The organism is Ensifer sp. KUDG1 (assembly GCF_050434285.1).
GTDB lineage: Bacteria > Pseudomonadota > Alphaproteobacteria > Rhizobiales > Rhizobiaceae > Ensifer.
In genome coordinates this window covers 57,215-114,647 of record NZ_JBNDIG010000014.1, presented here as the reverse complement: position 1 = coordinate 114,647, position 57,433 = coordinate 57,215, and the positions used below count along the sequence as shown (strand labels likewise).

General features: G+C 63.4%; 53 protein-coding genes (2 of these 53 cut by a window edge). 26 read left to right on the top strand and 27 right to left on the bottom strand.

Translation table 11 applies throughout. The features are described 5' to 3' along the window. The 3 genes from hrpB to M2267_RS27965 all read left to right on the top strand — a co-directional run. Positions 1–394 carry the 3' portion of an ATP-dependent helicase HrpB gene (hrpB, locus tag M2267_RS27975; protein ID WP_429119125.1) on the top strand. Its footprint begins 2,066 nt before the window's first position, so 394 of the gene's 2,460 nt are visible here — the last part of the coding sequence; its start codon lies off the left edge, out of view; the stop codon is at positions 392–394. 34 nt (positions 395–428) lie between these two features. Next, a complete protein-coding gene (locus tag M2267_RS27970; RefSeq protein WP_429119123.1) occupies positions 429–1,736 on the top strand; it encodes an ActS/PrrB/RegB family redox-sensitive histidine kinase in 1,308 nt (435 codons plus the stop codon). An 82-nt stretch (positions 1,737–1,818) separates the two neighbouring features. Next, positions 1,819–2,403, top strand: a complete 585-nt coding sequence (locus M2267_RS27965) for an ActR/PrrA/RegA family redox response regulator transcription factor (RefSeq protein WP_034802128.1) — start codon at positions 1,819–1,821, stop codon at positions 2,401–2,403. Between the two features lie 57 nt (positions 2,404–2,460). Here M2267_RS27965 and M2267_RS27960 read toward each other — a convergent pair whose 3' ends face one another. Further along, positions 2,461–2,985 (bottom strand): MmcB family DNA repair protein, encoded by a 525-nt coding sequence (locus tag M2267_RS27960; RefSeq protein ID WP_104667895.1) that lies wholly within the window; start codon positions 2,983–2,985, stop codon positions 2,461–2,463. A gap of 183 nt (positions 2,986–3,168) precedes the next feature. Between M2267_RS27960 and M2267_RS27955 the strand changes: the two genes are divergently transcribed. After that, positions 3,169–3,858, top strand: coding sequence for a L,D-transpeptidase (locus M2267_RS27955; protein ID WP_429119120.1), 690 nt, complete (start codon positions 3,169–3,171; stop codon positions 3,856–3,858). A 129-nt stretch (positions 3,859–3,987) separates the two neighbouring features. Here M2267_RS27955 and M2267_RS27950 read toward each other — a convergent pair whose 3' ends face one another. After that, positions 3,988–6,159, bottom strand: a complete 2,172-nt coding sequence (locus tag M2267_RS27950; RefSeq protein ID WP_429119118.1) for a malate synthase G — start codon at positions 6,157–6,159, stop codon at positions 3,988–3,990. Positions 6,160–6,364: 205 nt separating this feature from the next. Continuing rightward, positions 6,365–8,368 (bottom strand): hydantoinase/oxoprolinase N-terminal domain-containing protein, encoded by a 2,004-nt coding sequence (locus M2267_RS27945; RefSeq protein ID WP_429119116.1) that lies wholly within the window; start codon positions 8,366–8,368, stop codon positions 6,365–6,367. 150 nt (positions 8,369–8,518) lie between these two features. Between M2267_RS27945 and M2267_RS27940 the strand changes: the two genes are divergently transcribed. Next, the gene (locus M2267_RS27940; protein ID WP_429119114.1) at positions 8,519–9,148 is read left to right on the top strand and encodes a hypothetical protein; all 630 of its coding nucleotides are present in this window, start codon (positions 8,519–8,521) and stop codon (positions 9,146–9,148) included. Here the strand turns inward: M2267_RS27940 and M2267_RS27935 are convergent. The 5 genes from M2267_RS27935 to hslV form a co-directional block, all read right to left on the bottom strand. Then, a complete protein-coding gene (locus M2267_RS27935) occupies positions 9,102–10,496 on the bottom strand; it encodes a cytochrome P450 (protein ID WP_429119112.1) in 1,395 nt (464 codons plus the stop codon). The genes M2267_RS27940 and M2267_RS27935 overlap by 47 nt on opposite strands. Positions 10,497–10,569: 73 nt before the next feature. After that, complete coding sequence (locus tag M2267_RS27930) at positions 10,570–11,514, bottom strand: DUF1402 family protein (protein WP_429119110.1); 945 nt, start codon at positions 11,512–11,514, stop codon at positions 10,570–10,572. Positions 11,515–11,708: 194 nt separating this feature from the next. Next, positions 11,709–13,016, bottom strand: coding sequence for an ATP-dependent protease ATPase subunit HslU (gene hslU, locus M2267_RS27925; protein ID WP_429119108.1), 1,308 nt, complete (start codon positions 13,014–13,016; stop codon positions 11,709–11,711). Further along, the gene (locus M2267_RS27920; protein WP_043616117.1) at positions 13,013–13,537 is read right to left on the bottom strand and encodes a GNAT family N-acetyltransferase; all 525 of its coding nucleotides are present in this window, start codon (positions 13,535–13,537) and stop codon (positions 13,013–13,015) included. Before M2267_RS27920 ends, hslU begins: the two co-directional genes overlap by 4 nt. Then, positions 13,527–14,084, bottom strand: coding sequence for an ATP-dependent protease subunit HslV (gene hslV, locus M2267_RS27915; RefSeq protein ID WP_051659613.1), 558 nt, complete (start codon positions 14,082–14,084; stop codon positions 13,527–13,529). The genes M2267_RS27920 and hslV overlap by 11 nt, the downstream gene beginning before the upstream one ends. 227 nt (positions 14,085–14,311) lie before the next feature. Here hslV and hisB point away from each other — a divergent pair, with 227 nt between their 5' ends. From hisB to coaA, 7 genes are read left to right on the top strand one after another with little or no spacing between them, the layout of a single operon-like run. Next, positions 14,312–14,920: an imidazoleglycerol-phosphate dehydratase HisB gene (gene hisB / locus M2267_RS27910; protein WP_104667904.1), complete on the top strand. Its 609-nt coding sequence runs from the start codon at positions 14,312–14,314 to the stop codon at positions 14,918–14,920. Between the two features lie 24 nt (positions 14,921–14,944). Then, positions 14,945–15,415, top strand: a complete 471-nt coding sequence (locus M2267_RS27905) for a DUF2628 domain-containing protein (RefSeq protein WP_429119102.1) — start codon at positions 14,945–14,947, stop codon at positions 15,413–15,415. Next, positions 15,415–16,065: an imidazole glycerol phosphate synthase subunit HisH gene (hisH, locus tag M2267_RS27900; RefSeq protein WP_060608913.1), complete on the top strand. Its 651-nt coding sequence runs from the start codon at positions 15,415–15,417 to the stop codon at positions 16,063–16,065. Before M2267_RS27905 ends, hisH begins: the two co-directional genes overlap by 1 nt. A gap of 28 nt (positions 16,066–16,093) precedes the next feature. Beyond that, the gene (hisA, locus tag M2267_RS27895) at positions 16,094–16,831 is read left to right on the top strand and encodes a 1-(5-phosphoribosyl)-5-[(5-phosphoribosylamino)methylideneamino]imidazole-4-carboxamide isomerase (protein WP_429119100.1); all 738 of its coding nucleotides are present in this window, start codon (positions 16,094–16,096) and stop codon (positions 16,829–16,831) included. 3 nt (positions 16,832–16,834) lie between these two features. Beyond that, complete coding sequence (gene hisF, locus M2267_RS27890; RefSeq protein WP_429119098.1) at positions 16,835–17,611, top strand: imidazole glycerol phosphate synthase subunit HisF; 777 nt, start codon at positions 16,835–16,837, stop codon at positions 17,609–17,611. Positions 17,612–17,626: 15 nt separating this feature from the next. Beyond that, entirely contained in the window at positions 17,627–17,950 is a 324-nt protein-coding gene (locus M2267_RS27885) for a phosphoribosyl-ATP diphosphatase (protein ID WP_192451519.1), read from the top strand. Continuing rightward, a complete protein-coding gene (gene coaA, locus M2267_RS27880) occupies positions 17,947–18,939 on the top strand; it encodes a type I pantothenate kinase (RefSeq protein ID WP_077968629.1) in 993 nt (330 codons plus the stop codon). Before M2267_RS27885 ends, coaA begins: the two co-directional genes overlap by 4 nt. 15 nt (positions 18,940–18,954) lie before the next feature. On the opposite strand, the gene M2267_RS27875 is transcribed toward coaA, so the two are convergent. From M2267_RS27875 to M2267_RS27855, 5 genes are all read right to left on the bottom strand, one after another. After that, positions 18,955–19,566, bottom strand: a complete 612-nt coding sequence (locus M2267_RS27875) for an alpha-ketoglutarate-dependent dioxygenase AlkB family protein (protein WP_429119095.1) — start codon at positions 19,564–19,566, stop codon at positions 18,955–18,957. Between the two features lie 10 nt (positions 19,567–19,576). Then, positions 19,577–20,014 (bottom strand): hypothetical protein, encoded by a 438-nt coding sequence (locus M2267_RS27870; protein WP_429119093.1) that lies wholly within the window; start codon positions 20,012–20,014, stop codon positions 19,577–19,579. A gap of 2 nt (positions 20,015–20,016) precedes the next feature. Continuing rightward, entirely contained in the window at positions 20,017–20,490 is a 474-nt protein-coding gene (lysM, locus tag M2267_RS27865; protein ID WP_043616146.1) for a peptidoglycan-binding protein LysM, read from the bottom strand. Positions 20,491–20,568: 78 nt separating this feature from the next. After that, positions 20,569–21,003, bottom strand: coding sequence for an alternative ribosome rescue aminoacyl-tRNA hydrolase ArfB (arfB, locus tag M2267_RS27860; RefSeq protein ID WP_429119090.1), 435 nt, complete (start codon positions 21,001–21,003; stop codon positions 20,569–20,571). A 203-nt stretch (positions 21,004–21,206) separates the two neighbouring features. Further along, positions 21,207–22,817 (bottom strand): phosphoenolpyruvate carboxykinase, encoded by a 1,611-nt coding sequence (locus M2267_RS27855; RefSeq protein WP_429119088.1) that lies wholly within the window; start codon positions 22,815–22,817, stop codon positions 21,207–21,209. A 323-nt stretch (positions 22,818–23,140) separates the two neighbouring features. Between M2267_RS27855 and chvI the strand changes: the two genes are divergently transcribed. The 12 genes from chvI to trxA all read left to right on the top strand — a co-directional run bounded on the left by chvI (position 23,141) and on the right by trxA (position 40,901). Beyond that, positions 23,141–23,866 carry a two-component system response regulator ChvI gene (gene chvI / locus M2267_RS27850; RefSeq protein ID WP_043626797.1) on the top strand — a complete coding sequence of 242 codons (726 nt, stop codon included), beginning with the start codon at positions 23,141–23,143 and terminating at the stop codon, positions 23,864–23,866. Between the two features lie 240 nt (positions 23,867–24,106). Then, entirely contained in the window at positions 24,107–25,840 is a 1,734-nt protein-coding gene (locus tag M2267_RS27845) for a stimulus-sensing domain-containing protein (RefSeq protein WP_429119133.1), read from the top strand. Then, positions 25,837–26,295, top strand: coding sequence for an HPr kinase/phosphorylase (locus M2267_RS27840; RefSeq protein ID WP_429119086.1), 459 nt, complete (start codon positions 25,837–25,839; stop codon positions 26,293–26,295). The genes M2267_RS27845 and M2267_RS27840 overlap by 4 nt, the downstream gene beginning before the upstream one ends. Before the next feature lie 156 nt (positions 26,296–26,451). Beyond that, complete coding sequence (locus tag M2267_RS27835; protein WP_034801684.1) at positions 26,452–26,853, top strand: PTS sugar transporter subunit IIA; 402 nt, start codon at positions 26,452–26,454, stop codon at positions 26,851–26,853. Beyond that, positions 26,853–27,143, top strand: a complete 291-nt coding sequence (locus tag M2267_RS27830) for an HPr family phosphocarrier protein (RefSeq protein ID WP_043624332.1) — start codon at positions 26,853–26,855, stop codon at positions 27,141–27,143. Before M2267_RS27835 ends, M2267_RS27830 begins: the two co-directional genes overlap by 1 nt. 166 nt (positions 27,144–27,309) lie before the next feature. Further along, positions 27,310–28,710, top strand: coding sequence for an adenosylhomocysteinase (ahcY, locus tag M2267_RS27825; protein WP_034801698.1), 1,401 nt, complete (start codon positions 27,310–27,312; stop codon positions 28,708–28,710). 306 nt (positions 28,711–29,016) lie between these two features. Continuing rightward, positions 29,017–31,497 carry an ATP-binding protein gene (locus tag M2267_RS27820; protein ID WP_429119085.1) on the top strand — a complete coding sequence of 827 codons (2,481 nt, stop codon included), beginning with the start codon at positions 29,017–29,019 and terminating at the stop codon, positions 31,495–31,497. Further along, the gene (tsaE, locus tag M2267_RS27815; protein ID WP_429119083.1) at positions 31,497–33,008 is read left to right on the top strand and encodes a tRNA (adenosine(37)-N6)-threonylcarbamoyltransferase complex ATPase subunit type 1 TsaE; all 1,512 of its coding nucleotides are present in this window, start codon (positions 31,497–31,499) and stop codon (positions 33,006–33,008) included. The genes M2267_RS27820 and tsaE overlap by 1 nt, the downstream gene beginning before the upstream one ends. A gap of 10 nt (positions 33,009–33,018) precedes the next feature. Continuing rightward, positions 33,019–33,750, top strand: coding sequence for a nucleotidyltransferase family protein (locus tag M2267_RS27810; protein ID WP_429119082.1), 732 nt, complete (start codon positions 33,019–33,021; stop codon positions 33,748–33,750). Further along, on the top strand, positions 33,747–36,935 hold the full coding sequence (gene addB / locus M2267_RS27805; protein ID WP_429119081.1) for a double-strand break repair protein AddB: 3,189 nt from the start codon (positions 33,747–33,749) through the stop codon (positions 36,933–36,935). The genes M2267_RS27810 and addB overlap by 4 nt, the downstream gene beginning before the upstream one ends. Next, positions 36,925–40,491 (top strand): double-strand break repair helicase AddA, encoded by a 3,567-nt coding sequence (addA, locus tag M2267_RS27800; RefSeq protein ID WP_043624312.1) that lies wholly within the window; start codon positions 36,925–36,927, stop codon positions 40,489–40,491. The genes addB and addA overlap by 11 nt, the downstream gene beginning before the upstream one ends. 86 nt (positions 40,492–40,577) lie before the next feature. Beyond that, positions 40,578–40,901, top strand: a complete 324-nt coding sequence (gene trxA / locus M2267_RS27795; protein ID WP_034801674.1) for a thioredoxin — start codon at positions 40,578–40,580, stop codon at positions 40,899–40,901. Positions 40,902–40,994: 93 nt separating this feature from the next. On the opposite strand, the gene M2267_RS27790 is transcribed toward trxA, so the two are convergent. The 5 genes from M2267_RS27790 to M2267_RS27770 form a co-directional block, all read right to left on the bottom strand. Next, positions 40,995–42,338 carry a bifunctional folylpolyglutamate synthase/dihydrofolate synthase gene (locus M2267_RS27790; protein ID WP_043624311.1) on the bottom strand — a complete coding sequence of 448 codons (1,344 nt, stop codon included), beginning with the start codon at positions 42,336–42,338 and terminating at the stop codon, positions 40,995–40,997. Positions 42,339–42,492: 154 nt separating this feature from the next. Then, positions 42,493–43,407 carry an acetyl-CoA carboxylase, carboxyltransferase subunit beta gene (gene accD / locus M2267_RS27785; RefSeq protein WP_429119079.1) on the bottom strand — a complete coding sequence of 305 codons (915 nt, stop codon included), beginning with the start codon at positions 43,405–43,407 and terminating at the stop codon, positions 42,493–42,495. A gap of 50 nt (positions 43,408–43,457) precedes the next feature. Beyond that, complete coding sequence (gene trpA / locus M2267_RS27780) at positions 43,458–44,297, bottom strand: tryptophan synthase subunit alpha (RefSeq protein WP_429119078.1); 840 nt, start codon at positions 44,295–44,297, stop codon at positions 43,458–43,460. A 4-nt stretch (positions 44,298–44,301) separates the two neighbouring features. Then, positions 44,302–45,522, bottom strand: a complete 1,221-nt coding sequence (gene trpB / locus M2267_RS27775) for a tryptophan synthase subunit beta (protein WP_034801666.1) — start codon at positions 45,520–45,522, stop codon at positions 44,302–44,304. Beyond that, positions 45,519–46,193: a phosphoribosylanthranilate isomerase gene (locus tag M2267_RS27770; protein ID WP_429119076.1), complete on the bottom strand. Its 675-nt coding sequence runs from the start codon at positions 46,191–46,193 to the stop codon at positions 45,519–45,521. Before M2267_RS27770 ends, trpB begins: the two co-directional genes overlap by 4 nt. A 156-nt stretch (positions 46,194–46,349) precedes the next feature. Here M2267_RS27770 and M2267_RS27765 point away from each other — a divergent pair, with 156 nt between their 5' ends. Next, positions 46,350–46,544 (top strand): YqaE/Pmp3 family membrane protein, encoded by a 195-nt coding sequence (locus tag M2267_RS27765; RefSeq protein WP_034801662.1) that lies wholly within the window; start codon positions 46,350–46,352, stop codon positions 46,542–46,544. A gap of 25 nt (positions 46,545–46,569) precedes the next feature. Here the strand turns inward: M2267_RS27765 and M2267_RS27760 are convergent, their stop codons facing one another. From M2267_RS27760 to M2267_RS27720, 9 genes are all read right to left on the bottom strand, one after another. Beyond that, on the bottom strand, positions 46,570–47,322 hold the full coding sequence (locus M2267_RS27760) for a M48 family metallopeptidase (RefSeq protein WP_429119074.1): 753 nt from the start codon (positions 47,320–47,322) through the stop codon (positions 46,570–46,572). Positions 47,323–47,432: 110 nt separating this feature from the next. Beyond that, positions 47,433–47,852: a DUF2852 domain-containing protein gene (locus tag M2267_RS27755; RefSeq protein ID WP_043624293.1), complete on the bottom strand. Its 420-nt coding sequence runs from the start codon at positions 47,850–47,852 to the stop codon at positions 47,433–47,435. 146 nt (positions 47,853–47,998) lie between these two features. Continuing rightward, positions 47,999–49,273, bottom strand: a complete 1,275-nt coding sequence (gene phaZ, locus M2267_RS27750; protein WP_043624289.1) for a polyhydroxyalkanoate depolymerase — start codon at positions 49,271–49,273, stop codon at positions 47,999–48,001. 333 nt (positions 49,274–49,606) lie between these two features. After that, positions 49,607–50,629 carry a zinc-binding alcohol dehydrogenase family protein gene (locus M2267_RS27745; protein WP_429119072.1) on the bottom strand — a complete coding sequence of 341 codons (1,023 nt, stop codon included), beginning with the start codon at positions 50,627–50,629 and terminating at the stop codon, positions 49,607–49,609. A gap of 26 nt (positions 50,630–50,655) precedes the next feature. Next, on the bottom strand, positions 50,656–51,633 hold the full coding sequence (locus M2267_RS27740) for an ABC transporter permease (protein WP_192451499.1): 978 nt from the start codon (positions 51,631–51,633) through the stop codon (positions 50,656–50,658). A 40-nt stretch (positions 51,634–51,673) separates the two neighbouring features. Next, a complete protein-coding gene (locus M2267_RS27735) occupies positions 51,674–53,227 on the bottom strand; it encodes a sugar ABC transporter ATP-binding protein (RefSeq protein WP_429119069.1) in 1,554 nt (517 codons plus the stop codon). A gap of 94 nt (positions 53,228–53,321) precedes the next feature. Further along, positions 53,322–54,311 (bottom strand): ABC transporter substrate-binding protein, encoded by a 990-nt coding sequence (locus M2267_RS27730; protein WP_034801640.1) that lies wholly within the window; start codon positions 54,309–54,311, stop codon positions 53,322–53,324. A gap of 168 nt (positions 54,312–54,479) precedes the next feature. Beyond that, the gene (locus M2267_RS27725; protein WP_429119067.1) at positions 54,480–55,499 is read right to left on the bottom strand and encodes an aldo/keto reductase; all 1,020 of its coding nucleotides are present in this window, start codon (positions 55,497–55,499) and stop codon (positions 54,480–54,482) included. Positions 55,500–55,533: 34 nt separating this feature from the next. Beyond that, positions 55,534–57,039 carry a UxaA family hydrolase gene (locus tag M2267_RS27720; RefSeq protein WP_429119065.1) on the bottom strand — a complete coding sequence of 502 codons (1,506 nt, stop codon included), beginning with the start codon at positions 57,037–57,039 and terminating at the stop codon, positions 55,534–55,536. Between the two features lie 218 nt (positions 57,040–57,257). On the opposite strand from M2267_RS27720, the gene M2267_RS27715 reads away from it, so the two are divergent. Beyond that, on the top strand, positions 57,258–57,433 hold the beginning of the coding sequence (locus M2267_RS27715) for an FCD domain-containing protein (RefSeq protein ID WP_429119063.1). 703 nt of this gene lie beyond the right edge of the window; 176 of the gene's 879 nt are visible here — the first part of the coding sequence; the start codon lies at positions 57,258–57,260; its stop codon lies off the right edge, out of view.

Here is a 57,433-nt window from a genome sequence, read left to right as displayed (position 1 = left end):
GGCATCCAATCTCTCCGACGGTCTGCTTTCCCTCATCCCGCATGAGCGGCAGCGCGAACTCGGCAGGCTGGCGCCGACGCATTTCGAAGCGCCGACCGGGCAGCGGCACCCGATCCACTACGACGGCGACGAGCCGATGCTGTCGATCCGGGTACAGGAACTCTTCGGCCTGAAGACCCATCCGGCGATCGGCGACGGGCGGCTGCCGCTGCTGCTCGAACTGATCTCGCCCGGCCATCGGCCGATCCAGACGACGCGGGACCTGCCCGGATTCTGGGCGGGCTCCTGGCGCGACGTGCGCGCCGACATGCGCGGGCGCTATCCGAAGCACCCCTGGCCCGAGGATCCGGCCAACGCGGCGCCGACGACACGGGCAAAGCCCCGTGGTACATGAGACGAAAGCATCGATAATTGGAATGCAGGCACGAATGACCACTGTTGCGCTCGAACACAACAACGACCAGACCAGCAACCGCAGCCTGCGACTGCAGACGCTCGTCCGGCTGCGCTGGCTCGCCGTCGGTGGCCAGTCGATCGCCGTTCTCATCACCGCCTTCTGGCTGCAGTTTCCGCTGCCCTTGATTTCCTGCCTGGTGCTGATCGCCAGCCTGGCGCTTGTCAACACCTATGTGACGCTGCGCTATCCGCCAACGCACCGGCTGCAGCCGCCCGCAGCCTTCGCGCTTCTCGGCCTCGATCTCGCGCAGATCACCGGGCTGCTGTTCATTACCGGCGGGCTCACCAATCCCTTCGCACCGCTGCTCTGCGTACCGGTCATCATTTCCTCGGCGTCGCAGCCGAAATCGCACAGCATCATCCTCGCCGGTTTTGCGGTGATCGCCATCACCGCGCTCGCCTTCTCGCCCTTCCCCCTGCCCTGGTATCCGGGCACGGTTCTCCTGATGCCACGGGTGCTGACCGCCGGCATCTGGTTTGCGATCGTCTCGATGACCGCCTTTGCCGCCTTCTATACCTACCGCGTGTCGCTGGAAGCGAGTGAGCTATCGGAGGCGCTGACGGCGACCGAACTGGTGCTTCAGCGGGAAAAACACCTGTCGCAGCTCGACGGGCTGGCGGCTGCCGCCGCCCATGAGCTCGGTACGCCGCTTGCGACCATCAGCGTGGTTGCCAAGGAGATGGAACGCGAACTCGGCAACGATCCGCGCTTCGGCGAGGATGTGCATCTGCTGCGCAGCCAGAGCGAACGCTGCCGCGATATCCTGAAGCGGCTGACGACGCTGTCCTCCGAGAGCGAGGAGCACATGCGGCTGTTGCCGCTGTCGTCGCTGATCGAAGAGGTGATGGCGCCGCATCGCGAGTTCGGCATCCACATCGAGCTCATCGAAAAGGGCGATCGTGCAACCGAGCCGGTCGGCAACCGCAACGCCGGCATACTCTATGGTCTCGGCAACCTACTCGAAAATGCGGTCGACTACGCCAAGAAGCAGGTGACCGTTACGGTCGAGCACACGACGGATCGGGTGCGCGTCACGATCGCCGACGACGGCGACGGCTTTGCACCTGATATCCTGCAGCGGATCGGCGAGCCCTATGTGACGCGCCGACAGAAGGATGACAGCGCCGGCGGCCTTGGGCTCGGGCTCTTCATCGCCAAGACGCTGCTCGAACGCTCGGGCGCGCGCCTGCGCTTCGAGAACGGCGGGCCGGACAGGCCTGGCGCCCGGGTCAGCGTCGAATGGCCGCGCGCCCTGATGGATACGAAACTGGCGAAATGACATTTCGCAGTTTATTGAACGACAGCAGAAGAAACCTATAATCTCGGCGAAAGCGTTCTGTTTTCGCTCAAGGATTGCGAGAATGACCGACAAATCGACAGCTTCGCCCAGCACCACCGCACAGGACGCCGAACTGATCGGGCCGGACCGCACCCTGTTGCTCGTCGATGACGATGCGCCCTTTCTCAGGCGGTTGGCCCGCGCCATGGAAGCCCGTGGCTTTTCCGTCGACATCGCCGAATCGGTCGCGGAAGGCATTGCCAAGGCCAAGGGCAACCCGCCGAAATACGCGGTGATCGACCTCAGGCTCGGCGATGGCAGCGGCCTCGACGTGATCGAAGCGATCCGCGGACGGCGCGACGACACGCGCATGATCATGCTGACCGGCTACGGCAACATCGCCACCGCGGTGAACGCGGTGAAGCTCGGCGCGGTCGACTATCTCGCCAAGCCTGCCGATGCCGACGACATCTTTGCCGCACTCGTGCAGCGCCAGGGCGAGCGCGTCGAGCCGCCGGAAAACCCCATGTCGGCCGATCGCGTGCGGTGGGAACATATTCAGCGCGTCTATGAAATGTGCGAGCGCAACGTCTCGGAAACGGCACGCCGGCTCAACATGCACCGCCGCACGCTTCAGCGCATCCTCGCCAAGCGCGCGCCGAAGTAAGCAATCAGTCTCCACGATCGGCGCAAAACGGCTGCTCCGGTCGTATCCTCTCCAGGATCAGTCGCGACCGCCGGAGAGGATGTCGCCGATCGAATCGCCGAGTTCACCGTTGCGCTCGGCCGCCCATTCGGCGAGCATCAAGCGCTGCGCCGCCGTGCGGGCAAAGAGTTGCAGCACTGACTTGCGTGTCGCCGGCGGCAGTTTGTGTTCGGGTGCTTCGCGCACGATGTGCCCCTCATAACCGTCAGACAACAGCAGGCCGCACTCCTGCGGGAAGATATCGAGCGGCACGCCGGCATGGGTGGCGAAGAACAGCCGGTCGCAATGCTGGCGATAGTCCGGCCATTTGCGGTCGACGCGAAAGTCCTCGATCGATGTCTTGATCTCGACGATCCAGATCTCGCCCTTGACCGACAAGGAGATCAGATCCGCACGCCGCCCGCTCGCCAAGGTCAGTTCCGGAAGGACGGAATGGCGCAGCTCGGCGAACAGCCGCTGCACGCCGCGACGCACCATCATCGCGCGATTCGACTGGCGACCGTCGATCAAGGGGTTGTCGCCATGGATAGAGAGGATCGTCATGCGTCCGGTGTCCCTTTGGGCCGGTCATTTTGTTGCAAAAAAACAAGGGTCATGGAATTTGCACTTTTCAGCCAAAATGTGGCCGCGCAATCTCTTGCATAGCACAAACTAATCGAAAATAACCGTAGTCACTGTTGGTCGCGGCGACCCAGTTTTTACTTCGCTTCTTTTTAAGAGACTCCCATGCGCTTCCGCAATGCCTTCCTCTTGTGCAGCCTCGCGGCGACACTCGCCGTTGCCGGCTGCTCGACGACCTCGTCCAAGCCCGAAACGGCTGCGACCGAACCCGCGCCCGCAACGGTACAGGTTGCTACGAATCAGATCTTTAACGGCGATTATGGCGCAGTTGAGGATCACGGTTACGCGCTGCCGGCCATCCCGATCAGCAAGGTCGATACCCGTTTCCATCGCCAGATCGTCGACTACGCCACCAGCGAGCGCCCCGGAACGATCGTCGTCAACACGCCGAATCGTTTCCTCTATTACGTGTTGCCCGGCGGCAAGGCCGTTCGTTACGGCATCGGCGTCGGCAAGGCCGGTTTTGCGTGGGAAGGCGAAGCCTATATCGCCTGGAAGCAGGAATGGCCGATGTGGCACCCGCCGAAGGAAATGGCGGAGCGCAAGCCTGAAGTCGCCAAGTATGTCGAAGAAGGCATGGGCCCCGGCCTGAAGAATCCGCTCGGCGCCCGCGCGCTCTACCTCTTCAACGACCAGGGCAAGGACACGCTGTTCCGCCTGCACGGCACGCCGGAATGGTCGTCGATCGGTACTGCCGCTTCGTCCGGCTGCATCCGCCTGATCAACCAGGACATCATCGACCTCTATTCGCGCGTTCGCCCGGGCAAGAGCGCCCGCGTCGTCGTTCAGCAGTAAACAAGACTGATCGACTGAAATCGAAAGGCCGCCGATCATCTCGGCGGCCCTTTTTCTTTTTCGGTGTCTGCGTCTATCGACGCAAGGGCGGCCGGCCAGCCAGGTTCGGCCGGCCTTCCCAGAAGTTGCTTAGGCGGCGCTCAGCGCCTTCAGCTCCAGCCGGCGACGGTGCAGGACCGGCTCGGTGTAGCCGTTCGGCTGTTCGCGGCCCTTGAGGACGAGTTCGACGGCGGCCTGGAAGGCGATCGAACCGTCGAAGTTGCCGGCCATCGCGACATAGAGCGGATCGTCGGCGTTCTGGCCGTCGACGACGGCCGCCATGCGCTTCATCGTCTCGACGACCTGGGCCTCGGTGACGACGCCGTGGTGCAGCCAGTTGGCCATGTGCTGGGCGGAAATGCGCAGCGTCGCGCGGTCTTCCATCAGGCCGACATTGTTGATGTCGGGAACCTTCGAGCAGCCGACGCCCTGGTCGACCCAGCGAACGACGTAGCCGAGGATGCCCTGCGCGTTGTTGTCGAGCTCGCGCTGGATTTCCTCCGGCGTCCAGTTCGGACGGACGGCGACCGGCACCGACAGGATATCGGAGAGCTTGGCGCGGGCGCGGCTCTTCAGGCTCGCCTGGACCTCTGCGACATTGACGCGATGGTAGTGCGTGGCATGCAGGGTGGCTGCCGTCGGCGACGGAACCCAGGCGGTGTTGGCGCCGGCCTTCGGGTGGGCGATCTTCTGTTCCAGCATCGCTGCCATCAGGTCTGGCATCGCCCACATGCCCTTGCCGATCTGGGCGTGGCCGGACAGGCCGCATTCAAGCCCGATGTCGACGTTCCAGTTTTCGTAGGCGCCGATCCAGGCCGCCTGCTTCATGTCGCCCTTGCGGATCATCGGCCCCGCTTCCATCGAGGTGTGCATTTCGTCGCCGGTGCGATCGAGGAAGCCGGTGTTGATGAAGACGACGCGCTCGCGGGCAGCGCGGATGCATTCCTTGAGGTTGACCGTGGTGCGGCGCTCCTCGTCCATGATACCCATCTTCATGGTATTGGCGGGCATGCCGAGTGCCTTTTCGACACGGCCGAAAATCTCGCTGGCGAAGGCGACTTCCTCGGGGCCATGCATCTTCGGCTTGACGACATACATGGACCCCTCGCGGGAGTTCATGCGGCGACCCCCGTTGCCGACATCGTGCAGGGCAATCAGCGCGGTGACCATGGCATCCATGATGCCTTCGGGCACTTCATTGCCGTCCCGATCAAGGATAGCCGGATTCGTCATGAGGTGGCCGACATTGCGAACCAGCATCAGCGAGCGCCCCGGCAGAGACAAAGTGCCGCCGGCGGTGGCTGTGTAGATGCGATCGGGATTGAGGCGGCGGGTGAAGGTCTTGCCGCCCTTGGCGACTTCTTCTTCGAGGTCGCCCTTCATCAGGCCGAGCCAGTTGCGGTAGACGACGACCTTGTCTTCGGCGTCGACGGCCGCGACCGAATCTTCGCAGTCCATGATCGTGGTGATCGCCGATTCGAGGACGACGTCGGCGATGCCGGCCGGATCTTCCTTGCCGATCGGCGTGGACGCGTCGAGGACGACGATCGCATGCAGATTGTTGTGCCGAAGAACGATCTCGAAGCGCCCGCCTTCCGAACCACTGTGGCCGACGAACTGGGCAGGGTTGCGAAGCGTCGTGCTCGAACCGTCCTTGAGGCCGACCGTCAGCGCATTGTCGGCGACCTTGAGCGACGTGACCGCGGCCCAGTTGCCCTTTGCCAGCGGCGCGCTGGCGTCGAGGAAGTCGCGGGCCCAGGCAATGACCTTGGCGCCGCGCTTCGGATTGTAGCCGCGGCCCTTTTCGGCGCCATCGGCGTCCGAGATCGCATCCGTGCCGTAGAGCGCGTCATAGAGCGAACCCCAGCGCGCATTGGCGGCGTTGAGCGCATAGCGCGCATTCATGACGGGAACGACGAGCTGCGGGCCGGCGATGGTCGCAATTTCCGGATCGACATCAGCGGTCGAAACGCTGAACGCGCCACCCTCGGGCAGCAGGTAGCCGATATCGCGCAGGAAGGCCTGATAGGTCTCCATGTCGCTCGGCGCGCCGTTCTGCTTGTACCAGGCGTCGAGCTTGGCCTGCAGGTCGTCGCGCTTGGCGAGCAGAGCCCGGTTCTTCGGGGCCAGGTCGTGCACGAGGGCGGAAAGCTGCTCGAAGAAATGTTCGGCCTCGACGCCGGTTCCCGGCATCGCTTCTTCCACCAGGAAGCGATGGAGGTCCGCATCAATCTTCAATCCATACGTCTCAATGCGGTCCATCTGCCAACTCCTTGAAATAGACGTAAGGAGCGCCACCGATCCGACCGGATGCGATGAAAACGCCCCAACATGTTGATCTTGCGCCTGAAGCGGGTCGCGGACCAGCCCATGCGCAATACGCGCGTGAAACGGCCGCAGTTTCTCATCAATTCATTCCCTGTCAATTCTGCAAGGATGCGAAGAATTGTTTCCGAAATGGAAAAGATCAGCCGTGGGCGATGCGCGGACGACCGCTGGCGGACGCAATGAACCGGGCCTCGACAAGCTTACGGCTGCCCTCGACCTCCGGCGCATCGATTTCCTCGCGCAGCAACGCAGCGGGATCATCGGCACCATTGGTGCGTGCCGTTTCCAGTGCCGTCGTCTCGGCCCGCCGGCGTGCGGCATCAAACGCCTTTTCCTGATCGAGAAAACGTTCGCTGGTCCCGGCGCCGTTGACGATGAAGATCCCCTCCTCCGGCATCGTCACGAAAACAGTGACGGTGGCGCTCACCTGGCCGACCACGGCGCCGACGGCATTGGCGACGCCGGCCTCCTCGGGAATGGCGGCTTCGGTTCCGAGCATATCGGCGATAGCCGGGTAATAAACCGGCGCCGAAGCACCAAGGCCGACGAGTGGGCGGTCAAGACCGAGCGAGAACCGCACGATGCCCGGCGTCCGGGTCAGCGCACGATCGACGGCCTGAGACACGGCGGGATCGATCGCACCGGCGCCATCTTCGCCAAGGCAGGCCTGCAGGATGACTTCGGAGGATTGTCGCGTCAGGCGGTCGACGATCATCTGCGCCATCGCCTCCGGAGAAGAAGCAATCGGCTGGCCAGAGCCGTCGCGGGTGCGGGCGGCAAGCTGAATGCCGAGTTCGGCCGCTTCGAGGTTCCATTGCGACTGCCGGCCGAGCACATGCATGGCGTCGGACGGCGTGAGACCACAGATATGGACAAGCCCGCGGGCCACCAGGCGATCGAGCGTCGCCTTTTGCGGCGTCGAGACCAACAGCGTTTCCAGCGACACGGGGACGCTATCGATGCGCTCGTAGAGCGCCTGCTCCTGTGGCTGCAGGCCGCTTGCAAGATGGTCCGGTAGGCCGGTGCGAACGGCAAAGCGTCCGTTATTGCGTCCGGTGTGCTGGGCGCGCATCTGTCTTTCAAGAACGGAGATGACCGCATCGCCGTGGAGCGCTGCGGCAAGGCTGAGCGGCATCAGCCGGCGCGGGCCGAGGTCGATCTTCGCCTTGAGGCCGCGATCATTGATGCGCACTTCCGAATCACCGCCGAGACCATAGGTCCGCATCGCCACCGCCTCGACCATGGTGCGAAAGCCGCCGACGACGGCCCCTTCGGCGTCGAGCCGCGGACGGCCGCCATCGAGAACAGCGACGTCGGTCGTCGTGCCGCCGATGTCGGAGACCACGGCATTGTCGAGGCCGGTCAGATGCCTTGCGCCGACGAGGCTCGCCGCCGGGCCGGAAAGAATGGTTTCAATCGGGCGCAGTCGAGCCTCCTCGGCCGAGATCAGCGCACCGTCACCGCGCACCACCATCATGGGCACGTCGATGCCGCGCGCCTTGAGGAACCCTTCGCAGGCCCCGATCAGCCGGTCGATCATCGAGACGAGGCGGGCGTTGAGCAGCGTCGTCAGGGCTCGGCGCGGCCCGCCGAGCTTCGAGGACAGTTCGTGGCTGCAGGTGACCGGCAAGTGCGAGACCTCGCGAATGCGATCGCGCACGCGCTTTTCATGATCCGGATTGCGCACAGCGAAATAGCCGGCAACAGCGAAGGAGGAGACCTGACCAGCAAGCGTTGGCAGGACGGCATCGAGCTCGCTCATGTCCAGCGGGGTCTCACCGCCATGCACATTGTGCCCGCCCGGCAGGAAGATCACCGGGTCGGAGCCAAGCGCTTCCTGCAAACCGTCGCGCTTCAGATCCTCGGGACCGAAACCGATCATGACGAGGCCGGCGCGACCGCCCTGCCCTTCGACCAGCGCATTGGTGGCAAGCGTCGTCGACAGCGAGACCATGCTGATTGCCGAGACCGGCACCTTGGCCTGATCGAGCACCGCTTCGACCGCACCGGAAATACCGACCGTGAGGTCGTGGCGGGTCGTCAGCGCCTTGGCCTTGGCGACCACCCCTTGCGTCTCCGAGAAGAGGGCGGCGTCGGTGTAGGTGCCGCCGGTGTCGATGCCGAGAAGAAAATGGGAGGTCAATTCGCGCAGTCCGGAATTCGCGCGGGGCGCAGAGGCCCCGGGTTCAATGGGGATCGATGCGGTGATATGACATATTTCAAGGGAAAACCATCGTGCCGCAGACATCGATGATCTGTCGAGCGACACAAAGGCAGGCCGGAGACATAGCGCATGCACCAACGCCGCCGTCCACTCGCTCTTGCTTGGCTGCTTTCGGCTATCTCCCTTGCGCTTCCGATTGGGACGGCGCACGCCCAGGACACGGACGAGGAAGAATACAAGCCGCAGCTGCCCGAAGTCGCAATTTACAAGGCGATGCTCGATGCCAACAAGCAGACCGGCTGGATCCAGTTTCGCGACTATGACGACCGGCAGCTGATCTATTTCACCGCATTGCAGACGATGCATTGCCGGCTATCGGAAATCCGCTATTCGATCAATTCGGACGCGCTCGACCAACGCTTCCCGTTGGCCAAGTGCAATCCGCAGCTGCCTTTCAATCTGCCGGGCGACGAGACAGTCGAGTATGTCTATATCTCGCTACCCGCCAAAACGGCGCAGACGCTGACGATCCAGGCGGTCTGGGACGATGGCGCCGGCAGCGAGATCGTCGTCTACAAACCTTGCGACAATGTCGGCGACGCCACCTGCGCCCAGATCAAGACGATCAAGAAACCGTCGAAGATGCTGCAGCAGCCGAAGCCGGCGGATTCTCCGGTGCGTTCGGTACAGTCACCGATCCCCGGCAAGACCTTCAGCGAACCGAAACCCTCATCGGCAACCCGCCCCGCGGTTGAGTAGTGAGCCGCTGCACCGGCCAGGGATTGGTCTCTGCCGTCGGATCGAAGCGGTAGCGGTGCATCATCACCGCGAGCGCGATCACCGCCTCCTGCAGCGCAAAGGTCGCGCCGATGCAGACGCGCGGGCCGGCCCCGAAAGGCAGATACTGGTAGCGGTGCAGCTTTTCGCGGTTTTCCGGCAGGAAACGCTCGGGCATGAAAGCGCGCGGCTTCTCCCAATAGAGGACGTGGCGATGCAGCGTCCAGGGCATGATCAGTACCGCGATACCCTTGGGGATGCGCACCTGCTCGCCTGACGGCGAGGTCCACGCGTCTTCCTCGATCGCCGCACGGTTGATCGACGGCGCCGGTGGATAGAGCCGCATTGCCTCCTCGAAGGCGGCAAGCACATGCGGCATCAGGCCGAGCCATTCGACCGGTTCGGCGCCGCTGGCCATCGCCGCATCGATCTCGGCTTCCATGATCTCGCGATAGGCGGGGGTATTGGCGACGCAGTAGAGCGTCCAGGCAAGTGCCCGGGCGGTGGTTTCGTGCCCGGCACCGATGAATGTCAGGATGTTGTCTTCGATCTCAGCGGTCGAAAGGCCCTGGCTGCCTTCGATTTCCAGAAGCAACGTCAGGAAATCCTGCGGCGTGCCCTTCGGATCCTCCGCCATCTTGCGGCGGCGAAGCGCCATGGTCTCCGAGACGATCGAACGAAACCGGTTCATCACTTTCCTGCCGCCGATGCGGGTCGGACGCGGGACCCACTCCGGGGCCAGCAGAATGTCCATCGGATCGACGCGGCCCATGCGGTGCAGCAGTTCCTCCACACTCTGGACGAACCCGTCCCTCTCGACAGCGACTTCACCGGAAAACAGCGTTTCGGCCAGGATATCGAAGGTCAGCTCCGTCATGTCATTGGCGACATTGGTGGTGAAGGGTGCCTTCTTGGCTCCAGCATAGCGCTCGACGAACGCTTCCGAACTGCGCAGCATCTGCCCGGCGAAACCCTTGGCGTGGCGCGGCGTGAACACCGGCGCCATGGCCTTGCGCGAACGCTTCCAGACCTCTCCTTCAGCCGTCAGCAGACCGTCACGCAGGATCGGTCGCAGGATCAGCCGGCGAACCTTAGACATCTCGTAGTTGCCGACATTGTCGACGAGGATATGGCGGATCAGGCCGGGATCGTTGACGATCAGGGTGCGCTGGGTGACGAACTTCGTCTCGATCCAGGGCAGCGTATAGGACGGCTCGCCCCACAGTTCGAGCGGATTGCGCAGCACGGTCCTGATGATCTTCAGGTAGGAAGGAATGCCGACACGGGGAACGGGAGCCGGCGGTTCGAACGGCTCCGGACGCATGTCCATGGTGATTGCCTTTCTCGATTGCCCCAGGATTTCAGGTTTTTACGGCGCAATCAAGGAAAGTGCTTCACGTGAATCACAGCAGGCTTTCGAGTTCCGACAGCTTGTCGTTGACGAGCCAGCCGTAATAGTTTTCCTCCGGCCATTGCGCCTGACCACTCTGGATCTTGGCGGCGAGCGCTGAGGCGCGGCCATCGGGATTGCCGACATTGTAGAGCGTCGCGGTGACGCCTGGGTTGGTGGAGATGTCGACGCCGGCGATCGACTTGTAGGCATCGATCGAGTGGCGGATCGAGGCCGCCATGTAGGCGAGCGACACGTCCGGATCCATGATCGCCTCATAGACGCCGGCGGCGTTGTTCTCGTCCAGGCGCTCATAGCCCGAGGTCTTCGCGACGATATCGGTCAACATCAGCGCCGTCAGCGGGTTGATCTGACCGAGGCCAAAGGTCTGACCGGCGAAGAACGGCTGGAAGAAGACGGCGCTGAACCGGTTGTTCGGGTAGGACTTGCCGCCCACCGATTTGCCGCGGAAGTCGTTGTCCCAGACCCGCTCGCGGCAGCTCCACAGCGCATAGGCGCCCTTCTTGGCGCCGCATTCGGAAAATTGCGGGCGCGCCACGAATTCGGCGACCGTCTCGCCATCATAACCGAACTGGAAGCTGTTGCCAGCATAGGCCGCCGCCTTGACGTAATAGGACTGCAGCCGGTCGTAGGCGTCGACATTGTAGGTGTGTTCGCCGACGATGGCGCCGACCATGTGGATCGGCGCGATGCCATAGGCGCGCGACACGGACTTGATCTTGCTGATCAGCTGCTTGTCGGTCGCCAGGAGATCGCGGACCTTGTCGAACTTGGCGTCAAAAGAGGTGCGGCCGGCCTTGGTGCGGCGCACGGAAGCGCCGGGGATCGCCGGTTGCTCGACGTTGCGGTTGCCCGGCGGAACGTCGGTCGCGGCGAATGACTGGCTTGCGGTCAGGCAAAACGTGGCGATAGCGAGCATGCAGGCGGTGAAACGCACGATCTCTTCTTCCTGTGACTGGTGGAGGCTGCCTCGGTCGGCGGGGCGCTCCTACGCCAAGATCATGTCGGAAAAATGCCCGGACCACGATCGGTAACCGCATCCGTGTTAGAAAAAATGCGGCCGCCTGTCGAGAGACAGGCGGCCTGCGTATTCAGGGTTGCGGGCGTTTGCATGGCCCTACGACCGAAATGTCACAGGATGTAGCGCGACAGGTCGGTGTTGGCGGCGAGGTCGCCGACATGCTTGCGCACATATTCGGCGTCGATCGTCACCTCGTGGCCGGCACGGTCGGGTGCGTTGAACGAAATCTCGTCCAGCACACGCTCCATCACGGTCTGCAGCCGGCGGGCGCCGATGTTCTCGACCGTCGCGTTCAACTGCACGGCCACGTCCGCAAGCGCGTCGATCGCGTCGTCCGTGAAGTCGAGCTTGACCTCTTCCGTGTCCAGCAGCGCCTTGTACTGGCGGATGAGGCTCGCCTCGGTTTCCGTCAGGATACGGCGGAAGTCTTCCTTGGTCAGCGCGCGCAGCTCGACGCGGATCGGCAGGCGGCCCTGCAATTCCGGCAGCAGGTCCGACGGCTTTGCCACATGGAAGGCGCCGGACGCGATGAAGAGGATGTGGTCGGTCTTGACGGGCCCGTACTTGGTGGCGACCGTCGTGCCTTCGACGAGCGGCAGCAGATCTCGCTGCACGCCTTCACGCGACACGCCGGCGCCCATGCCACCCTCCCGCGAGGCGATCTTGTCGATTTCGTCGAGGAAGACGATGCCGTCGTCTTCGACTGCCTTCATGGCTTCGCGCTGGATCTGCTCGTTGTCGAGCAGCTTGTCGGACTCGTCGTCGATCAGCATGGCATAGGAAGCCTTGACCGTCGTCTTGACCTTCTTGGTGCGGCCGCCGAGCGCCTTGCCGAACATCTCCGAAAGATTGAGCACGCCGATATTTGCGCCCGGCATGCCCGGGATCTCGAAGCCGCCGCCCGGCGCGCCGGTCTCGGCGATGTCGATCTCGATTTCCTTGTCGTCGAGTTCGTTGGCCCGCAGCTTCTTGCGGAAACTGTCGCGCGTTGCCGGCGACGCGGTGGCGCCGACCAACGCGTCTAGCACACGCTCCTCCGCATTCTGGTGCGCCTTTGCCTTGACTTCGGCGCGGCGCTTTTCGCGCACGAGGCCTATGCCGACCTCCACAAGGTCACGGATGATCTGCTCGACGTCGCGGCCGACATAGCCGACCTCGGTGAACTTGGTCGCCTCGACCTTGACGAAGGGCGCGCCGGCGAGCTTGGCAAGACGCCTGGAGATCTCGGTCTTGCCGACACCGGTCGGTCCGATCATCAGGATGTTCTTCGGCATCACCTCGTCGCGCAGCTCGTCGCCGAGCTGCTGGCGGCGCCAGCGGTTACGAAGCGCGATCGCCACGGCGCGCTTGGCGTCGTTCTGGCCGATGATGAAACGGTCGAGTTCCGACACGATTTCCCTGGGTGAAAACGTACTCATGTAGTCCTCTCAAACTCGGTCCGCGTCAGCTCCATCAGGAGGGTGCGGCCGGACGTATCAATCCATTCTGCGTAAGGCACGAAGCCGGCCTTGGTGTAGGCGCTGACAGCCCTTCGGTTGCCGGCGTCGGGGTCGATCACGACGCGGGGGGCGCCGGCGGCAAAGAGCCGCCCGGCAAAGGCCCGGACCGCGAGCGATGCGACGCCCCGGCCCGTCAGTTCCGCCGGGCCGATGAAGATGTCGATGCCGGGCACATCGGCCGGCATGTCCTTCGCCCAGGGCTCGTCGTCCGGGTATCGGGCCGGCACCCAGGACTGGATGTAGCCCGCCGGCTCGCCGGCCACGTGGAAGATGAAGCCTTCCACTTCGCCCGTCTCACAGCCTTCGCGGATCAGCGCCACTTCCTTGTCCGGGTCGCCCCACCATTGCCGCACATGCGGCTCGCTCAGCCAGGCATGCAGCAGCGGCAGGTGGCTATCGGCCACCGGCACGAAACTGACATGCGCGGGCTCATTGGGCATCCAGTGTCTCCACGACGATATTGTGGTTGGTGTAGACGCAGATGTCTCCGGCGATCTGCAGCGCCCGGCGGGCGATGTCTTCGGCCGACTTGTCGCTGTCCATCAGGGCGCGGGCCGCGGCAAAGGCGTAGTTGCCGCCCGATCCGATGGCGATCGTGCCGTGCTCGGGTTCGAGAACGTCGCCATTGCCGGTGATCGCCAGCGTGATCGACTTGTCGGCAACCAGCATCATCGCTTCGAGATTGCGCAGATACTTGTTGGTGCGCCAGTCCTTGGCGAGCTCGACGGCAGCGCGCATCAGCTGGTCGGGATACTGCTCGAGCTTGGCTTCGAGCCGTTCCAGCAACGTGAAGGCATCGGCGGTGGCGCCGGCAAAACCGGCAATCACGTCGCCCTTGGCAAGCCGCCGCACCTTGCGCGCGTTGCTCTTCATCACGGTCTGGCCGAGGCTCACCTGGCCGTCGCCAGCCATCACCACCTTGCCATCCTTGCGTACCGTGATGATGGTCGTCGCATGCATCGTTCCGTAGGGATTGTGTTCGCTCATGAAATTACCCGTGGGCCCCTGATACGCGGGGCATTGCGGCTCGTGACACGAGCCTGGTTGCTTGAGGCCTATGTAAGTACGGCAGACAGGTTTGCAAATGGCAACAGGCCGCCGGCGCAATCTTCGTTCGGCGGCTGGCACCGGATGATTCGAATCGACCGTTCAAGTTCTGGATATTTCAGCTTTTGCCTGATAAGGAGCCGCGTCAGCGTATACAGGAGAGCCCGATGGCAGAAGCCACGTCCAGCCGTACCGCAGAGGTTTCGCGAAAGACCAACGAAACCGCGGTATCCGTATCGGTCAACATCGACGGCACCGGCGTTTCGAAGATTTCGACCGGCGTCGGTTTCTTCGACCATATGCTGGACCAGCTCGCCCGCCATTCCCTCATCGACATGGAGATCAAGACGGACGGCGACCTGCATGTCGACGATCACCATACGGTCGAAGACACCGGCATTGCCATCGGCCAGGCGATTGCCAAGGCGCTCGGCGACCGGCGCGGCATCACCCGCTACGCCTCGCTCGATCTCGCGATGGACGAGACGATGACGCGTGCGGCGGTGGACGTTTCCGGCCGGCCGTTCCTCGTCTGGAACGTGACCTTCACGTCGCCGAAAATCGGCACCTTCGACACGGAACTCGTGCGCGAATTCTTCCAGGCGCTCGCCCAGCACGCCGGGATCACGCTGCATATCCAGAACATCTACGGCGCCAACAACCATCATATCGCCGAGACCTGCTTCAAGTCCGTCGCCCGGGTGCTGCGCACCGCAACCGAAATCGACCCGCGCCAGGCCGGCCGCGTTCCCTCGACCAAGGGGACCCTTGCCTAAGCGGCCAGTCACTGGCTTTGACTCATGGCTTCTTACATGATCCTCACCCCGCCGGGTGCGCGCGCCAACGACGAGCGGGCGCGCTTCGTCGCCGACGGCTTTTCCTGGTGGGCCTTCCTTTTCCCGACGCTCTGGCTTCTGGCCAAGCGCCAATGGGCAATCGGCATCGCAGTTGCTGTTCTGCAGATCTCGTTAATATTCCTGTCGAACCACGAGAGCGGTTTCTTACCGGCTCTCCTGGCGAACCTCGCGCTTCGGCTGGTGGTGGCGCTCGAAGGACCGGTTCTGGTGGCGCGCAGCCTGACTGCCCGTGACTGGACGCTGCGCTCCATCGTGCCGGCGCCCAATCTCGAAGCGGCCGAAGAGATCTATTTCACGAGCCTGGCTTCGAACGAGACCAAGCCCGCCGCCCCTTCCCCGGCCGACTGGACCGTGCGCAAGCCCTCAAGTGGCGGCCCTGGTCTCGGCCTTTTTGATTCCTACGGAGAACGCTGATGCGCGTCGCCATCATCGATTACGGCTCGGGCAACCTGCGCTCGGCCACCAAGGCCTTTGAACGCGCCGCCCGCGAAGCCGGCATTGCAGCCGAGATCGACCTTACCGACAAGCCGGAGCGGGTGGCGAGCGCCGACCGCATCGTGCTTCCAGGCGTCGGCGCCTATGCCGATTGCCGCCGTGGCCTTGCTGCCGTCGATGGCATGGAGCAGGCATTGACGGAAGCGGTCGAACAGGCTGGCCGGCCGTTCCTCGGCATCTGCGTCGGCATGCAGTTGATGTCGTCGCGCGGGCTTGAGAAGACCATCACCCATGGTTTCGGCTGGATCCCCGGCGATGTCGTCGAAATGACGCCCGCCGACACAACGCTGAAGATCCCGCAGATCGGCTGGAACACGCTGAAGCTCAAGCGCGAGCATCCGCTGTTTGACGGCATCCGGGTTGGCGAAGCCGGTCTGCATGCCTATTTTGTGCATTCGTACCACCTGGCCGCCGAGAACGCCGCCGACGTGGTCGCCGAGGCGGACTATGGCGGACCGGTCACGGCGTTCGTCGCCAACGGCAACAAGGCGGGCTCACAGTTCCACCCGGAAAAGAGCCAGGCGCTTGGCCTCGCCCTCATCTCGAATTTCCTGCGCTGGAAGCCCTGAGCTTTCGCACGACTGATTGGACAGACCCATGATCCTTTTTCCCGCGATCGACCTGAAAGACGGGCAATGCGTGCGCCTGAAGCTCGGCGACATGGAGCAGGCGACGGTTTACAACCCCGACCCCGCGGCCCAGGCCCGCGCCTTTGAAGACCAGGGCTTCGAATGGCTGCACGTCGTCGACCTTAACGGCGCCTTTGCCGGTGAGACGGTCAACGGTGCCGCCGTCGACGCCATTCTCAAGGCGACCAAGAACCCGGTGCAGCTTGGCGGCGGCATCCGCACACTCGACCATATCGAAAACTGGCTGTCGCGCGGTCTTGCCCGCGTCATCCTCGGCACCGTCGCCGTGCGTGATCCGGCACTCGTCATCGAAGCCTGCGCCAAATTCCCGGGCAAGGTCGCCGTCGGCATCGACGCCAAAGGCGGCAAGGTCGCCGTCGAAGGCTGGGCCGAGGCATCCGAACTCGGCGTGATCGAGCTTGCCAAGAAGTTCGAAGGCGCTGGCGTCTCGGCGATCATCTATACCGACATCGACCGCGACGGCATCCTGACCGGCATCAACTGGGCCTCGACGCTGGAACTGGCGGACGCGGTTTCCATTCCTGTCATCGCGTCGGGTGGCCTCGCCTCGATGGACGATATCAGGCGTATGGTCGAGCCGGATGCACGCAAGCTCGAAGGCGCCATCTCCGGCCGCGCGCTCTATGACGGCCGTGTCGACCCCCAGGAAGCGCTGGACCTCATCCGCGCCGCGAGAAAGGCCTGACCCATGTCGCTTAAAGCCCGTGTCATACCCTGCCTCGACGTCAAGGACGGCCGTGTCGTCAAGGGTGTCAACTTCGTCGACCTGATCGACGCCGGCGACCCGGTGGAGGCGGCCCGCGCCTATGACGCTGCCGGCGCCGACGAACTCTGCTTCCTCGACATCACCGCGTCCTCGGACAATCGCGAGACGATCTTCGACGTCATCGCCCGTACCGCCGAACAATGCTTCATGCCGCTGACCGTCGGCGGCGGCGTGCGCCAGGTTTCGGACATCCGCAAGCTGCTCCTGGCCGGCGCCGACAAGGTGTCGATCAATACGGCTGCGGTAAAGAACCCGGAATTCGTCGCGGAAGCGGCAGACAAGTTCGGCAACCAGTGCATCGTCGTTGCCATCGACGCCAAGAAGGTCTCGACGGACGGCGAAGCCGATCGCTGGGAGATCTTCACCCATGGCGGACGCCAGCCGACCGGGATCGACGCGATCGATTTTGCCCGCCGTGTGGTCGATCTCGGCGCCGGCGAGATCCTTCTGACCTCGATGGACCGTGACGGCACCAAGAGCGGCTACGACATCGCGCTGACCCGCGCCGTCGCCGACGCGGTCCGCGCGCCAGTGATTGCGTCCGGCGGTGTCGGCACGCTCGACCACATGGTCGCCGGCATCAGGGACGGTCACGCGACCGCCGTTCTCGCCGCCTCCATCTTCCATTTCGGCACCTATAGCATTGGCGAAACCAAGCGCTATATGGCCGAGCATGGCATCGCCATGCGCCTCGACTGAGCTTCAGGATCTTCCATGGCTGATTTCACACTTTCCGACCTCGAGGCCATCGTCGCGACACGCGCGCAGGCGGCCCCGGACCAATCCTGGACGGCAAAGCTGGTCGCCGGCGGCCAGCCGAAGGCGGCCAAGAAACTCGGCGAGGAAGCGGTCGAGACGGTGATCGCCGCGATCAGCAACGACCGCGCGAATCTCGTCGCCGAAAGCGCCGATCTCATCTATCATCTGATGGTCGTATTGAAGATCGCCGACGTTCCGTTGCAGGATGTGCTCAACGAACTTCAGCGGCGGACCAACCAATCCGGCCTGCAGGAAAAGGCAAATCGGCAGACCCCATGACGATAGCGGCGAAAGACATCGAAGCGGCCGACCTGCCGGACAATCTGCAGAAGCGGGACTATTCGCCCTATCACTTCTTCACTGCCGAGGAATGGTCGCGGTTTCGCGCCGATACGCCGCTGACGCTGACGGCCGACGAGGTGCAGCGGCTGCGCTCGCTGAACGACCCGGTCGATCTCGGCGAAGTGCGGCAGATCTACCTGTCGCTGTCACGCCTGCTTTCGACCCATGTTGAATCGTCGCAGATGCTCTTTGAGCAGCGCAAGCGCTTCCTCAGCATGTCCGAGACGAAGACCCCTTTCGTCATCGGCATTGCCGGATCGGTCGCCGTCGGCAAGTCGACGACGGCCCGTATTCTGGCACAGCTTCTGGCGCGCTGGCCGTCGAGCCCGAAGGTCGACCTGGTGACGACAGACGGCTTCCTCTATCCGAACGCCGTGCTCCAGCGCGAAAACATGATGGACCGCAAGGGCTTTCCGGAGAGCTACGACGTCGGAGCGCTTCTACGCTTCCTGTCGGCGATCAAGGCCGGTCAGCCGAACGTCAAGGCGCCGAGCTATTCACACCTGACCTATGACGTGCTGCCCGACCAATACACCGTCATCGACCGGCCGGATATCCTGATCTTCGAAGGCATCAACGTGCTGCAGTCGCGCAACCTGCCGGCTGACGGCAAGATCGTGCCGATGGTGTCGGATTTCTTCGATTTCTCGATCTATATCGACGCCGAGGAGAGCCTGATCCACAGCTGGTACGTCAACCGCTTCATGCGGCTGCGCGAAACCGCCTTCAAGAACCCGGAATCCTACTTCCACCGCTACGCGACCATCAGTGAGGATGCGGCCCGCGCCATTGCCGAGGGCCTCTGGCACAACATCAACCTGAAGAACCTGCACCAGAACATCCTGCCGACGCGCCCGCGCGCCGACCTGATCCTGCAGAAGGGCCCGAACCACCTGACGGAAAAGGTGGCGCTCAGGAAGCTCTGAGCTTTCAGCGCATCATTAGGGATTGACGCGGCGGAGCGTCAGGTTGACCCGCCCGCCATTCTTCAGCAGCGTCGACGTGCTCGGATAGATCCGGTCGACGCCATGTAAGGCGAGCCGCCCTTCCCCACCCAGCACCACGACATCGCCGCTTTCCAGCCGGAAAGACATTGTCTGGCCGCCGCGCGTATTGCCGCCGACGCGGAAGAGGCAGCTGTCGCCGAGCGAGATCGAGACGACGGCGGTCTCAAGGTCGCGCTCGTCGCGATCCTGGTGCAGACCCATGCGGGCCTCTTCGGAATAGAAATTTACCAGGCAGGCCTCGGGCGCCTTGCTGCTTGCGGAAACCGCATTCCAGATATCGAGCAGGATATCCGGCATCGCTGGCCAGGGACGGCCGGTCACCGGATGCTGAGCCTGGTAACGATAGCCGCGATCGCGGTCCGTGACCCAACCGAGCGCACCGCAATTGGTCATGCGCACGGACATGGGCTTCCCGGTCTTCGGCATTTCCGGGACGAACAGCGGCGCTTCGGCAACGACGGACCTTATCGCCTCGACCAGTTGTTCTTGTCGGGCGCGATCGAGATAGCCCGGAATATGTCTGATCCCTTTCGGGAGCACCTGCATTTGAAAGCCCCTATTGCTCCAGGCCGAGAAGTGCAGCCGGAACGCCATAGCGAAGCGGCCAGCCGGCATAGGCGACATCCGTCGGCCCGACAACATGATCGACCAGGTTCCAGCGGCCATTCTGGAAACTGACAAGTGCGAACACCGTCAGACCATCCATCATGTCGGCCTCGTCACGCAACCCGGTTTGCGACAGGTCGATGGATCCGCCACCGGGACGCTGCGGCTCGACCTGCATGAAGGCCCAGTTGGGAGCGGCGCGCATGGTGGTGACGACAAATTCGACGGGACCGCGCATCTCGGCTTCGACCGCGGGGCGGATCGCGTCGAGGATGGCGGCACGCTCCGTGCTGCCCTTGGCGGGTTCACGGAAAGGCTGCGCCAGAGAAACGCCGGCAAGCCAGAGGCTCGCCAGCGCGGCAATTGCAAGCGACCGCCTGAAGGACACGCTCAGGCCGCATCCAGATCCGGAATGCGCAGAACCTGGCCGGGATAGATCTTGTCCGGATGGGTCAGCATCGGCTTGTTGGCTTCGAAGATCACCGTGTGCTTGGCGCCCTTGCCCTTGCCGTACTGCGCCTCGGCGATCTTCCAGAGGTTGTCGCCCTTCTTGACCGTATAGAAGACGGGCGCTTTTGCCGGAGCAGGTGCTGCGCCGGCATCGGCGACCTTGAGTTCGGAGGCCTCGACCGCGGACACGCCGAGCGTGTTGCCGACGGCGACGACGGCCTTTTCGAAGACGCTCTGGTCCTTCACGACACCCTTCAGCACGACCTTGTCACCGGCCACTTCGACCTGCACGTCCTTCGTGCCGAGATCGTGGGATGCAAGTTCCTTCTGAACGCTTTCGGCATCCGGAGCATCGTCGTCGCCGCCGATGCCAAGCTTCTTGCCGGCGTTCTTGATAAAGCTGAAAAGACCCATGAATATCTCCTTTTGCGAAAACACTGCTCGATAAGAGAGGGCGCTGCCCGCCAAAAGGCAAGGGAGCCGCAAAAAGAATCAATCGCCTCCAGGCCGGCCCCGGAGCTTCTTGATCTCCCCGCGACCCGACTTCTCCTTGAGACGCCGCTCGACGGAACCGCGCGTCGGCCTGGTCTTCTTGCGCGGCGGCGGCGGGGGTTCGGCGGCCTTGAGGATCAACTCCTTCAGCCGCTCGCGCGCATCCTCGCGGTTGCGCTCCTGGCTGCGAAAGCGGCTCGCCTCGATCATCAGCACGCCCTCTTTCGAGGCGCGTTTGCCGGCGATCTTCAGGGCGTTGGCCTTGATGCGATCGGAAAGCGCCGGAGACGCCTGGACGTTGAAGAACAGCTGAACGGCGGTCGACACCTTGTTGACGTTCTGCCCGCCCGGGCCACCGGCCAGCACGAATTGCTCCGTCAGCTCCCAGCCGGCAAGGACGATATTGTCGTTTATGTAGAGCGGGTCGCTGGCCATGGTTCACCTCGGCCCGATCTATGGCACAGAGCGAACCCGTTGAAAACACTGCCGCGCCGCGCGTCTCATCAGAGGCGCAAAGGTCCCCGTAGCACTTTGGCTCGCCTTAGATCGAAGGGGATTTAAAGGGACACAGAGCGGGCGCGAAAGCGAAAAACCCGGCCACAAGGACCGGGTTTCACGTGAATCATAGCCGACAATGTTTATTCGGCGGCGATCTTCGTACCGGGAGCCGCGTCGCGAACGCTGCCGTCCACATGGCTCTCGAACTTGGCGAAGTTCGTGATGAACATGTCGACCAGGCGGCGGGCCTGTGCGTCATAGGCTGCACCATCGGCCCAGGTCGAGCGTGGGTCGAGGATGCCGTCGTCGACGCCCGGGACCGAGACCGGAACGGCAAAGCCGAAGTTGGCATCGGTGCGCAGTTCCGCAGCGTTCAGCGAACCGTCAAGCGCGGCCGCGAGCAGAGCGCGCGTCACCTTGATCGGCATGCGGCTGCCGGTGCCGTAGGCGCCGCCGGTCCAGCCGGTGTTGACCAGCCAGCAGGTGACGCCGTTCTTGGCGATCAGATCCTTCAAGAGGTTGCCGTATTCCGACGGGTGACGCGGCATGAACGGTGCGCCGAAGCAGGTCGAGAAGGTGGCTTCCGGCTCGGTAACGCCCTTTTCGGTGCCCGCAACCTTGGCGGTGTAGCCGGACAGGAAGTGGTACATCGCCTGTTCCGGCGTCAGCTTGGCGATTGGCGGCATCACGCCGAAGGCGTCGGCCGTCAGCATGATGATGGTACGCGGCTGCGGTGCGGTGCCGGTGTCGCTGGCATTCGGGATAAAGTCGAGCGGATAGGCGCAACGGGTATTTTCCGTCAGCGAACCGTCATCGAAATCAGGCACGCGGCGCTCGTCGAGCACGACGTTTTCCATGACGGTGCCAAAGCGGCGGGTCGTGGCGTAGATTTCGGGCTCGGCAGCTTCCGACAGGCGGATCGCCTTGGCGTAGCAGCCGCCTTCGAAGTTGAAGACGCCCTGCTCGCCCCAGCCGTGCTCGTCGTCGCCGATCAGCGTGCGGGTCGGGTCGGCCGAAAGCGTCGTCTTGCCGGTGCCGGAAAGGCCGAAGAAGATCGCCGTGTCGCCGGCCGGGCCGACGTTTGCCGAGCAGTGCATCGGCATGACGCCCTTCTTCGGTAGCAGGTAGTTGAGGACGGTGAAGACCGACTTCTTCATCTCGCCGGCATAGGACGTGCCGCCGATGAGGATCAGGCCGTTGGTGAAATCGCAGGCGATGACCGTCTCGGTGCGGCAGCCGTAGCGCTCCGGATCAGCCTTGAAGCTCGGCAGATCGATGATCGTCAGCTTCGGCAGGAAGGCGCCGAGCGCTTCGCGGGCCGGGCGAATCAGCAGATTGCGGATGAACAGCGAATGCCAAGCATACTCGGTAACGACGCGCGTCGGCAGCGCGTTGTCGGCGTCGGCGCCGCCAACCAGGTCCTGCACGTAGAGCGACATGCCCTTGGCATGCTCGAGCATGTCCTTGCGCAGCAGAGCAAAATGCTCCGGCGACATCGGCTTGTTGTTGTCCCACCAGATCTGGTCGTCGGTGTTCGCATCGCGAACGACGAACTTGTCCTTTGGCGAGCGGCCGGTGTGCTGGCCGGTACGGGCAACGAGCGCACCGTGTGCCGTCAGTTCGGCCTCGCCGCGGCGAAGAGCTTCCTCATAAAGCTCTGCGGCTTCGAGGTTGTACCGAACTGTTTCCAGGTCGATAAAGCCGAGTTTTTCCAAGCCGTTCGCGAGATTGCGAGTGCCGAGTTGCTCCATGGTCAAGCTTCCTTCGTGTTTGGCCATTGGCGTTGAATTTCGCCGGACCTTACTTGCATGCTCGCTCAAAAACAAGGCGACGTCAAAAAAAGAATAATGATTTCAGTATATTAATCGATTTAAAGAAAATTATCGTTTTTTTAATCGGTTGAAATCGACATCCCGAACACCGATCTGACGGGACCTATCCTATCGTTACGACAGGTGCTTTTTCGGCTTCGCCACAATTTGTTCCACCTTTATACTCACTAACGCACCCGTGACTCGCGAATGCCGGAGTTTCGGGGACGGGACCGGCACCTCAAAAGACGGAGTTGAACACGATGCAGACCATCGCGCTTGTCGATGATGACCGGAATATTCTGACGTCCGTATCCATCGCCCTGGAGGCGGAGGGCTACAAGGTCGAGACCTATACCGACGGCGCTTCCGCGCTCGAGGGCCTGCTCGCCCGGCCGCCGCAGCTTGCGATCTTCGACATCAAGATGCCGCGCATGGACGGCATGGAATTGCTGCGCCGCTTGAGGCAGAAGTCGGACCTGCCGGTGATCTTCCTCACTTCCAAGGATGAAGAGATCGACGAACTCTTCGGCCTGAAGATGGGCGCCGACGACTTCATCACCAAGCCGTTCTCGCAGCGCCTGCTGGTCGAACGCGTCAAGGCGATCCTGCGCCGCGCCGCCAACCGCGAAGCCGCGGCGGCCAACACGAACAATACCGTCAAGGCAACCGACGCGCCGTCGCGCTCGCTCGAGCGTGGGCAGCTGGTGATGGACCAGGAGCGCCACACCTGCACCTGGAAGAGCGAGCCGGTGACGCTGACGGTGACGGAATTCCTCATTCTTCACTCGCTGGCGCAGCGCCCGGGCGTGGTCAAGAGCCGCGACGCACTGATGGACGCGGCCTATGACGAACAGGTCTATGTCGACGACCGCACCATCGACAGCCACATCAAGCGGCTGCGCAAGAAGTTCAAGATGGTCGACAACGACTTCGACATGATCGAGACGCTTTACGGTGTCGGCTATCGTTTCCGGGAAAGTGCCTGAGCCCAAGGGGCTTGCCATCGCGCCCAGAGTGGCGCATTTGAAGCGGCGCGATGGTGATGGCCTCCTGTGAGGCCCGACACGATCTCCGCCGTCTTCGGATCAAAACCATGGAAGGCGGCGCAGCCGGCCGGCAGCGCCGCCGCCATCGAACGATTATGAAGGACAGTCCGCGCGGGAGCGGGACATTTGGTAGAAGTCTTGCAGGGCGACATTGAAGACAATGACGGGCGTGCCCAGGCACTGAAGGGCCAGCGCCGCTGGGCGCATCCCTTCACGCTCATTCGTCGTCTCTTCGGCAATGCCGTCTTCTCGAGCCTCACCCGCCGTATCGTCTTCTTCAACCTGGTGGCGCTCGTCGTTCTGGTCGGCGGCATCATGTACCTCAACCAGTTCCGCGAGGGGCTGATCGATGCGCGCGTCGAAAGCCTTTTGACCCAGGGCGAAATCATCGCCGGCGCGATCTCGGCTTCCGCTTCCGTCGATACCAATTCGATCACCATCGATCCCGAAAAGCTGCTGGAACTGCAGGCCGGCCAGAGCATCACGCCGCTGCCGAGCGACGAGGATCTCGACTTCCCGATCATCCAGGAACGCGTCGCGCCGGTTCTGCGCCGGCTGATCTCGCCGACGCGCACCCGCGCCCGGCTGTTCGATGCGGACGCCGACCTGCTGCTCGATTCGCGCCATCTCTATAGCGGCGGCCAGGTGCTGCGCTTCGACCTGCCGCCGATCGAGCCGGAATCGACGGGCATCGGCGAAAAGCTCAACAGCTGGCTGAACAAGCTTTTGCAGCCGGGCAACCTGCCGCTCTACAAGGAACCGCCGGGTGGCAACGGCTCGATCTATCCCGAGGTCACCAATGCGCTGACCGGCGTGCGCGGCTATGTCGAACGCGTTACCGAGAAGGGCGAGCTCATCGTTTCCGTGGCGGTGCCCGTCCAGCGCTTCCGCGCCGTTCTCGGCGTGCTCCTGCTTTCGACCCAGGCCGGCGACATCGACAAGATCGTCCAGGCCGAGCGTCTCGCCATCATCCGCGTCTTCGGCGTCGCAGCCCTCGTCAACATCATCCTGTCGCTGCTTCTGTCGTCGACGATCGCCAATCCGCTGCGGCGCCTGGCTGCAGCCGCCGTGCGCGTGCGCCGTGGCGGCGCCAAGGAGCGCGAGGAAATTCCCGATTTCTCCTCGCGCCAGGACGAGATCGGCAACCTTTCGGTCGCGCTGCGTGAGATGACGACTGCGCTATACGACCGGATCGCCGCAATCGAGAACTTTGCCGCCGACGTCAGCCACGAGCTGAAAAACCCCCTCACCTCGCTGCGCAGCGCCGTCGAGACGCTGCCTTTGGCGCGCACCGACGAATCGAAGAAGCGGCTGATGGACGTCATCCAGCATGACGTCCGCCGCCTCGACCGCCTGATCAGCGATATCTCGGACGCCTCACGTCTCGACGCGGAACTTGCCCGCAGCGACGCCAAGACGATCGACCTGGAAAAGCTCCTCGGCGACCTCGTCGACATTTCGCGCCAGGTCCGCAGCAAGAAGAAGGCGGTGCTGCTCGATTTCGTCATCGACCGCAAGGACAGCCCCAAGGCACGCTTTGCCGTCAGCGGCTACGACCTGCGCATCGGCCAGATCATTACCAACCTGATCGAAAACGCCCGTTCCTTCGTGCCTGAGGACGGCGGGCGGATCGTCGTGCGCCTGACGCGCTCGCGCTCACGCTGCCTCGTCTATATCGAGGACAATGGTCCCGGCATCCAGGCCGAAGACATCGACCGCATTTTCGAGCGCTTCTATACCGATCGTCCGGAAGGCGAGGACTTTGGCCAGAATTCCGGCCTCGGGCTGTCGATCTCCAGGCAGATCGCCGAAGCCCATGGCGGCACGCTCAAGGCCGAGAACATCGCCGGACCGGATGGCCGTATCGCCGGCGCCCGCTTCATCCTGTCCCTTCCCGCCGAGCCGCACGCGTGACGACCGCCCGCGCCAATGTCCACGGCACTGCAATCGTGCTCGGGACGCGCGGCTTCCTGATCACCGGCCCGTCCGGCTCCGGCAAATCCAGACTGGCGCTCGCATGCATCACGGCCGCCCGACGGGCCGGACATTTTGCAGCGCTGGTCGCCGATGACCGGGTGGATCTTGCGCTCGAACACGACCGGATCGTCGCGCGCTGCCCGCCCTCCATTCACGGCCTCATCGAAATCCGCGGTGCCGGCATCGGCACGATCGAAACCGTGCCCAGCGCGGTGATGGACTGGGCCTTGCTGCCCGTCAGCGCCCCATTCGACCCGCGCCTGCCGCCTGATGACGAGACATTGCCCCTGCCACTCGGGCGAGCATTGCCGATTGTTCGCGTTCCCGTTGAAGATGGCGCGCAGGTTCTCAATATTTTGCAGGCGCTCATCGCTGAAAAAATAGGTTTCTAGCCCGATTTACCGTCAGCGCGACCGGTTTTTCGGCATTTTTGGCTTGCACTTCCCCTTTTCCTTGCCAAGATGCCCTCCCCAACAGGTGGACGAAATTGCTGCATTGCGATATCTGGCCATCAGTGAATTGCGTGTGCAGTTGGAGCGAAGATACCCATGATCGGACTTGTGCTTGTCACCCATGGCAAGCTGGCTGAGGAATTTCGACATGCGCTTGAGCATGTTGTCGGTCCGCAAAAAGCTATAGAGACCGTCTGCATCGGCCCCGAGGACGACATGGACCAGCGTCGGCAGGATATCCTCGACGCGGTCACCAATGTCGACGAAGGCAACGGTGTCATCATCCTCACCGACATGTTCGGCGGGACCCCCTCCAACCTCGCCATCTCGGTGATGCGCAGCGGCACCGTCGAAGTGATCGCCGGCGTCAACCTGCCGATGCTGATCAAGCTCGCCGGCGTGCGCGGCGAGAGCGACATGGACAAGGCACTGGTCGAGGCCTCGGAGGCCGGGCGGAAGTACATCAACGTCGCCAGCCGCGTCCTGAGTGGGAAATAATGGATCACCGCCCCGACATGTCGCTGACGCGCGAACTGCTGATCATCAACAAGCGAGGCCTGCATGCGCGGGCGTCAGCAAAGTTCGTGCAGACGGTCGAGGCCTATGACGCCGAGATCACCGTCTCGAAGGACGGCATGACCGTGGGCGGAACCTCGATCATGGGGCTGATGATGCTGGCTGCCAGCACCGGCTGCAGCGTTTGCGTGACCGCCAGCGGGGCGCAAGCCGAAGAGGCGCTGAATGCGCTCGACGCTCTGGTCGCCGACAAGTTCGGCGAAGAAATCTGACAGCAATATAAAGATATAAAGACTTCTTTATATCACGGTTGCTCTTCACCCTGAATCCTGATAGATCGGTCGCACTCTCACCGCGTCGTATAGGCGTGGGAGGCATAATCGCGCCGCGGAGATGGCCAAGGCCGCGCGGCTTGAAGAGATCAGCCCGGAGAACTCCATGACCACCACTCAGGACTACATTGTCGCCGACATCGGACTCGCCGATTTCGGACGCAAGGAAATTGCGATCGCCGAAACGGAAATGCCGGGCCTGATGGCCTGCCGCGAAGAGTTCGGCGCTTCGAAGCCGCTGAAGGGCGCGCGCATCACCGGCTCGCTGCACATGACCATCCAGACCGCCGTCCTCATCGAGACGCTGGTTGCGCTGGGCGCCGACGTGCGCTGGGCCTCCTGCAACATCTTCTCGACCCAGGACCACGCCGCAGCCGCAATCGCCGCCAGCGGCGTTCCGGTCTTCGCCGTCAAGGGTGAAACGCTCGAAGAATACTGGACCTACACGGACAAGATCTTCCAGTGGGCCGACGGCGGCGTTTCCAACATGATCCTCGATGACGGTGGCGACGCCACCATGTACATCCTGCTCGGCGCCCGCGCCGAAGCCGGCGAGGACGTGCTTTCGAACCCGGGTTCGGAAGAAGAAGAAATCCTCGTCGCACAGATCAAGAAGCGCCTTGCCGCTTCGCCGGGCTGGTTCACCAAGCAGCGCGACGCGATCAAGGGCGTGACCGAAGAAACCACCACCGGCGTCAACCGTCTGTACCAGCTCCAGGCCAAGGGCCTGCTGCCGTTCCCGGCGATCAACGTCAACGACAGCGTCACCAAGTCGAAGTTCGACAACAAGTACGGCTGCAAGGAATCGCTGGTTGACGGCATCCGTCGCGGCACCGACGTGATGATGGCCGGCAAGGTCGCCGTTGTCTGCGGTTACGGCGACGTCGGCAAGGGTTCGGCTGCCTCGCTCTCGGGCGCCGGCGCCCGCGTCAAGGTCACCGAAATCGACCCGATCTGCGCGCTGCAGGCTGCCATGGACGGTTTCGAAGTCGTTCAGCTCGAAGACGTTGTTTCTTCGGCCGACATCTTCATCACGACGACCGGCAATAAGGACGTCATCCGCATGGACCACATGCGCGAGATGAAGGACATGGCGATCGTCGGCAACATCGGCCACTTCGACAACGAGATCCAGGTCTCGGCTCTGCGTAACCTCAAGTGGACGAACATCAAGCCGCAGGTCGACATGATCGAGTTCCCGAAGGGCAACCGCATGATCCTTCTGTCGGAAGGTCGCCTGCTCAACCTCGGCAACGCCACCGGTCATCCGTCCTTCGTGATGTCGGCCTCGTTCTCCAACCAGGTCCTGGCTCAGATCGAGCTCTTCACCAAGGGTGAGAAGTACAAGAACGAAGTCTACGTCCTGCCGAAGGCGCTCGACGAAAAGGTCGCTCGCCTGCACCTGAAGAAGCTCGGCGCCAAGCTCTCGGAACTTTCCGAAGAACAGGCCGACTACATCGGCGTGAAGACGCAGGGCCCGTTCAAGGCTGAGCACTACCGGTACTAATCGTTACCCGGGCAATCCACAACATCTTGTGGCCGCGTTCTTGACAAGAGAGCGCGGCCGCTTTTTTGGGCCTCTCCCTTCCCGACGATTCGACTAGGAAGTATGCTCTAACCCATTGATTCGTGATGCCGGTGCGGACCTTGGGCATCGCGGATGGGATGTCTTGTCGAATTAGCGGCAAACAGACGGAGACAGACCGGGGATGCAAGCGGAACTGACGCGGACCCTTGAACAGGGCCCCGGTGGAACTGTGCAAGGCGCAGCAAGGCCGGCAGCACCCTTCGGACAGACGGGGATGGCAGCGCCATGAACAAAGACCAGACAGATTTTCCGGCCATCCGCCGCAAGGGTCCGAAATTCGTGCGCCGCCTTTTGGCCGGCACCACCCTTTTCACCGCCACGGACGCACTGGCCCAGGTTGTCCCGCAAAAGGCCGGCATCTTCGGCTCGTCCGAGGTCGTCACCTTTTCCGTGCTGATCGGCGTCATTTCGGCCGCGATGATCTCGGCGATCTGGCTGATCCGCCAGCGCGGCAACATCGAGGCGGAAAACCGCGAGCTTCGCTCCGACCTTTCCGACGCCAACCAACGCCTCTCGCGCTACCAGGCGCTGGTCGCCGACAAGAACCGCCGGATCGTCATCTGGGACGGGCTTCTCGAACGCGCCGAACTGCTCGGCCAGCTGCCAGCGGAAACCGGCGCGCCTTCCGACGATCGCGACTTCCTGGCCTTTGGCCGCTGGGTCAAGGCGCAGTCTGCGGGCGAGCTCGAAAAATCGATCGAGGCGCTTCGCACTCAGGCCCGCAGCTTCGATCTGGTCATCGAAACGCAGCGCAACGAAGTGCTGGAGGCCCAGGGACGCGTTTCCGGCGGCCGCGCCTTCGTGCGCTTCATCGCGCTCAACAACATGCGGGCGGAGCTCGCCGAACTGAAGCTCGAACACGACCGGCTCAATATCGCGCTTCGCTCCTTCCATACGCTCCTCGACGCAATCGACCTGCCCGTCTGGCAGCGAGGCACCGACGGCGCGCTCGTCTGGGTCAACGAAGCCTATGCCGACGCCGTCGAGGCACCCGATGTCGCCACCGCCGTCGCGGAGAAGCGCGAGCTGCTTGCGACCGTCGCGCGCGAAAAAATCCGGTCGGTCTCGACCTTCGATACGCCTTTCCACGACAAGGTCTCGACTGTCGTGCGCGGCAACCGCACCTTCTTCGACGTCGTCGATGCCCGCAGCGCTGCCGGTTCGGCCGGTATCGCAGTCGATATCTCAGGCATCGAGGCCGTGCGCGAAGAGCTCAACCGCACGCTCAAGAGCCATGCGGAAACGCTCGACCATCTGGCGACACCCGTCGCGATCTTCGACGGCAACCAGCGTCTGCAGTTCTACAACCAGGCCTTCCAGCGCCTGTGGAACCTCGATATCGGCTTCCTCGAGCGCAAGCCGGACAACGGCGAAGTGCTCGACCGGCTGCGCGCCGGCGGCCAGCTGCCGGAACAGCTCAACTGGAAACAGTGGAAGGCGAACGCGCTGTCGGTCTACCAGGCGCTCGATACGCAGAGCGATCTCTGGCACCTGCCGAACGGACAGACGCTGCGCGTCTTTGCCACCGCCCGTCCGCAGGGTGGCGTTACCTGGGTGTTTGAGAACCTGACCGAGAAGGTCGATCTCGAAACGCGCTACAACACGCTCGTCCAGGTCCAGGGCGAAACCATCGACCATCTCGCCGAAGGTGTGGCGGTGTTCGGGCCTGACGGCCGCATCCGCCTGTCCAACCCGGCGTTCCGGGCGATCTGGGGCATCAGCGAAGCGGAAGCCAAGCCTGACACCCACATCCGGGCGATCGAGCAGGCTTGCCTTCTCTCGTACGACCGGCCGGACGGATGGAAGCGCTTCACCCACATCATCACCAGTTTCGACGACGAACGCCCCTCCAGCCGCGGCATCCTCGAACTTCGAACCGGGCTGATCCTCGACTACGCCGTCATTCCGCTGCCGAATGCCCAGACGATGCTGACCTTCGTCAACATCACAGACAGCGTCCGGGTCGAGCGCGCGCTCACCGAAAAGAACGAGGCGCTGCGCAAGGCGGACGCGTTGAAGAACGACTTCGTCCATCACGTTTCCTATGAGCTGCGCTCGCCGCTGACCAACATCATCGGTTTCGCCGATCTTTTGAAGACGCCTGCCTTCGGCGACCTCAACGAGCGCCAGGCCGAATATGTCGACCACATCGCCACGTCCTCGTCGCTGCTTCTGACGATCGTCAACGACATCCTCGATCTTGCGACCGTCGATGCCGGTATCGTCCAGCTCGACCTCTCCGACATCAGCCTCACCGACTTCCTCGACGACATCGCCCATCAGATGGCCGACCGGCTGATCGAGAGTGGCGTCACGCTCCGAATCGCAGCACCCGACAATCTCGGCCGGATGGTCGCCGATCAGCAGCGCCTGAAGCAGATCTTCGTCAAGCTGCTCACCAATGCCGCGAACTTCGCGCCCGATGGCAGCGTCATCGAACTGGCATGCCGCCGCGAGGGCAGCGACTTCATCTTCTCGGTCTCCGACAGCGGCCCCGGCATTCCGCAGGACGTGCTCGACACCGTCTTCAACCGCTTTGAAAGCCACGGCCAACGCGGCGGCGCCGGGCTCGGGCTTTCGATCGTCGAGAGCTTCGTCAGCCTGCATCACGGCACTGTCGCGATCCGCAGCAAGGAAGGCGAAGGCACCGAAGTGACCTGCCGCATTCCCTCGGCCGACGTGCCGTCGACCGTCGCGGCCGAATAATGCCGGCGATCGAACGCCATCTTGCGGACGAGGCGGCAACGATCGAGCTTGGTGAAGACCTGGCGCTCGCCCTGAAACCTGGCGACTGCGTTGCCCTTTCGGGCGATCTCGGCGCCGGCAAATCCACTTTGGCACGCGCGTTTCTCAGAGCCGTCGCCGATGACGACAGCCTGGAAGTGCCGAGCCCGACCTTCACGCTGGTGCAGAGCTACGACCTGCGCATTCCCGTCGCGCATTTCGACCTTTACCGACTGGCCGATTCCAGCGAACTCGACGAACTCGGCTTCGATGAAGCCCTGTCGCAGGGCATCTGCCTGGTCGAGTGGCCGGAACGGGCGGACGACGCCCTGCCCTCAAGCCGCATCACCCTGTCTATCACCCACGAGAAGGACGGGCGACGCGTCGAAATTTCGGCGCCTGACGACACGCTGCAGCGCATCGCCCGAACGCTGGCGATCCGCGCGTTTCTCGATACGAACGGACATTCGAAAGCGCGGCGCCGGCACCTGAGCGGCGACGCCTCGATCCGGGCCTATGAGCGCATTTACCCGGCGGACGGTTCCGTTAGCCGGATTCTGATGGATTCGCCGCGGCACAAGCCGGGCCCGATCCTTCAGGACGGAAAGTACTATCAGCAGCTGGCGCACATCGCCGAGGATGTCGTTCCCTTCGTCGCCGTCGATCAGATGCTTATTGCCCGCGGCCTTGCGGCGCCTGAAATCTACGCCCGCGATCTCGACCAGGGCATCCTCCTGATCGAGGACCTCGGCTCGGACGGCGTTCTCGATGCGGACGGAGAACCGATCGACGAACGCTACATCGAGAGCGCACGGCTGCTTGCCCGCCTGCACGCGGAACGGTCCGAGGCCGAGATCAGCGTCGAGCCGACTGTGATCCACCGCATTCCGGACTTCGACCGGACGGCGATGAAGATCGAGACACGGCTCCTGACCGACTGGTATCTGCCCTGGAAACGTGGCGCGCCGGCAAGCGACGACGAGAAGCGCGAATACGGAGAGATCTGGGACGGCCTGATCGACCTCCTGCAGACATCCGAAACGAACCTGCTGCTGCGTGATTTCCACTCTCCGAACATCATTTGGCGTGGCGACCGCGAAGGCCTGGACCGGATCGGTCTCATCGACTTCCAGGACGCAATGATCGGCCCGACCGCCTACGATGTCGCGTCCCTGGTGCAGGATGCCCGCGTCACCATCGCGCCTTCGCTCGCAAGCCGGATGATGGAGACCTATCTCGCCGAACGGCGCGCCAGCGGCAGCTTCGACGAGGCAACATTCCTGCGCGACTGGCACCTGATGTCGGCACAGCGCAACTGCAAACTCGTCGGCATCTGGGTGCGGCTGATGCAGCGCGACGGCAAGCCCGGCTACATGAAACACATGCCGCGCACTTTCGCCTATCTTCAGGCGGCGCTTTCACATGAATCGCTGAAACCCTTGCACGACTGGTGTATGAAGACCGGAATCCTCGTTTCCGAATCAGCGAACTGACAGAGAATCAATGTCGATCAGCAATGCGATGGTGCTCGCCGCGGGCCTCGGCACCCGTCTTCGTCCGATCACCAACACGATGCCGAAGCCGCTCGTCGAGATCGCCGGCAAGCCGATGATCGACTACGTCCTGGACCTCCTGGTGGAGGCCGGTGTCAGCACGGCCGCGGTCAATGTTCACCATTTCGCCGACCAGATGGAAGACCATCTCAGCCGACGCAGTGCCCCGGAGATCGTGATCTCGGACGAGCGCGAGGCACTGATGAATTCCGGCGGCGGTCTCGCCAAGGGGCTGAAACTGCTGCCGGAAGGTCCGGTTCTGGTGATGAATGCCGATCTCTTCTGGGTCGGCGAGCCCAAGGGCAAGCCCGGCAACCTGACGCGCCTCGCCGCCGCCTTCGACGCGGAGCGCATGGATATGCTGCTCCTGTGCGTGCGCGACGAGGATACGACCGGCCACAACGGCAAGCGGGATTTCTCGCTGGGTGACGACGGCAAGCTCACGCGTTACGCCGAAGGCCTGCCGAACCCGGTCGTCTATGCCGGCGCAATCGCGCTTCATTCCCGGCTCTTTGCCGACGCGCCCGACGACGCCTTCAATCTCAACATCTATTTCGATCGCGCCGCCGAAGAGGGCCGTCTTTACGGCCTGCTGCTCGACGGTCACTGGATGACGGTCGGAACACCCGAGGCAATCGGCGAAGCGGAGGCGGCGATCCGCCGCCACCAGCCGGAGGGATGAGCGTGCGTGGCCGCCGGTCCAACGTCTTCACGATCCCGCCGGGTCTCCCCTTCCTGAAGACGCTCGCCGAAAAGCTTTGTGACGGTAGCCTGACCCCGGACTTCCGCTACGACCCGGCCGATCCCCTGCCGCTCGCGGGCGTGACGATCTTCGTGCCGACGCGGCGCTCGGCCCGTGTGCTCCGGTCCGAGTTCGTCGACCTGCTCGGCGGCCGCTCCACCATCCTGCCCACCATCAAGGCGCTCGGCGAGACCGAAGACGACAGCGGATTCTTCGATGCCGAGGTGCCGGCGATCCTCGATCTGGCTCCGCCACTTCCCGGCACCGCACGCCTCATCGAGCTTGGGCGGCTGATCCTCGCCTGGCGCAACCGGCTGCCGAAGGTGGTGCTCGACATCCATGCGGAGAGCCCGCTGATAGCACCGGCAAGTCCCGCCGATGCGATCTGGCTTGCGCGCAACCTTGCCGACCTCGTCGATGCGATGGAGACGGAAGAGCTCAACTGGGACAAGCTCGACAAACTCGATGCCGGCGAACACGCGCTCTGGTGGCAGCTGACGCTCGAATTCCTGAAGATCGCCCGGAGCTACTGGCCGGAGCGGCTCGAGGAGCTGAAACAATCCTCGCCCGCGCGCCACCGCAACGCCATCCTGCAGGCCGAGACGCAGCGCATCGCCGGCGGCAAGATCGAGGGACCGATCATCATTGCCGGTTCGACCGGCTCCATTCCCGCAACGGCAGCGCTTATTGCCGCCGTGCAGAAGCTGCCCAATGGCACGATCGTACTGCCTGGTCTCGACCAGACGATGAGCGAGGCCGAATGGGACATGATCGTCGCTGATGCCGCCCTTGACGGCAGGCCGGACCCGGCAAGCCGCAGCCACCCGCAATACGGCTTCTACCGGCTGCTGAAGCGCATGGCCGTTCTGCGGCCCGACGTAATCACCTTGGCCAGCGCCGAGGCCGACCTCGACGTCCGCGCCGAGATCCTGTCGCACGCACTTCTGCCCGCCAAGGCGACCAATGCCTGGACCGAGATGCGTAGCGAACTGGATCCGGCGTTGCTGCAGAGGGCTTTCGAGGATGCAGCGCTCATCGAAACCGCAAACGAGCGCGAGGAAGCGGCGGCGATCGCGGTCGCCTTGCGGCTCGCGCTCGAAGGCAGCGACGAGAGCCAGGCGGCGCTGATCACCCCGGACCGCAATCTCGCACGGCGGGTCGGCGCCGAGCTTGCCCGCTTCGGCATCGAGGCCGACGATTCCGCCGGCACGCCTCTCGTCGCGACCCCGCAAGGCAGCCTGCTGCGGCTGCTGCTGGAAGCCTGCCTGCGCCCCGGCGATCCCGTGCCGTTCGTCGCGTTGCTCAAGCATCCGCTGGCCCGCTTCGGGCTTACCCGCGACAGGATGCGCGAAGGCGCCGACGCACTGGAACGCATGGCACTGCGCGGCAGCACCGCGACAGTCGATCTGCTGGCCCTCGAAGCTGTGCTCGACGTGGCGATCGTCCAGCACAAGGCCGATCGCCACCCGCCGGAATGGCGCATCGGCATCGGTGATGACGCGATTCAGGCCGCCCGCGACGTGGCGGCGAAGATCAGTCTCGCGGTCGCACCGCTTGCTTCCGCGCTGACGCGCAGCCGGGACGGAAGCCGCGTGTTCTCGGACGAGTTCAGCTTTGCCGACTGGGCGATGCGCACCGGCGAGGCCCTGGAAGCAGCCTGCGCCGATGAGCGCGGCGACCTCGGTGGGCTCTGGTCCGGCGAGGCCGCCGATACGCTCGCAACCCTCCTTCGCGGCATCATCGAAACCGACGGCCAGATGACTGCGGACGGGCCGCAATGGTGCGATGTCGTCGAGGCACTGTCGGCCAGCGCCTCGGTCAAACCGCGCTCCATGCGCCATCCGCGAGTGTTCATCTTCGGCGCGCTGGAATCGCGCCTGCAGAGCATGGACCTGGTGGTTCTCGGCGGCCTGAACGAAGGCAACTGGCCGGGCCAGACCGCCAACGATCCCTTCCTGTCGCGCACCATGAAGACCGGCATCGGTCTCGAGCCGCCGGAACGACGCATCGGCCAGCTCGCGCACGACTTCCAGATGGCCTGCGGCACACGGAGACTGATCTTCACTCGCTCGATGCGCCAGGGCGCAGCACCGACCGTCGCCTCGCGCTGGCTGCAGCGGCTGCTGGCGCTCGGCGGCGAGCGGCTGACGCAAGTGCTGCACGCCAACGGCGCCGACTATCTCGCCTGGGCCCGCATGCTGGACGATGGCAGCCGCCAGCCGCTGGCCGAGCGTCCTGCCCCCAAACCACCGGCAGACCTGCAGCCGCGCAAATACTCGTTCAGCGAAGTGTCGCGGCTGCGGCGCGACCCCTATGCGATCTATGCGCGACGCATTCTTCGGCTGCACCCGCTGCTGCCATTCAACAGCGACCCCGGTCCGGCCGAGCGCGGCACGCTCTACCACCAGATCGTCGAGCGTTTCGTGCGCTCCGGCGTCGATCTGATGTCACCGTCGGCCGAAGACGTCATGCACCGGCTGCTGAACGAGGCTTTTAACGAGGCGCGACTGCCCACCCATATCGACACGATCTGGCGTCCACGCTTCGCGGCCGTCGGTTTGGCCTTCATCAAATGGGAGCGCGAACGCGCACGCTTCATCCGCCGATCGCGCACCGAAGTCGCGGCATCGATGGAGCTCGGCGTCGCCGACATGCGGCTGACCGGCATTGCCGACCGGCTCGACACGCTGACCGACGGCAGCGTCGAAATCATCGACTACAAGACCGGCTCCAGCCCATCGACCAAGGAAGCGCGCGTGCTGCTCGACCCGCAGCTGGCGCTGGAAGCCGCAGCGCTCAAGGCCGGCGCCTTCAAGGACATGCCGCCCAGCCACCCGCAGTCGCTGCTCTATGTCCGGCTCAAGCCCGGCGCGCGCTTCAAATCGGAAGCAGTCAACAACGAAGGCAGCAAGTCGAAGGAGACGAAGTCGGCCGATCAGCTTGCGGACGAGTCGCTTGCCGAACTCAGGAAGCTGCTGGCTGCGTTGCTTTCCGGAAAACATGGCTTTGCCTCACGCGTGATTGTTCAGAAAGAGCGCGATTATGGCGGCGAATACGACCATTTGGCGCGCGTAGCCGAATGGTCGACGGCCGATAGCGAAGAGGAGGATGGCGATGAGGGATGACAGCCTCGGCCCCGAGCAGGCGACGCCTCAGGGCTGGCTCGACTGGACCTCGCGTCGGCAGTCGCTGGCCTCGGACCCGGATCGGTCCGCCTGGGTGTCGGCCAATGCCGGCTCCGGCAAGACCCATGTGCTGACCCAGCGGGTGATCCGGCTGCTGCTCGCCGGCTGCCGCCCCTCGGCGATCCTCTGCCTCACCTATACCAAGGCGGCGGCGTCCGAAATGTCGAACCGCGTCTTCGAACGGCTGGCCGAATGGGTAACGCTCGACGACGCGACGCTGGAAAAGCGGATCGAGGCGATCGAGGGCGAACGGCCTGGGCGTTTGAAGCTGCAGGAGGCGCGCCGCCTGTTCGCACGCGCGCTGGAGACCCCGGGCGGCCTGAAGATCCAGACGATCCACGCCTTTTGCGAGGCGCTGCTGCACCAGTTCCCGCTGGAGGCCAATGTCGCCGGCCATTTCTCGGTTCTCGACGATCGCGCGGCTGCGGTTCTGCTGGCCGATGCGCGCCGGCTGCTGCTGACCGCGACCGCCGCCAAGGACGATCCGGCGCTTGCCCACGCCTTTGCCACCGTGCTCGACATCGCTGACGACACGGGCCTGGAAAAACTGCTGGCCGCAATCGTCGGAAACCGAACCGCGATCCAGGCTTTCCTCGAACACGCCGACGGGCTCGGCGGTACCGAGGCCGAGCTACGCCGGGCGCTGAAGCTAGTCCCGGGGGAAAGCGTCGACAGCGCCATGGCGACGATCTGGCCCTTGGCGGGTCTGAACGGCGCGGCGCTCGAACGGTACTTCTCGCTCGCCGCCAGCGTCGGCGGCACGAAGGTACTCGACTTCGCGGAGGGACTGCGGACCGTTTCGAAGATGACGGACCTCGGCGCGCGCTATGACGGCCTGCGTCATCTGTTCTTCACCGGCACCGGCAAGCCGCGGGCGCAATCCGCCTTCCTCAACAAGGCGATGCAGCAGGCAGCCCCCGATCTCATCGACCTCGTGGACGAGGCCTACCGCCATGTCGTCGCCTGCATCGATCACATCAGCATCCTCCGCATGTTCGAGGCGACGCTGGCGGCGCTGACGCTCGCCGAGCGCCTGAATGCCGACTATGAGGAACTGAAGCGGCGGCGCAGCCAGCTCGACTTCGAGGACCTGATCAACCGGACGGCAGCGCTCTTTGCCCGCGGCGATGTCAGCGCCTGGGTGCACTACAAGCTCGATCAGGGCATCGACCATATCCTCGTCGACGAAGCGCAGGACACCAGCCCGGCGCAGTGGACGATCATCCAGGCGCTGGCTTCCGATTTCTTCTCGGGCGAGAGCGCACGCGGTGCGGCCCGCACGATGTTTGCCGTCGGTGACGAGAAACAGTCGATCTACTCGTTCCAGGGTGCGCGTCCGGAGCGGTTTTCGCGCGAGAGCCAGGAGACCGAACGCAGGGTGCGCGACGGCGGCAAGGCTTTCGAGCCCATCCGCCTGCAGCTCTCCTTCCGCTCGACCGTCGACGTGCTTTCGGCCGTCGACGCCGTCTTTGCCAATCCGGCGCATGCGCGAGGCCTCAGCGCCCGCAGCGAGCCGGTGGTGCATGCTTCGAACCGCATCGGCCATCCCGGCGCCGTTGACATCTGGGACGTGATCGCCGCCGAACCGGTGGATACGGACGAGGAATGGACCGCCGCCTTCGACGCGACACCGGAGAGCGCGCCGGTCAATATCCTCGCCCGGCGGATCGCGGCCACGCTGGAAAGCTGGATCGGCAAGGAGACGATCGTCGAGAAGGGTGTTCGCCGGCCGATGCGTCCGGGCGACGTCATCGTGCTGGTTCGCAAACGCGACGCCTTTGTCAACGCGCTGACGAGAGCGCTCAAGCGCCGTAACAACATCCCCGTCGCCGGCGCCGACCGGTTGGTGCTCACCAAGCATATTGCCGTGCAGGACCTGCTCGCCCTCGGGCGGTTCGTGCTTTTGCCGCAGGACGACCTGTCGCTGGCCGCGCTGATGAAGAGCCCGCTGTTCAACCTCGGCGAGGACGCGCTGTTCGAACTCGCGGCCCGGCGCGGCGAGGGCGAAAGCCTCTGGCAGCGGCTGCAGCACGAAGCCGATGACGGCATCCTGTTTCACCAGACGGCGCGAACGCTGAAATCCTACATGGCGCTCGCCAACCAACTGGCGCCGCATGATTTTTACGCCCGCGTCCTCGGCGTGCATGGCGGCCGCGCCGCCTTTCTCGCGCGCCTCGGCACCGAGGTCAGCGACATTCTCGACGAGTTCCTCACCTTCGCGCTCGACCAGGAGCGGAGCGGCCTGCCCGGCCTGCAAGCCTTCGTCTCGACGCTGGAAATGGAAGCACCGACGGTCAAGCGCGAGCAGGACAAGGAACGCGACGAAGTCCGGATCATGACGGTGCACGCAGCCAAGGGCCTGGAAGCGCCGGTCGTCTTCCTCGCCGATGGTGGCGGGGCGGCGTTCAGCAACCAGCATGTGCCCTCTCTCCGCTTTCTGGAACTCGCCCAGAGGGATGGCACCGTCCTGCCGCTTCCGGTGTGGCGCGCGCCGGGCGCAGAATCGAACTCGCTCATCAGCGCCGACGGCGAGCGGCTGAAGACGCTGGCCGAGGAGGAATATCGTCGCCTGCTCTATGTCGGCATGACCCGCGCCGCCGACCGCCTGATCGTATGCGGTTATCGCGGCCAGAGGGCCGTTGCCGATACATGGCATGCCATGGTTCAGGCGAGCCTTGCCGGAGATGAAAGCGGTCGCGGCCACCCGACCAGCTTCCATGCCGGCGGCGAGGAATGGTCCGGCCATGCCTGGCGCGACAAACAGCTCGCGCGCGATCTGCCCTCCGGCGATGCGCGCTCGGCCGATTCCGGCCGCGCCGCAACCACGCTGCCGAAGGCGCTTTCGACGCCGTTGCCGCCGCAAAAGCGGCTGCCGCGCCCGCTCACCCCTTCCGGCGTCGGCATTGCGGTCGACGAGGATGACGGCGATGCGCTCGTCGGCTCGGCTCTTTTCTCGGAAAAGGCGCCGGCAAATCTCTCAATGCTGCGGGGCGCCATCCTGCACCGCCTGCTGCAGGTTCTGCCCTCGATGGCGGAAGACGACCGCCGGGCCGCGGCCGAACGCTATCTCGAACGATCCGTGCCCAGCTGGCCGCCGGCACAGCGCGCCGCACTGATCGCCAGCATCGAAACGGTGCTCGCCCATCCGGATCTCGGCGCAGTGTTCTCGGCGAGCAGCCGGGCCGAGGTTTCGGTCATGGGCACGCTGACGCTCGGCAAGCGCGAGCACGCGGTTTCCGGCCGGATCGACCGGCTGGCCGTCGGCGACGGCGTCGTGACGATTGCCGACTTCAAGACCAATCGGCAGGTGCCGGCATCGCCTGGCGACATTCCCTTCGCCTACACGGCGCAGCTTGCAATCTACCGCGCCCTCCTGCAGCCGCTTTATCCGGCGCATGCGTTTCGATGCGTGCTGATCTTCACCGAGGGGCCGGCAATCCACGTCGTTCCCGATCAAGCGCTCGACAGGAGCCTTGAAGACCTCGCGACAAAGTGAGATACCCGATATTGAAAATCCAGCGGTGCCTTCTCACATGAGACACAACATCTGGATACTGACATTCCGAACGCAAGGAGCAGCCTATGGCTACTGTAAAGGTCGATACGTCCAATTTTCAGCAGGAAGTGCTGAACTCCGCCGAGCCGGTGGTTGTCGATTTCTGGGCTGAATGGTGCGGCCCGTGCAAGATGATCGCGCCGAGCCTCGAGGAAATCTCGAACGAACTCGCCGGCAAGGTCAAGGTTGCCAAGCTCAACATCGACGAAAACCCGGAACTGGCCGCCCAGTACGGCGTTCGCTCGATCCCGACGCTCGCCATGTTCAAGGCCGGCGAAGTGGCCGACATCAAGGTTGGCGCCGCTCCGAAGACGGCTCTGTCCTCGTGGATCTCCACGGCGGTCGCATAAGGCGGATTCACCGCTGAGAATATCAAAAGCCCGGCATGCCGGGCTTTTTTCTTGTCTTCAATCTGGAAGCAGGCTGTCTGAGCCAGATCTTGATCACTTCGGCGGCGTGCCGTTGTCAGCAAGCACGTCACCCACCAGATAAAGCGAGCCGCCGATCAGGATGCGCGGCGGTGCCGGGTCCTCGTCGACCAGATTGGAGATGATCGTCAGCGCCTCGGCGACGGACGAGACCGCGGAGGCCTCAAAGCCGACCGATGCGGCGTCACTGGCAAGCGCCACCGGATCAAGCCCAGCATCGGAGCCGCGGATCGGAACGGTGAAGACCTGTTCGGCGAGATCGAGGAAAGCGCGGAAGTAGCCGATCGGCTCCTTGGTGTTGATCATGCCGATGATCAGGAACAAGGGTCGCGATTCGCGCTCCTCGAAGGTCGCCATCGCCTCGGCGATCACCTGGCCGGCACCGGGATTGTGGCCGCCATCGACCCAGATCTCCGCGCCAACCGGACCGTAATGCGTGAGTTTGCCGCTGGTCAACCGCTGCAGGCGTCCGGGCCATTCGACACCCGCAAGACCACGCTCGATCGCCGCTTCGGAAACATCGAAACCGGCGGCCCGTACCGCGCGGATCGCCGCTGCGGCATTGGCATACTGGTGGCGGCCCGGCAGCTTCGGCAGCGGCAGGTCGGCGAGCCCGCCTTCGTCCTGATAGACGAGGCGACCGAATTCCTCATGCGCCATGAAATCCTGGCCGTAGACGAACATCGGGCAGCCGAGGCGCTCGGCGGTCGAGACGAGCACATCCCGGGCCGCCTCTTCCTCCTGCTGACCGATCACTACAGGGCAACCACGCTTCATGATGCCGGCCTTTTCGGCGGCAATCAGCTCCACCCGATCGCCGAGATAGGCCTGGTGGTCGAGCGAGATCGGCATGACGACCGAAACGGCCGGACGGGCAATGACGTTGGTCGCATCGAAACGACCGCCAAGGCCGACCTCGATGATCGCGACATCGGCCGGATGCTCGGCAAAGAGCACGAAGGTAACGGCGGTCAGGATCTCGAAGACGGTGATCTTCTCGCCGCCATTGGCTTCGGCGACGCGACGCACGGCATCGGCGAGAACGGGATCGCTGACGAGCTTTCCCTTGCCGCCCTTGACGCCCAGGCGATAGCGCTCGTGCCAGTTGACGAGATGCGGCGAGGTATGGACGTGAACACTGAGGCCGGCTGCTTCCAGGATCGCCCGAGAAAAAGCGGTTGCCGAGCCCTTGCCGTTGGTACCGGCGACATGGATCACCGGCGGCAGGCGGTCCTGCGGATTGCCGAGTGCTGCGAGAAGCCGTGTGATCCTGTCCAGCGACAGGTCGAAGCCCTTGGGGTGAAGGGCGAGAAGTTTTTCGATCTCATAGCCCGCTTCGCTGGCTTCCACCGCTGCCATCTCTTAACCCCGCCCCGACACGCTCGGCTGCTACAGCGCGCGCCCTATAGGCCGTCTACCGATCGCTGTAACGCCCTGAGTTGCAGCATCTCCGCACAAAAGAAATCGCGGAGATGCATCATTTTGTTCTATACAGTTCAGCCGACGCAGCGCTTCAGGCGCTGGCAGCGACCGGCAAGGCAGCCGGCTGCGTGCCGCCGTTGAGCTTCGAGGCTTCCGCTGGCTTCTTCATCAGGATCTTCAGGACCCGGGCGAGCGTCGACGGCAGATCGTGGCGTTTGACGACCATGTCGACCATGCCATGCTCCAGCAGATATTCCGACGTCTGGAAACCTTCCGGCAGCTTCTCGCGCAGCGTCTGCTCGATCACGCGCTTGCCGGCAAAGCCGATTTCCGCGCCCGGCTCGGCCATGTGGATGTCGCCGAGCATCGCGTAGGATGCGGTAACGCCACCGGTGGTCGGGTTGGTGAGCACGACGATATAGGGAAGGCCGGCTTCCTTCAGCATGTTGACGGCAACCGTGGTGCGCGGCAGTTGCATCAGCGACAGGATGCCTTCCTGCATGCGCGCGCCGCCGGAAGCGGGGAAGATGACCAGCGGGCACTTCTCGGAAATTGCCCGTTCGAAGGCCTTGATGATCGCCTCACCGGCAGCCATGCCGAGCGAGCCGCCGATGAAGTTGAACTCGTGCACGACGGCGACGAGCTTGACGCCCTGCACGCGGCCGAGGCCGGCGACGATCGTGTCTTCGAGTTCAGTCTTGGCGCGGCTGTCGCGCAGACGATCGGCGTATTTCTTGGAATCGCGGAACTTCAGCGGATCCTGAGCAACCTTCGGCTGCGGAAACGCTTCAAAGATGCCGCCGTCGAAGAGGTCCTTCAACCGCGCCTTGGCCGGCATCTTCATGTGGAAGCCGGACTGCGGGATGACCCACTTGTTTTCCTCGAGATCGCGGTGGAACACCATCTCGCCGGTTTCCGGGCACTTGATCCAGAGATTTTCCGGAACTTCCCGGCGGCCCAGCATCGAGTTGATCTTCGGCCGAACGTAGTTTGTGATCCAGTTCACTTAGTAACTCCTGAAGATTTCCTTCGGGTTGTGCGCGCTAATATAGGCAATTATTCGGCTGCTGCGAGACGTGCGGACCGCACGCCTGCCGAGAGCCCTCTCACCAGCGCTTCGACACCCGGAACCGTCGCATCGGTCGCCTTGCCCTCTTCGGTCAGGCTCGACGCGATCTGGTTGACGATCGCCGTACCGACGACCACACCATCGGCAGATGCTCCGATGGCCCTTGCATGTTCCGCCGTCTTGACGCCGAAACCGACGCAAACGGGCAGATTGGTGTGTGCCTTGATACGCCCGACGGCGCCACCAATCAACGACGGATCGGGCAGAGCCGATCCGGTGATGCCGTTCATCGACACGTAGTAGACGAAACCGGAGGTGTTTTCGAGCACCTTTGGCAGGCGACGGTCGTCCGTGGTCGGCGTCGCCAGGCGAATGAAGTTGATGCCCTTTTCCAGCGCCGGGATGCAGAGCTCGTCGTCCATTTCCGGCGGCAGGTCGACGACGATCAGGCCGTCGATTCCGGCGACAAGCGCATCCGTCAGGAAGCGATCGACGCCGTAGATATAAATCGGGTTGTAATAGCCCATCAGCACGATCGGCGTGCGCTCGTCGTCCTCGCGGAAGCGGCGGGCGATTTCAAGCGTCTTTTCAAGCGTCTGGCCGCCCTTCAGCGAGCGCTGGCCAGCCAACTGGATCGCCGGGCCGTCGGCCATCGGGTCAGAGAACGGCATGCCGAGTTCGATGACGTCGGCGCCGGCGTTCGGCAGCGCCTTCATGATCGAGACCGACGTCTCGAAATCCGGATCGCCGCCCATGAAATAGGTGACGAGGACCGGACGTCCTTCGGCCGCGACATCGGCAAATCGCTTGTCCATGCGTGCGGTCATGATCTTACTGCCCCATTCCCAGTAACTTGCCGACGGTGAAGATGTCCTTGTCGCCACGGCCGGAGAGGTTCATCAGGATGATCTCGTCCTTGCCCATCTTCGGCGCGCGCTTGATCACCTCGGCAAGCGCATGCGACGGCTCGAGCGCCGGGATGATGCCTTCGAGACGGGTCAGCGTCTGGAAGGCTTCGAGCGCTTCGTGGTCCATGATCGGCACGTATTCGACGCGGCCGACATCGTTGAGCCAGGCATGCTCCGGACCGATGCCGGGATAATCGAGGCCGGCCGAAATCGAATGGCCTTCCTTGATCTGCCCGTCGCCGTCCTGCAGCAGATAGGTGCGGTTGCCGTGCAGCACGCCGGGCGATCCGGCGGTGATCGAGGCGCAGTGCTCGTCGCCCTCGATGCCCTTGCCGCCGGCTTCGACGCCGACGATCTTGACGCTCTCGTCATCGAGGAACGGATGGAAGATGCCGATCGCGTTGGAGCCACCGCCAACGGCGGCAATGACGAGATCCGGCAGCCGGCCTTCGGCAGCGAGCATCTGCTCCTTGGCTTCCTGGCCGATGACGGCCTGGAAATCGCGGACCATCTCCGGATAGGGATGCGGGCCGGCAGCCGTGCCGATCAGGTAGTAGGTGTTGTCGACATTGGTGACCCAGTCACGCAGCGCCTCGTTCATGGCATCCTTGAGCGTGCCGCTGCCGGCGGTTACCGGCTTTACCTCGGCGCCCAGGAGCTTCATGCGGAAAACGTTCGGCGCCTGGCGCTCGACGTCGGTCGCGCCCATGTAGACGACGCAGGGCAGGCCGAAGCGGGCGGCGACGGTTGCCGAAGCCACGCCATGCTGACCGGCGCCGGTCTCAGCGATGATGCGCGTCTTGCCCATGCGCTTGGCGAGCAGGATCTGGCCGATGCAATTGTTGATCTTGTGGGAACCGGTGTGGTTCAGCTCTTCGCGCTTGAAGTAGATCTTGGCGCCACCAAGCTCGGCCGTCAGCCGTTCAGCGAAGTAGAGCGGGCTCGGGCGCCCGATATAATGCGCGCCGAGATGCTCCAGCTCCGCCTTGAAGGCCGGGTCGTTCTTCGCGTTATCCCACTCGTTCTGGAGATCGAGGATCAGCGGCATCAGAGTTTCGGCCACGAAGCGACCGCCGAAGATACCGAAACGGCCGTCCTCGTCCGGGCCACCCCGGAAGGAATTCAACTTTGGCGCCTGGTTCACGTCCTGCTCCCTGACCGTGGCATGCCCGCCTCCGCCTGGCGAACGGCATTGAAAAACGATTCCATGAGCTTCAGATCCTTGACGCCCGGCGCGCTCTCGACGCCGGAGGAGATATCGATGGCACGCGCGCTGGTCTGCGCCATGGCCTCGCCAATGTTGTCGGCGTTAAGACCACCGGAAAGCATGTAATCGACGCTTCCGTCAAGCGCATCGAGCAGCTTCCAGTCAAAGGAAACGCCGTTGCCACCGGGCAATTCGGACCCCTTTGGCGGCTTGGCATCGAAGAGGAAGCGATCGGCGATGCCGATATAGGCATCGATCTTTTCAAGGTCCGATGCTTCGCGCACCGAAAAGGCCTTCATGACAGGAAGGCCATAGATTGCCTTGACCGTCAGCAGTCGATCCGCGTCCTCGCTGCCATGAAGCTGCAGGATATCCGGGTTGAGCGCCGAAACGATTTCGTCAAGCTCGTCATTGTCGGCATTCACCGTGACGGCGACGATCTTCGCCTGGCCGCGAATCCTGTCGGCGATGCGGCCGGCATCGTCGGGCTCGATGTTCCTGGGGCTCTTCGGGAAAAAGATGAAGCCGACATGGGATGCGCCGAGCGCGACAGCACGCTCCGCCGCTTCCGCGGTCTTCAGCCCGCATATCTTCACTTGGGTTTTCATGAGAAGCGACCTTGCATGAAATGCCGCGCGAGTCGAGCCAAAAACCGACGCAAAAGCGGTCACTCAGCGCCCCTGCACCCGTCCTTCGCCGGGTGCGCGCCCCTTGCGCGGCAGGCGCGCTTTTACCATATGCATTTTACCACAACGGAGAGACTGATGCGCCTGTTGCTCGCGCTTATCCTGCCCTGGCTGCAGTTTTTTACCATCGGCCGCCCCTTTGCCGGCCTCATTTGCCTGATCCTGCAACTGACGCTGATCGGCTGGGTTCCGGCGGCGATCTGGTCGGTCTATGCGCTCAGCCAATACAAGACCGACGAGAAGATCCGCGAAGCGCTGCGCCACCGCGCATAACGCGCCGCTCATCGTCGTCCGGGATTCAATCGAAGTCGATCGCGTGCAGCATCGTGCCGTTGCGGCGGAGCCAGCGCTTGGCGTCCTCCGTATCGGGGCACAATCTGCCGCAGAGCGCCCAGAAGTTCGGGCCGTGGTTCATTTCCTGCAGATGCGCCACTTCATGCGCCGCGAGATAGGCGATGACCTTCGGCGGCGCCATGACGATGCGCCAGGAGAAACTCAACGCCCCGTCGGCCGAGCATGATCCCCAGCGGCTGCGCGTGTCCTTGAGCGACAGCGACTTTGCCCGTCGGCCGATACGGCCGGTGTAGATCGCCACCAACCGGTCGAGATCCTGGCGGGCTTCCTTCTTCAGGAAATCGACGATTCGCCGGTTGAGATGTTCCTCGCCGCCGCTGACGCGCAGCACCGGTTCGTCATCGATCACGATCGCTTCCGTGAGCCCGCGGATCTTTCCGGTGCGCTCGATGCGGTGGGCGATGCCGCGGATGAGGATGGAACCGCCCTCCTCGATCTGGCTCTCGCCGGAGAAGCGGGCGAGCTTGGTCATCAGCCAGCCCTGGTGTCGTGTCAGGAAGGCGTTGACCTCTCGCTCGGGGAGGCCCTGCGGCACCGTCATCTTCAGGGCCCGGCCGCCCGGCTCGATGCGCAGCGTCATGCGCGTCGCGCGCGCGTTCTGCTTGATCGTCAGCGGCAGGGACTTGCCGGCGACCTCGATCTGCCGCGTCGTTGCGGGTGGTGCAGGTTGAATGCGCCGCTTGAAGGAAGGGAACATGCAGGCTTTCTAACCGATTCGCGGGGCTTTCGCCTACAGTTCACAGGTTGGGGTGCATGCCAAAAGTGATCCGGCGTTTCATGTGAAACGCCGGAAGCGGTTTCGTCAGGTCAGTGGGCTTCGACAATCGGGCCCGAGCCGCCGTTCTTGCGGTCGCGCATGAAGCGGTCAAACTCTTCCTGGTCCTTGGCGCGGCGAAGCTCGCGCGCATAGCTGTCGAATTCTTCGCGCATCTCGTCGAGCTTGCGGCGTTCCTCGTCGAGACGGGTAAGTTCAGCTTCGCGCCAGTCGTCGAAGGCGACGTTGCCGGTGCGATGCGTCCAGTTGGAACGGCGGCCGCCGCGCTTGAAAGCCGAGCACATGCCATCCACCGTATCGTTTGCGTCTTTCTTGAACGTCTTGAGCTTTTCGCCAAAGAGAATGTAGGCGAGCATGGCCAGGCCGAGCGGCCAGAAGACCACGAAGCCAAGCACCATCAGGGCGATGGTCGCGGGCGTCCAATCCGGACGGATCATTGCAGATTGGTTCATCTTCAGGATTCCTCGCAATCATCCGGGCCGCCCATGCGGCCCGATGAAAACGATGTGGGAAGGCGCTCTTGGCTCTGCAAGACGCCCTCCCCCGGAATCGGACAAACCCTTGACTCTACGCAGTCAAAACGGCCGTGCCGCCGAGATCAGGCCGACTTGCCGCCCTTGATCAGCTGCTTCACCGGTTTTGCGTGGCGCGCGTGCTCGCGGTGGAAAGCGACGATGCGCGGCGCGATTTCGCGGCGGAAGCGCGAGCCGTTGAAGACGCCGTAGTGGCCGACATCCGGCTGCATGTAATGCAGGCGCATGTGGTCGGGGATGTTGGTGCAGATCGTCTGCGCCGCCTGGGTCTGGCCGACACCGGAGATATCGTCGTTCTCGCCTTCGACCGTCAGGAGCGCCACCTTCTTGATCGCCGTCGTGTCGACGCGCTTGCCGCGATGCATCATCTCGCCCTTTGGAAGCGCATGCTGCATGAACACCACCTGCACCGTCTGCAGGTAGAATTCGGCCGTCAGATCCATGACCGCGAGATATTCGTCGTAGAAGTCGCGGTGCTTTTCGGCGGCGTCGCCGTCGTTCTTCACCAGGTGGGCGAAGAACTCCTTATGGGCGATCAGGTGCCGGTCGAGGTTCATCGACATGAAGCCGGAGAGCTGCAGGAATCCTGGATAGACCATGCGCATGAAACCCGGTTGCGGCCACGGCACCGGCATGATGACATTGTCACGGAACCATTCGATCGAACGCTCTTCCGCGAGCTGGTTGACGCCTGTCGGGTTAATGCGGGTGTCGATCGGTCCGCCCATCAGCGTCATCGTCGCCGGCGACAGCGGGTCGTCGGCAGCTTCCATCAATGCGACGGCAGCAAGCACCGGCACCGCGGGCTGACAGACGCCGATCACGTGGGTGTCAGGCCCGAGGAAATGCAGCATCTGGATGACGTAGTCGATGTAATCGTCGAGATCGAAGGTGCCTTCGCTGAGCGGCACCATGCGGGCATCGATCCAGTCGGTGATGTAGATGTCGGAATGCGGCAGCAGGGCTTCCACCGTGCCGCGCAACAGCGTCGCATAGTGGCCGGACATCGGCGCGACGATGAGCACCTTCGGATCGGGCGCCCGGCCTTTGGGCAAGGCACGCTCGAAATGAATGAGGTTGCAGAACGGCGCGCGCCAGACGATGCGTTCGTAAATCGAAGCCGATTGACCATCGACGACCGTTTCGGGAAGACCGAACTCGGGCTTGCCATAACGGCGGGTGGAGCGCTCGAACACTTCAAGACCGGCTGCGGCGGCGCGACCGAAATAGGTGTGCGAGACGGGGTTCATCGGATTGCTGAACGCGAGCCGCATGGCGTCGGCTGCCGTGCGCCACGGCGCCATCATTGCGTGGTTCAGTTCATAGAGCTGGTAGAACATGGGAAGCGTACCCCTTGGTTCAATCAACGACAACGCCGCTCCCGGTCGGACGCAAGCTTGCGATTGTTTGTCTTGGTGTCCGCAATCGCTGCCAGACTACCACTTTTCTTGTGCAGTGCAACAAATATACCCGTCTCGCCTCGATACAAGGCCTGAAGCCAGAATGAATCCGGATTCCTGACGATTTGCAAACGAGCTTGCTCGAAACTGGCCGTTTTCCGCTATTTTCGTGCGTCGAGCCGCAATACCTGGCCTTTTCAGGGATAATCAGCACCTCTCAGCGGCAAAGATGGGGTGCGCATCCCTGTGGCAATGCAGCAAACCCGCCATCGCTCAAGCGGCCGCCACTTGAATGACAGCCTTCACCAGGCCCGTCTTTTCTTCCGCCCATCGCGGCAGATCGGCAACCGCGCCGTCCAGCGTGGTGCGGTGGGTGATCAGCGCCTCCACCGGTACCAGGCCGGACGCGATCGATGCGACGACATGGTCGAAATCCTGCCGGGTCGCGTTGCGGCTGCCGACCAGCGTCATCTCGCGCTTGTGGAACTCCGGATCGGAGAAGCGGATATCGTCCTTGACGACACTGACGAAGACCAGGGTGCCACCGTGGGCGACGTGGGCGAAGGCCGCCTGCATCGAGCCGCCATGCCCGGTCGCGTCGAAGACGACATCGAAACCGTCTCCATCCGTCGCCGCGGCAACGCGCGCCGCCGTATCGGTATCCACGACGATGCCCTTGGCAAAGCCGAGTTTGCGGGCGGCAAAGTCCAGCCGCTCGGTACTGGTGTCGGCGAGCACCACGTCGTGGCCAGCGATGCGCGAGAAGATCGCCGTGCCGAGGCCGATCGGCCCGGCGCCGATAACCAGCGCCCGTGACCCCGCATCCGTCGATGCACGGCGGACCGCGTGGGCGCCGATCGCCAGGAACTCGACGGTGGCGGCTGCCTCCGGCGAAAGGCCCTGCGCCGGATAAAGATTACCCTCCGGCACGACGATCTCTTCGCAAAACGCGCCGTCGGTATGGACGCCGAGAACCTTGATGGCCGTGCAGCAATTGGGCTTGCCCTTGCGGCAGGCAACGCAAGCACCGCAGGCGAGATAGGGGTTGACCACGACCGGCGTGCCGGGCGCCATAATCGTCCCTTTCCCGCCGGCCATCACCGTTGCCGAAATCTCATGGCCCATGACCCGTGGATATTCGAGGAACGGATGTTTGCCGGCAAAGATATGGTAGTCCGTACCGCAGATGCCGACATGGCTGACGGCGAGGCGGACCCAACCGTCCGGCACGGTTTCGATTGGCGTGCGGTCGACGACCTCCAGCCGACCGGGTTGCGGGCAGAGCACGGCTTTCATGGCAATTCTCTCGAATACGGCAGCGCCTAGCGGGCGCTGCGGCGACGCAATTGGTCGAAATAGACGATAACGATGATCAGAACCCCGGTGATGATGCGCTGCCAGAACGAGTTGACGTTCAAGAGGTTGGCGCCGTTGTTGATCGTCGCGAGGATGAATGCGCCGAGCAGCGGCCCATGCACCGAGCCGACCGCACCGAACAGGCTGGTGCCGCCGATGACCGACGAGGCGATCGCCTGAAGCTCCCAGCCTTCGGCCTGGGTGGCGTTGCCGATACCGATGCGCGAGGCAAGCAGCAGGCCGACAAAGGCGGCGCAAGTCGACGACAGGATGTAGGCGAGATAGATCGTGCGGTGGACGTTGACGCCGGAAAGGCGCGCCGCCTCGCTGTTGGAGCCGACAGCAAAGAGATAGCGGCCGAAACGGCTCAAATGCAGGAAGACATAGGCCGGGATCGCCACCACGATCACCATCCAGAACAGGCTCGGAACACCCAGGAAATCCGCCCGCGAGAAATTGGTGAAGGCCTCATTGGTGATCGAGATGGTCGAGCCATTGGTGATCAGGAGGCCGATGCCACGGAGCGACGTGAGCGTTGCCAGCGTGATGATGAAGGGCGGCAGACCCATGCGTACGATGCCGAAGGCATGGAAGGCGCCGATCAGGACACCGAAGGCGAGCGTCAGGATGATGGCAATCCAGAGCGGAACGCCGGCGGCCAGCAGCCAGGCGACGATGACGCTGGTAAAGCCTACCACGGCACCGACCGACAGATCGATGCCGGCGGTGATGATGACGAAGGTCTGGCCAACTGCCAGGATCGCCGTCATCGCCCCCTGGCGCAGCAGGTTGCTGATGTTGTTGGGCGTCCAGAAGCTGTTGGTCGCGAAGCCCAGCAGCATCCACAGGAACAGAAGCAACCCCAGGAGGGTGAGGCCGAACAGAATGCTCACGCCCTTGCGTGGTGCCGCGCTGGCGCCGCTCTCCACCGTTTCCGCACTCATCGTCTTCCTCCCTGCATCTTTCAAGTTTGTTTTTATCGGTTCAAACGCCAATCGCCTGCGTCAGCACTTCCTCGTGGCTGGCAGCGCGATAGTCGTGGCTGGCGACCAGCCGTCCGCGCCGGAACACATGCAGCCGGTCCGCCAATTCGTAGACCTCCGGCAGATAGGACGAGATCAGGATGATGCCTGCCCCGTTCTCCAGAAGCCGCGCGAACAGGCGATAGATTTCCGCCTTGGTGCCGACATCGACGCCGACAGTCGGCTCGTCAAAGATGAAAAGCTTGGCGCCGTGGCTGAGCCATTTGCCGATGACGATCTTCTGCTGGTTGCCGCCGGACATGGCCGACGCCAGCACGCGCCGTGACGGCGTCTTTATCTTCAGGTCTCGAATCTGCCGGTCGGCATTTTCCCGCTCCTGCTGGCCGTTGATCGTCAGGCCGCGCGTCAGCCGGTTGAACACCGGCAGATTGATGTTGAGGCCGATCGGCAGATTGAGGCAGAGGCCCTGGTCCCGCCGGCTTTCCGGCGCAAGCGCAATGCCGAGGTCCATGGCCTTACGTTCGCTGGCGATCTCCACCTTGCGGCCCTGCCAGTAGACCTCTCCACCCGTTGGCCGGTGCCGGCCATAAAGGCCGAGCGCAAACTCGCTGCGTCCCGCGCCGATCAGTCCATAAAGGCCGACGATCTCGCCGGCGCGCACCGTCAGCGACACATCCTGAAAGCCGAGACCGCTCAAGTTGCGCGTCTCGACGATGGCTGCGCCCGGCGGAAAATGTTCCTTGTGATAGATCTGCTCGATCGTGCGGTTGATCATCAGCGCGATCAGCTCCGCCTCGTTGGTCTCGCCGATCTTGCGGGTGCCGACATGGGTGCCGTCACGCAGCACCGAGACACGGTCGGCAAGCTCGAAGACTTCCTCCATGCGGTGGCTGATATAGACGATGGTCACGCCTTCGGCCTGCAGCCTTCGGATCAGCCGGAAGAGCTGTGCCGATTCCTGCCGGGTGAGATAGGCGGTCGGCTCATCGAAGATCAGAAACTGCGTGCCGCGCATGGCAGCGCGCGCCGTGGCGACGAGTTGTTGCTGGCCGATCGTCAGGCTACCAAGCACGGCACCGGCCGGCAGGTTGAAGCCGAGATCATCCAGCACGCTTTGTGCCGCATCGGTCATGGCGCGCTTGCGCATCAGGCCATTGCGATTGATCTCATCGCCGAGAAACATATTGGCCGCGACCGACAGGTGGGCGCAAAGTACGACCTCCTGGTGCACGGCATTGATACCGCGCTCGATTGCCTCCTGCGGCGTACCAAGCTGAACGGGTTTCCCGCACCAGAAGATTTCGCCGGACGTGCGTTTGATGACGCCGGTCAGAAGCTTGATCAGCGTCGACTTGCCGGCACCGTTCTCACCGACGATCGCGTGAATTTCACCGGACAGAAAGGTCAGCGATGCAGGCTTCAAGGCTTCGACAGCGCCATACTTCTTCTGCAGGGCGCGCAGCTCCAGGATAGGCTCGCCTTTCGGAACCGGGTGGCGTGTCGCCACATGCAGTCCTTCGGTCCTGATGTCGCGTGGCTCTTGCAAGTCGGTCATCTGCGCATTCCTCCCATCGCAGAGATCGCTTGCGGCCGGTCCTCGTTCCGGCCGCAAGCGGGTGCGGCAGGCTCAACGCCCGCCGCAGCCGTCGTCACTTGACCTTCGGGTTCAAGAGAGCGTCGATCTTCGGCTCGGCCATGTTGGCCTTGGTCACCAGATTGGCGCCGGTATCGACATTCGCCTCGACCTTCTCCTTCTTCGAGACCGCGAGCGCTGTCTTCACGCCATCATATCCCATGCGATAGGGATCCTGCACGACGAGACCAGCCAGAACGCCTTCCTTGAGGAAGCCGACGGTCTTGTCGTCGCTGTCGAAGCCGATCACCTTGATCTTGTCGCCGAGCTTGTTTTCGGCGATCGCCTGGCCAACGCCCTGCGCCATGATCAAGTTGGACGCAAACACGCCGACAAGGTTGGGATTGGCGGTGATCAGGTCGGTCATGATGTTGAGGCCGGTGGTTGCCTGGCCGTCGGCATATTTATCGACGACGACCTTGAAGCCCGGATACTTGGTCTTGACCTGATCGAGGAAGCCTTCGCGGCGCTGGTCGAGCGAGCCGACACCCGGAAGGCTGGTGATGATGGCGATTTCGCCCTCTTCCTTGCCGCTCATTTCCTTGACCGCCGCAGCGAGACCATCGGCAGCGATGCGGCCGCCCTGGACGTTGTCGGTGGTGAGGAACGACGAGAAGGCCTTGGAGTCGGCACCGGAGTCGATGCCGATGATCGGCACGGCCTTCGCTGCTTCATCGATCGGCTTGCCGAGCGCCTTGAATTCCGTTGGCGAAATGACGACGGCAGCCGGGGCGCCGGCAACCGCATTCTCGAGAATGCTGATCTGGCCGTTGATATCGGATTCGGATTGAGCGCCGAGTTCCGGCACGTTGACGCCGAGATCCTTGCCGGCGGCGCGGGCACCGGCCAGCACGATCTGCCAATAGAAGGACGTGGTATCCTTGACGATGATCGGGATCGTCACGTCCTGTGCGAAGGAGGCGACCGGCGACATGCCGGCGATCATCGCGGCGCCGGCCAAGGCGGTAAAGGCGCGGCGGGTCAGGCTGCTTTTCAGAATGCTCATCCCAGGTTTCTCCTCTTTGGTGCACCGTGTTCCACTTCTTGGAGATCGATCGCAGGTGCTGGCTTATCGACCTTTTATCGATAAAAAACATATTGGAATGCTAATACGACAATCCCGGCTTGGCAAGCTGCCGGAACAGCATTTCAGACGGCGCTCTAGTGCCGTCCGCTAGACCCGAACCGGCGCGTCCCCGAGCTCCGGTGCGACCAGTGTGAACGGTTCAAAAGCCGCGAAATCCGCTGCGGAAAACCGGTGCTCGACGAGCGCCATGTTGCGCGCCAGGCTCTGCGGCTTGGCGGTGCCGAGTAGCACCGAGGCGACCTGCTGACTGGCGAGCGGAAACTGCATGGCAGGTGCGGCAAGCGGCACATTCATGCCGCGCGCAACCGCGTCCATGGCGGCAACCTTTTGCCGGATATCGTCCGTCGCCGGCATGTAGTCGAAATGCGCGCCTTCAACCGGCCCCGTCGCCAGGATGCCCGAATTGAACACCCCACCGACGACGAGCGAGGTCTGCTTCTTCTCGCAGAGCGGCAGCAGTTCGGCGACAGCGGACCGGTCGAGCAGCGTGTAACGCCCGGCGAGCAGGATGCAGTCGAGATCAGCTTGACGCAGGACGTCGAGACAGACCGGCACCTCGTTGACGCCGAGCCCATAGGCCGCGATCGTTCCCGAGGATTTCAGCGCCTCCAACGCCTTGAGGCCGCCCTCCAGCAATTGCCGGAGGTAGACCGCATTGCGAGCGGCTCCATGGGTGTAGACGCCGATATCGTGCACATAGAGGATGTCGATGCGATTGAGCCCGAGCCGGGCATAGCTGAACTCAACCGAGCGCATGATGCCGTCATAGCTGTAATCGTAGGTGACGTCGAAATTGAGCGGGTTCACGTAGGAATAGTCCGGCACCTTGTCTTCCGGCACCGGATGCAGGAGACGGCCAACCTTGGTGGAGAGCACGAACTGATCACGCGGCTTGTCGCGCAGGAAGTCGCCGACACGACGCTCGGCAAGACCGAGGCCGTAGAAAGGCGCAACATCGAAGTAGCGCATGCCCGACTGCCAGGCAGCGTCCAGGGTCGCGATCGCGGAGTCGCCGGTGCATTCGCGGTAGAGGCCGCCAAGACCGGCAGCGCCGAAGCTAAACTCGGTCACCGATAGGTCGGTTCGACCGATCCGTCTCGTCTGCATTCCCCGTTTCCTCCTCCCAGGATGCCTTAGGTATTTAGAGCGTTGCGCCCAAATGCCAGGGCACGAATTCATTATCGCCGTAGCCGAAAAGCTCGCTCTTGGTCTTGCGGCCAGAGGCGGTCTCGACGATCAGGTCGAAGATCTCGCGGCCGAGCCCGGCGATGCTCGCCTCCCCCGAAGCGATCACGCCGCAATCGATGTCCATGTCCTCTTCCATCGCCCGGTAGAGCGCAGTGTTGCTGGTGAGCTTGATCGACGGCGCCGGCCGACAGCCGAAACAGCTGCCGCGACCGGTGGTAAAGGCAATGACATTGGCGCCGCCGGCGACCTGGCCGGTGGCCGATACCGGGTCGTAGCCGGGGGTATCCATGAAGACGAGCCCGCGCTCGGTCACGCGCTCGGCGTAGCGGTAGACCGCGTTCAGCGGCGAACGACCGCCCTTGGCGACGGCGCCGAGAGATTTTTCGAGGATGGTGGTCAGGCCACCGCGTTTGTTGCCCGGCGAAGGATTGTTGTCGAGCGAAGCGCCATGCAGCGCCACATAGTTCTCCCACCAGGCAATCAGCCCATCGAGTTTCACCGCGACCGCGTCGTTCACTGCCCGGCTGCGCAAAAGGTGCTCGGCGCCATAGATTTCCGAAGTTTCGGAGAGGATCGCCGTGCCGCCGGCGGCCGCAAGGATGTCGACCGCAGCACCCAGCGCCGGGTTGGCGGTGATGCCCGAAAGCCCGTCCGACCCTCCGCATTGCAGACCGACGATAATCTCGCCGACCGGAATAGCGACACGACGTTCCTTGCCGACTTCGGCAGCTATTTCCTCGAGAATGCCCAACGCCTTTTCGACGGAACGGCGCGAGCCGCCGGCTTCCTGGATGTTGAAATGGCGTTTCTCCGCGCCGGCGCCGCTTTGGCCATAGAGCGTCAACTGGTTGACCTCGCAGCCGAGGCCGACCATCAGCACGCCGCCGAAATTGACATGGCGGGCGTAGCCGGCGAGCGTGCGGTGCAGATTGGCCATGCCGTCGCCGGTCGAGGACATGCCACAGCCCTGATCGTGCACGATCGGCACGAAACCATCGATGCCTTCGTACCTCGGCAAGATGCGCCTGTTCGCCTCCTCGGCGATGGCGCGACAGACGGTGGTGGAACAGTTCACGCTGGCGACGACCCCGATGTAGTTTCGCGTCGCTGCGCGGCCGTCCCCTCTTCGATAACCCATGAAGGTGCGCGCCCTGTCGGCATCGCTTGCCGCTTCCGGCGCCCCTTGAGGGCTGATCGCCAGGCGGTCCTTGTCGAAGGCGAGGTTATGGGCGTGCACGTGGTCGCCCGGCGCGATATCGGCGGTCGCCCGGCCGATCGCCTGGGCATATTTGACGACCGGTTCGCCGGCGCGGATGGCGCGGATGGCGATCTTGTGTCCGGCATCGACCTTTGCCGCCGCGCGCACGCCGTTTGGCAGAACGTCGCCGGCTGCAATCGCCAGCGTCGCCACGACAACATTGTCCTCCGGTGCGAGCAGGATGGTGGACGGCGCAGACACCCGATTTCTCCCTAACGATTTTTGTTCTGTCTTTTATCTACAATAGACAGATTGCCGTCAATGGGTATTATAGCGAAAACGTCGACGGCACGGCCGAGATGCCCCGGAGCGGCTGGGAGGAACAGATATAGATGACAGACGCAGACAAACCCTGAGCGACGGGATAGAGGAGCGTTCCGCGTAAGCGCCGAAAACTTCGAACGATCCGGACGTCGCCCATGGCAAAACAGAACACCGTATTCAAGGATGCCTATAACCGCTGCCTGAAGCTGCTGGCGGACACATCCTCGCTGCCCTCCGAGCCAGAGCTCGGGCAGATGCTCGGCGTCAGCCGGACGACGGTGCGGGCGATCCTCAGCCGCTTCGAGGAACTGCAGCTGATCGCCTGGGACAA

Excerpts from the sequence above, each read along its gene's own strand:
- M2267_RS27970 (WP_429119123.1), top strand. The coding sequence starts at position 429 with ATGACCACTGTTGCGCTCGAACACAACAACGACCAGACCAGCAACCGC.
- M2267_RS27965 (WP_034802128.1), top strand. The coding sequence starts at position 1,819 with ATGACCGACAAATCGACAGCTTCGCCCAGCACCACCGCACAGGACGCC.
- M2267_RS27960 (WP_104667895.1), bottom strand. The coding sequence starts at position 2,985 with ATGACGATCCTCTCTATCCATGGCGACAACCCCTTGATCGACGGTCGC.
- M2267_RS27955 (WP_429119120.1), top strand. The coding sequence starts at position 3,169 with ATGCGCTTCCGCAATGCCTTCCTCTTGTGCAGCCTCGCGGCGACACTC.
- M2267_RS27950 (WP_429119118.1), bottom strand. The coding sequence starts at position 6,159 with ATGGACCGCATTGAGACGTATGGATTGAAGATTGATGCGGACCTCCAT.
- M2267_RS27940 (WP_429119114.1), top strand. The coding sequence starts at position 8,519 with ATGCACCAACGCCGCCGTCCACTCGCTCTTGCTTGGCTGCTTTCGGCT.
- M2267_RS27935 (WP_429119112.1), bottom strand. The coding sequence starts at position 10,496 with ATGGACATGCGTCCGGAGCCGTTCGAACCGCCGGCTCCCGTTCCCCGT.
- hslU (WP_429119108.1), bottom strand. The coding sequence starts at position 13,016 with ATGAGTACGTTTTCACCCAGGGAAATCGTGTCGGAACTCGACCGTTTC.
- M2267_RS27920 (WP_043616117.1), bottom strand. The coding sequence starts at position 13,537 with ATGCCCAATGAGCCCGCGCATGTCAGTTTCGTGCCGGTGGCCGATAGC.
- hslV (WP_051659613.1), bottom strand. The coding sequence starts at position 14,084 with ATGAGCGAACACAATCCCTACGGAACGATGCATGCGACGACCATCATC.
- hisB (WP_104667904.1), top strand. The coding sequence starts at position 14,312 with ATGGCAGAAGCCACGTCCAGCCGTACCGCAGAGGTTTCGCGAAAGACC.
- M2267_RS27905 (WP_429119102.1), top strand. The coding sequence starts at position 14,945 with ATGGCTTCTTACATGATCCTCACCCCGCCGGGTGCGCGCGCCAACGAC.
- hisH (WP_060608913.1), top strand. The coding sequence starts at position 15,415 with ATGCGCGTCGCCATCATCGATTACGGCTCGGGCAACCTGCGCTCGGCC.
- hisA (WP_429119100.1), top strand. The coding sequence starts at position 16,094 with ATGATCCTTTTTCCCGCGATCGACCTGAAAGACGGGCAATGCGTGCGC.
- hisF (WP_429119098.1), top strand. The coding sequence starts at position 16,835 with ATGTCGCTTAAAGCCCGTGTCATACCCTGCCTCGACGTCAAGGACGGC.
- M2267_RS27885 (WP_192451519.1), top strand. The coding sequence starts at position 17,627 with ATGGCTGATTTCACACTTTCCGACCTCGAGGCCATCGTCGCGACACGC.
- coaA (WP_077968629.1), top strand. The coding sequence starts at position 17,947 with ATGACGATAGCGGCGAAAGACATCGAAGCGGCCGACCTGCCGGACAAT.
- M2267_RS27875 (WP_429119095.1), bottom strand. The coding sequence starts at position 19,566 with ATGCAGGTGCTCCCGAAAGGGATCAGACATATTCCGGGCTATCTCGAT.
- lysM (WP_043616146.1), bottom strand. The coding sequence starts at position 20,490 with ATGGGTCTTTTCAGCTTTATCAAGAACGCCGGCAAGAAGCTTGGCATC.
- arfB (WP_429119090.1), bottom strand. The coding sequence starts at position 21,003 with ATGGCCAGCGACCCGCTCTACATAAACGACAATATCGTCCTTGCCGGC.
- M2267_RS27855 (WP_429119088.1), bottom strand. The coding sequence starts at position 22,817 with ATGGAGCAACTCGGCACTCGCAATCTCGCGAACGGCTTGGAAAAACTC.
- chvI (WP_043626797.1), top strand. The coding sequence starts at position 23,141 with ATGCAGACCATCGCGCTTGTCGATGATGACCGGAATATTCTGACGTCC.
- M2267_RS27835 (WP_034801684.1), top strand. The coding sequence starts at position 26,452 with ATGATCGGACTTGTGCTTGTCACCCATGGCAAGCTGGCTGAGGAATTT.
- M2267_RS27830 (WP_043624332.1), top strand. The coding sequence starts at position 26,853 with ATGGATCACCGCCCCGACATGTCGCTGACGCGCGAACTGCTGATCATC.
- ahcY (WP_034801698.1), top strand. The coding sequence starts at position 27,310 with ATGACCACCACTCAGGACTACATTGTCGCCGACATCGGACTCGCCGAT.
- M2267_RS27820 (WP_429119085.1), top strand. The coding sequence starts at position 29,017 with ATGAACAAAGACCAGACAGATTTTCCGGCCATCCGCCGCAAGGGTCCG.
- tsaE (WP_429119083.1), top strand. The coding sequence starts at position 31,497 with ATGCCGGCGATCGAACGCCATCTTGCGGACGAGGCGGCAACGATCGAG.
- M2267_RS27810 (WP_429119082.1), top strand. The coding sequence starts at position 33,019 with ATGTCGATCAGCAATGCGATGGTGCTCGCCGCGGGCCTCGGCACCCGT.
- addB (WP_429119081.1), top strand. The coding sequence starts at position 33,747 with ATGAGCGTGCGTGGCCGCCGGTCCAACGTCTTCACGATCCCGCCGGGT.
- addA (WP_043624312.1), top strand. The coding sequence starts at position 36,925 with ATGAGGGATGACAGCCTCGGCCCCGAGCAGGCGACGCCTCAGGGCTGG.
- trxA (WP_034801674.1), top strand. The coding sequence starts at position 40,578 with ATGGCTACTGTAAAGGTCGATACGTCCAATTTTCAGCAGGAAGTGCTG.
- M2267_RS27790 (WP_043624311.1), bottom strand. The coding sequence starts at position 42,338 with ATGGCAGCGGTGGAAGCCAGCGAAGCGGGCTATGAGATCGAAAAACTT.
- trpA (WP_429119078.1), bottom strand. The coding sequence starts at position 44,297 with ATGACCGCACGCATGGACAAGCGATTTGCCGATGTCGCGGCCGAAGGA.
- M2267_RS27770 (WP_429119076.1), bottom strand. The coding sequence starts at position 46,193 with ATGAAAACCCAAGTGAAGATATGCGGGCTGAAGACCGCGGAAGCGGCG.
- M2267_RS27765 (WP_034801662.1), top strand. The coding sequence starts at position 46,350 with ATGCGCCTGTTGCTCGCGCTTATCCTGCCCTGGCTGCAGTTTTTTACC.
- M2267_RS27760 (WP_429119074.1), bottom strand. The coding sequence starts at position 47,322 with ATGTTCCCTTCCTTCAAGCGGCGCATTCAACCTGCACCACCCGCAACG.
- M2267_RS27755 (WP_043624293.1), bottom strand. The coding sequence starts at position 47,852 with ATGAACCAATCTGCAATGATCCGTCCGGATTGGACGCCCGCGACCATC.
- phaZ (WP_043624289.1), bottom strand. The coding sequence starts at position 49,273 with ATGTTCTACCAGCTCTATGAACTGAACCACGCAATGATGGCGCCGTGG.
- M2267_RS27745 (WP_429119072.1), bottom strand. The coding sequence starts at position 50,629 with ATGAAAGCCGTGCTCTGCCCGCAACCCGGTCGGCTGGAGGTCGTCGAC.
- M2267_RS27740 (WP_192451499.1), bottom strand. The coding sequence starts at position 51,633 with ATGAGTGCGGAAACGGTGGAGAGCGGCGCCAGCGCGGCACCACGCAAG.
- M2267_RS27735 (WP_429119069.1), bottom strand. The coding sequence starts at position 53,227 with ATGACCGACTTGCAAGAGCCACGCGACATCAGGACCGAAGGACTGCAT.
- M2267_RS27730 (WP_034801640.1), bottom strand. The coding sequence starts at position 54,311 with ATGAGCATTCTGAAAAGCAGCCTGACCCGCCGCGCCTTTACCGCCTTG.
- M2267_RS27725 (WP_429119067.1), bottom strand. The coding sequence starts at position 55,499 with ATGCAGACGAGACGGATCGGTCGAACCGACCTATCGGTGACCGAGTTT.